Here is a 57,671-nt window from a genome sequence, read left to right as displayed (position 1 = left end):
TGTCGGATCTGTCCCACTGGCACTTCGTGGGCCTGGCGAACTACATCGGCCCGGACGGCGTCATGCGCGATCCCGACTGGTGGCATGCCTGTGCGAACACGGTCATGTTCGCGCTCGTTTCGGTTGCGCTGGAGACGATGGCCGGCCTTGTCGTCGCGCTGCTGCTCGATACGCCGTCGCGCCTGCGGACGCTGCTGCGCGCCGCCGTGCTCGTGCCCTGGGCGATCCCCACGGTCGTCTCGGCGAAGATCTGGAGCTGGATGCTCAACGACCAGTTCGGCATCGTCAACGCGATGCTGCAAGCGCTCGGCATCATTCACTCGCCGCTTGCTTTTACCGCGGATGCGCGGCTGGTCTTTCCGACGATCGTGCTCGTCGACGTCTGGAAGACGACCCCGTTCATGGCGCTCCTGATGCTGGCCGCGCTGCAAACGGTGCCCCGCGATTGCTACGAAGCCGCCCGCGTCGACGGTGTGCCGCGCATCCGGGTATTCGCTCGCGTCACGCTGCCGCTCATCTGGCCGGGCGTACTCGTCGCGATGATCTTTCGCACGCTCGACGCGTTGCGCGTGTTCGATCTCATCTACGTGATGACCTCGAACAGCCGCGCGACGAAGAGCATGTCGGTCTACGTGCGCGAGCAACTCATCGATTTTCAGCAAGTCGGCTTCGGCTCCGCGGCTGCCGTGCTGCTGTTCTTGTCGATCGTGCTGTTCACCGTCGCCTACATGGCCTTCAACCGCAACCGTATGCAAGGACGCTGAGATGAAAAAGCATCCGCTCGAGCGCGCTTCATACGCGGTGTTGTCGGCGATCGTACTCGTCGTCGCATTGTTTCCGTTCGTGTACATGATCAGCACGTCGCTTAAGCAAGGCGACGCGCTTTACGACACGTCGCTGATCGTCCTGCATCCGTCGCTCGATAACTACCGGCAACTGTTTCACGATCAGCCGTTCGGCGCGTATCTGCTGAACTCGACCTTCGTTGCAGGCGCGACCGTCGCGCTCTCGCTCGTCGTGTCGCTGCCGGCCGCGTATGCGCTCGGGCGCGTTTCGTTCAAAGGGCGGGGCGTGTTGCTGATGTGCATTCTCGGCGTGTCGATGTTTCCGCAAGTGGCGATCTTGTCGGGGCTGTTCGAACTCGTTCGGGCGATGGGGCTGTACGACCACCTCGCCGCGCTCGCGATGTCCGACCTCGTTTTCACGTTGCCGTTCACGATCTGGGTGCTTGTGACGTTCATGCGCGAGCTGCCGCGCGAGCTCGAGGAAGCGGCGCTTGTCGACGGCGTCGGCGTCATGACGATGATCTTCCGCGTGTTCATGCCGTTGTTGCGTCCGGCCCTGGCCGCCACCTCGCTGCTCGCGTTCGTCGCGGCATGGAACGAGTTCCTGTTCGCGCTCACGTTCACGATTTCGTCGAGCGAGCGCACGGTGCCCGTGGCGATCACGATGGTCAGCGGCGCCAGCAGCTTCGAATTGCCTTGGGGCGCCATCATGGCCGCCTCGGTCATCGTGACCGTGCCGCTCGTCGCGCTCGTGCTCGTTTTTCAACGGCACATCGTTTCGGGCCTGACCGCCGGCGCGATCAAGGGATGAGCATGCACGCATCGACAAAAGAACCGATTGCAGGAGAAAGGAAATGAGTCGTATCGAACTGACGGGGTTGCGCAAGCACTTCGGCGCTACACCGGTGTTGGCCGACGTCGACCTCGACATCGCGCCGGGCGAATTTTGCGTGTTCATCGGGCCGTCCGGCTGCGGAAAGTCGACATTGCTGCGCATCGTCGCCGGGCTCGAGGAGCCGAGCGGCGGCGACATCCTCATCGAGGGCAAGCGGGTCAACGACTTGGCGCCCGCGCAGCGCGACATCGCGATGGTGTTCCAGAGCTACGCGCTCTACCCGCATATGACCGTCTACGAAAACATGGCCTTCGGCCTGCGTCATCTGCGGCTGCCCAAAGGCGAATTGGATCGTCGCGTGCAGGTTGCGTCCGCGTCGTTGCGTTTAACCGAACTGCTCGAACGCAAGCCGGCGGCGTTGTCGGGCGGACAGCGGCAACGCGTGGCGATCGGCCGCGCGATCGTGCGCAAGCCGAAGGTGTTCCTCTTCGACGAGCCGCTCTCCAACCTCGATGCCTCGTTGCGCGTAAAGACGCGTGTCGAAATCGCGCGCCTTCATCGCGAGCTCGGTCAGGTCAGCATGATCTACGTGACGCACGACCAAGTCGAAGCGATGACGCTGGCCGACAAGATCGTGCTGCTGCGGCCGCTCGAAGGCCGGGCTGGGGTGGCCAGCATCGCCCAGGTCGGCTCGCCGCTCGAGCTTTATCACCGGCCGGCCAATTTGTTCGTCGCGGGCTTCATCGGCTCGCCCTCGATGAACTTCATCAACGCGGCAGTGGCCCTGACCGCGCCCGGCGAAGTCAGGGCGACAGCCGGCGAAACGTTGCTGCGCGTGGCCGTATCGAGCGAGGGCTTGGCCGTCGGTATGCCCGTGACGCTGGGTATTCGGCCCGAGCACGTGCACGTCGGGACCGGCCCGACGTCGGGGCAGGTCACGCACGTCGAGCGGATGGGCGAACACACCTATGTTTATCTCGACACCCCGCTCAGCGCCCAGCCGATCGTCGCGAAGACCGCGCCGGCCGCCGTTGCGATCGGCGAGCGGCTTCGCTTCGACCTGCTCCCCGAGGCACTGCATCTGTTTCATTCGGACGGACGCGCGGCGCAGCGGCTCGCGCTCGAGCCGGACGAACGCTGGCTGGCGACGGCCTAGGCGGCACTCGTGGCACCAGCGGTAGGCAAGATTTAACGCGGCCTCGGGCGCATGGCCGCAAACGTATCGAGCGCCTCAATTCTCCAAGAAAGGTTAGGAATGCTAAATAAGAAACTATCGGTGATCGTCTGGAACGAGTTCGAGCACGAACGCGAGAATCCGGGCGTACAAGCGATCTACCCGCACGGACTGCATGCGGTGATCGCGAGCGCATTGGCCGAAACACCGGCTTTGACGGCGGGCGCGCTGCCGCTCGAGATCGGCACCGCCACACTCGATCAGCCCGAGCACGGATTGACCGAGGAGCGTCTGGCCGCTTGCGACGTGCTGATCTGGTGGGGCCACAAGGCGCATAAGAAGGTGTCGGACGAGATCGTCGAGCGCGTGCAGCGGCGCGTGCTCGAAGGCATGGGCCTGATCGTCCTGCACTCGGGCCACTTTTCGAAGATCTTCCGGCGCTTGCTGGGGACGAACTGCTCGCTCAAGTGGCGCGAAGCCGCTGAGAAGGAGCGCCTGTGGGTGGTCGAGCCGTCGCATCCGATCGCGGCGGGACTTGGCGAGTACTTCGAATTGCAGCACGAAGAGATGTACGGCGAGCGCTTCGACATTCCGCAGCCCGATTCGACTGTGTTCATCTCCTGGTTCGAGGGCGGCGAGGTGTTCCGCTCGGGGTGCTGCTGGGAACGCGGGCATGGCCGCATCTTCTACTTCCGCCCCGGACACGAGGCGTATCCGACCTATCACGACCGCAACGTCCAACGCGTGATCGCGAACGCCGTGCAATGGGCTGCGCCGCGCGTGAACATCGCCGACAACTGCCCGAATTCGCCGCCGCTGGAGAAGCTGAGCGAGCGCAGCACGAACTTCGCGAGCGTCGGCGTCGTGCAGCACAACGGAGAAAACGTATGAACGACGACTACAAGGTCGAGCTCCCGCAGCTCGACGCCGTGTTGCGGGGCCGCCGGCTGCGCGTTGGGGTGATGGGTCTCGGGATCGGACGCAAGCACATCGAAGGCTGGCGCGAGCACCCGGACGTCGATGTCGTGGCGATTGCCGATCCCGATACGAAGCGGCTCGCCGAGCGCGGCGACGCTTTCGGTATCGAAGCGCGATACACGAGCGCGGAGGCGATGCTGGCCGCCGAGAAGCTCGATGTCGTCAGCGTCTGCACCCCGAACAAGTTTCACCGCGATTTGACCGTCGCAGCGTTCGAAGCCGGCTGCCATGTCCTGTGCGAAAAGCCGATGGCGATGAACGCCGAGGAAGGACGCGAGATGCTGCGCGCGGCCGACCGCGCGGGCAAGCGCTTGATGATCAACTTCTCGTATCGGTTCAGCGCGCAGTCGCGCGCACTCAAGGCGCAGGTCGATGCGGGGCTCTTCGGCGATTTCTATTTCGGCCGCACCGTTTGGCATCGCCGACGCGGCCTGCCGGGCTTCGGCGGATGGTTCGGCACGAAGGCGCTGGCGGGCGGCGGGCCGCTCATCGACCTCGGCGTGCACCGCCTCGATCTGGCGCTGTGGCTGATGGGCTATCCGAAGCCGGTGTGGGTACTGGGCAGTACTTACGATCCGATCGGGCGAGAGCTGGCGGCGCGTACCGGCAAGATCTTCGACGTCGAGGATTTGGCTGCCACGCTGATTCGCTTCGACAACGGCGCGACGCTCGTGCTCGAGGCTTCGTGGGCGACGAACATCCAGGAGGCTGAACTCATGGAGACGCGCTTGCTCGGCACGCGCGCGGGCCTGCTGCAGAAGAACCTGAACGAAGGCTACACGTTCGACGCGCAGGTGTTCATGGAGCAGAACGGCGCGCAGTTCGACATGCGCGTCAGCCCGGCTTCGACGGCGCATTCGGCGATGTACGACTACGCCGAAGCGATCCTGACCGAGCGTCCGCATCCGGCGACGGGGGAGGAGGGGCTGATCGTGATGGAGATTCTTGACGCGATCTACGCGAGCGCGGCGGCCGGAGAGCCGATCCGGCTCGATGGGCACAAGAAGACGGCGGCCCCCGTGGCCGACCTCGACATGGCGAGCTGAGCGCAGCGCCGTTAGGGCCGGGGCGCCATGCGCCGGCCCTCGATGCAGCCGAAACGGCTCGACACAAAAAACGCGCTGCGCGGGCACGCAGCGCAATAACGATCTTGGAGACACTTGATGACCGAACAGACGGGCGGGGGCGCGCGTGCGCGCCATGTTGCTGCGTTCCGATTGACTCGCTTGGCGCTTGCGTTGACGTGCGCGACTTCGTCGGCGGCGCTCTATGCGGCGACCGATGCCGCGGCGGCACCGGCGAGCGCGGACAATACCGTGCAGCTAGCACAAGCGACGACGACACTCGCGACCGATGCCGCGGCTGCACCAGCGAGCACGAACGATACGGTTCAGCTCGCACAAACGACGACGACCCTCGCGGCAGACGGAACGGCGCTGGCGGCCGCGGGTAGCGCACCTGCGGGAATCAGCAAGGCGACCGGCGTGGTACCGGCCGATACGACACCGACGAATACAGCGCCGGCCACCCCGTCGCCCGCTTGGAATCAATTGACGCCGTGGACGCAGTTTCACGGGTACTTGCGCGCGGGGGAGGGCACGAGCGAGGGGCACGACCAAGCCTGCTTCCAGTTGCCGGGAGCACAGAGCAAGTATCGGCTCGGCAACGAATGCCAGATCTATAGTGAACTCGAGATAGACCAGAAGCTGTATCAATTCTCGAACGGGATGCAGCTCTCGGCCGTGGGTATGGCGAGCCTCGTGAACGATCTGGGCTACTCGCCGACGTTCCACGGCGACCACGGGGCGATCCGCCTGCCGCAATCGTACGTGCAACTCACGAACCTGCCCGGCCTTGACGATATGCGTGTGTGGATCGGCCGCATCTACTACCGCCGCAACGACGTCCATATCAACGACTTCTTTTACTGGAATCCGACCGGTCTCGGCGCGGGTGTCGAGAACATTCCGATCGGCCATGGTTTGAAGCTGAGCTACGCGATGTTCCGAGAGGACTACATCGACCAGCCGAACTACGCGACGCGGCACGATTTGCAGCTGTCGGGCGTGCATCCGAATCCGGGCGGCGAGCTGCAGTTCGGGCTCTCGTACATTCCGGCGCGCGGCTCGATCACCGGCAGCGACGGCTTGGGTGCCGATACGCATAGCGGTTGGTCGTTCACGGTGCAGCATATTCAGAAGAACTTGCTCGGCGGCAAGAACAAGCTTGCGTTCCAATATGGTCAAGGTCCGGGCACGGGCCTCAGCTATACGGGAACGCTAACCGACAACAACCAATACAAGAGCTTGCGCTTCCTCGATGCGTTCGATTGGCAGGCGACCCGGGATTTCAGCGGGCAGTTGCTGGGTCTTTACGAGCGGGACATCGCGCCGTCGGGCGGCTCGCTGACATGGGTGTCGATGGGGATTCGGCCGGTCTATGCGATTACGCATCACATCAAGATCCAAGGCGATATCGGCAACGATCGTGTGACGCCGGACAACGGGCCGACTCGGACGCTGCTCAAGGCTAGCGTGGCGCTGACGTTGGCGATGGATCGGTCGTTCTGGTCGCGGCCGGAGCTGCGGTTGTTCTATACGTATGCGCACTGGAACCAGGCGGCGCAAGCTGCTGCGGCGCCGGGCGATCCGCTGTCGACGACGGGGATCTTCGGTTCCTCGCGGACAGGGTCGACTGTGGGCGCGCAGGTCGAGTGGTGGTGGTGAGGTGAAGTGACCTGAGAGTGGCGGGGCCCGGACTAGGTGCGTCGGGCTCCGCCGATACTCGGCATCGTTGCCGATGCGGTTTAGCCTCTCGCCAATTTTTGCTTCGAGCTTTCGAAATACTGGAAGCACAAAATGCTGGCGGCCAGGATAACGAGACCGAGTGTGCCTACGAACGAAAAGGCCGATTTGAACAACAGCCGGTCGCCCGCGAAGCTGATCGCAACGGAGAGCAGCAGGAACATCGATACGAGCGACACCGAGACTTCCTTCAGCGAAGTGACGAGTCCGACTTGATAGAGCAGGCCGCAGATGCCGATTAGCGTCAGCATTCCCCAGGGGACGGTGTTCATCGTCTGCACGGCAACTTTGTCGAAGAACAGGATATAGAGTGTCAAGCCGATCGTTGAAATCGTGAAGTACATGATGAGCACCGCATCGGAATCCTCGGATCTTGCGACGCGTTTGATTTCGTATAGCGCGATCGCGCCGAACAACGCAGAGGCGAGGGCGAATGCGATTCCCATGACATCGGCGTGGGCACTCGGGTTGGTCATGCAGACGACCCCGGCCAGTGCACCGATGACGAACAACCCTCTTGCGTCGAAGCGGTCTTTCCCCGATAGCAAGGAGATCGCGTACGCAAAAAACGGCAGCGTATAAGACAGACATAGCGCCGTTGAAAGAGGGATTCGCTCGATCGCAGCGAACAAGCAAGAGACGGACGAGAACCCGAGTGCCGCGCGCAGTAGGTGTTTGTGTGGGCGAATGCTTCTGAACGGATACCGTTTCGCCGCGAGTAGACCCCAATAGATCAAAGCGGGTACGCCGAAGCGGGCGAGTAGCAACGCCGATTCGGGTACGCCGCTGGCCGCTTTGATGAACATCCCCATGCCCGCGAGACTGATCGGGCAGAGGAGGATGGAGGCGACGATTTCAGGTTTAACGGAACGTGATGTTGTGCTCATTGGCCCAAACCTCGAAGATCAGCCAAGCCCAAATCGAATTTCCGAGCGCCGAGGTGGGGCGGTTCATGTTTTCCTCGATACATTTAAGCAGCACCTCCCTTTTTACGAAGCCGAGTGTTCGACACGACGAATGCAGCGTATCCATCAGATAGTCGAATACGGCGTAGCCCGGGCGCAGCATTCCGGCGATGGGCAGCAGAAATGGCTGCTTTTGTCGCGTCAGAATTGCCTCCGGCAAGATACCTTTCGCACAGTCGTAGATAGGCCGCTTGCGCGAGTGCCGATCGACCAGTTGCTCATCTTCGCAAATCGACGCGTGCCGATAGACCGAAGGTAGGCAAAACGGAACGCGCGCTTCGACGGAGTGCGCCATGCTCAACGCGTCCACTCGATGGAGAATGTAATACGGCAACCGATGCTTTGCTTCGAAGTGAAGCACTTTGCGAAACCAGGTGTTCCCCGGCAGGCTGCGTATGAAGTCTTTTAATCGCATGGCGTACTGCATGTCGACCGCCTCGGGCTCGATCAGGCGTGTGCGCAGGCTGCTCGGTATGGCCGCCAAATCGGTGATGTAAGCGAATAGAGCCTCTTCCTGCGCGGAGGCCGTTGCGACCTGAACCATTCGATCGTAGCCGCCGAAAAAGTCATCGGCGCCTTCGCCTACGAGCGCAACCCGAAATCGAGACGCGGAGATCGCTTCATAGAGTCTGAAGGTGCTGAGACAGTGTGCTGCTGCGTTGGGTTGACTCAACGCCCTGCACATTCGCTGGATGAGATCGGGAAAGCCCACGTTCTCGACGGTCACCTGGTGGTATTCGATGCCGGCTTGCGCAGCGACCATCTTTGCGTACGCGGTTTCGTCTTCTTGCCAATCGCCTTCATACCAGACATTGAATGCGTGAGACATCGCAGGGTCTCGACTCGAGAGCGCCGCTACGAGGCTTGAATCGATGCCGCCGGACAACGTGGAGCAAACGGGAACATCGGCGTCCGTCATCCAACCGGCGGCGCGCCGGAGGTCACCGGAAAAGCCTGCTGCATCGTAGGCACCGGGCAACGATTGTTCGGACGATGGAACATAGCGTTCGATCGACGCGCGCTCGCCGTCGAATGTCAAATAGGTGGTGGGTTCGAGCACCTTGATGTTGGAGAAGATCGTTTGCGCGCCGAGAAAGGATCGGAATGCACCGTAGGTGTCGAAGCTTGACGCTCGTACTGTTCTGTCTGAATCGTCTAGATCGGGAAGCGCCTCGATCTCCGATGCAAAGCTCAGGGAACCGGTGGAATGTTTGTAATAGACTGGCTTGACGGCAACGCTGTCCGTATAAAGGTAGAGCTTGTCGTTTTGTCGTGTGTCGACTATCGCGATCGCGAACATTCCATCGAGTTGCTCGACGAAACGCGGTCCGAGGCGATCGAACAACGGCAAGATAACGCAGCCGTCGGAGTCGCCTTCGTATCGTCTGATGCCGTAGGTCGCTGAGAGAGCCCTGTGGTTGTAGATTTCGCCGACGAAGATGCAGTGTCGGCCGTCCAGAGCGTAGGGCTGGCTACCGTTCAACGGGCCGTTGATGGACAGTCGCGTATGTCCGAGCAAGCCGCTGCGCAAGAATCGCACGTTCTGCTCGTCGGGGCCGCCGGGCTTCAGATATTCGATGCACTCGATGGCTTTGTCGCGTTTGTTGCGGCCGAACAGTCCAAACATTCTGCACATTTGGCGTTTCTCGACAGGGATGCAGCGGCGTTTGTTTCGCAGTGAGACGTTTTACCGATTCATTGCGGGCGGGGGCGGACTATCGCATGGCGTTTCCAGTTGATGAACTACCAGATCTGAGAGGTTGCAAGGGCGCGCTGAATGCGAGCGCCGCTATTACGAGCGGGCGGTTCTGGAGCGAACGGAAGGAGATTGGCTGCTCGTAGGCGACGAAATGAGCGATGAGGCCCACGAGACCGGATGCTGATTGCTCGGAGATTGGCGCTTGGATTTACCCTCTGTCTTGCTGACCACACGCAGGATTGAACACGCGCTTGGTCGAGGGCGGGTTGTCCGCCAACTTGATGGCCGGGCGGCGCGGCCGAGCTACGAGTTCGCCGCCGCAATTCGGGCACTTTCCGCTCAGCACGTTGGTCGCGCAGTCGATGCAAAACGTGCATTCGAACGAGCAGATCAGCGCTTCGTCGGATTCCGGTGATAGGTCCTTGTCGCAGCACTCGCATCCAGGTCTAAGTTCGAGCATCGAGTTCTCGTTTTCGTTAAGCGTGCTGAAAAGCGACGAAATGCTTCTCTCGGTTGCGCAGGAGCATTCGATGCTGAAAGTCTACCTAGATCGTGCCCACTACTGGCTTATATAGCCCATCACTTACTGACAAAAGGCGGACTTTGGTTCATCGGCACGAGTTGCGTGACTTGATTCCGACGACGTAAGCCTAGCGGCGGCTGATTCATGCAGCCCGAGTTGTGGCCGAGCGAGCAGTACCGTTAGGCTTTCGAGAGCGCAGTCCTCCGGACGACCCATCGGATGGAGAGTGCTATCAGCGCGAGAGACAGCCATATCTCCCACCAGAGCTCATAGCCGGCGGCGTCGTGCGCATATTCGCCATCGAGGCCGAAGAGCGGTGCGATCACATCGAGGATCATCCTGTCGAGTAGCGCGCCTGGGAGCAGCCTAAACGCGATCGGCGTTAGGACATTGAGTACCGCGCCCATTGTGAGAAGGCCTAGTAGGGCTCTTTGGTTCAGTGGGGCGAACTTGAGATACAGCCTGGCACTGCAACTGGCGACAATGAAAATCACGACGAGCGCGATGAGTGCCGAGCGATCCGTTGGGGGAACTGGCAGGAGAAAGAGAAATGGTGCAACGATGAATGCAGTAAGCAAGGCGGCCAACAGGGCTTGCACCGGCTTCGGAATCAAATTCATGAACATGCCTTCGGAGCAGTTGTTTTGTGATTCGGTCACGGTCACGAGGCTCTACCGGACCGTTACTGTGCCGTAATAGTCGATCGCCAACTATGCCAGCCCCCTGCCTTCCCAGCGGCATGTGTCGTTGGTGAATCAGTCCTATTTGGCGGACTGTCGCTGCGATTCGGGAGCTTATGTGCGAGCCTTCGATGATCGAGTAAGCGCCGGATGGCTTCGCCGCCGGAGCGTGGCTAGCATGTCGCAACGCTTCAAGGATTTGGAGCGCATGCTTGACCCGGATTGCTCGAGTAGGGGTCTATTAAAGAACGGTCGAGGCCCTAAAGGAAGGGGGCGGAACGATGAGTAGCGTAGAACTTTTGAATCGTCTGCTGAATCTGCTTGGGTGGGTAGTTGCAGTGGCCCTGGTGTACTGGCCGATGCAGCAATTTACTGTCGATGCTGTCCGCCAGCGGTTGCGGGAGGTCCGAGACGGGGTCTTCGACGCTGCTGCGAGGGGGGAAATCTCATTTTCGGATATGCACTACCAAGCTTTCCGCGAGAAGGCAAACGTGTTTCTGCACAATGCGGACAAGTTGTCGGTCTGGCGGTTTTTGTTGTTGTCGGTCGCTGGTTCACGCTTGTCCGATGCGTCTGTGCGAGAGGAAGTGGTTTCGCTGAAGGAAGGGCCACCGCTGATTCAAAATGCTTACAAGCAAGTATTGCTCTGGGTTGGCTTGCTGATTTGGTTGCGGTCGCCGGTTTTTATCGTCTTGTCTGCGTTGTTCATGCTTGTCGCGCCCCTTTTCGTCATCGTGGGGGCGATCAGTGCGTCGCTGCGCGAGTCGGGGAAGCAACTGCTTAGAAATGCTAAGACGGCTCTGTATGAGGATGCGGCATTGGAAGTGATTTTGTCTCGCGACGGAAAACGGATCTGCTAAGCGAGTGATAGGGCGGTCGACCAGGTCGCGTGACGGTCGCCGCAGCCGAGGGCGAAAGATAGGACCAATGGCAGCCGAAGCGACGCTTTTGGGTGGCTTGGAATCGCCGCTAGCTGGCGATTGTCGCCTCTCGGGAAGCGGGGGAGATTCGGTGGGGGCCGAACGATGACGCCGGGAAAGGCAAGCTTTTACACCCGCCCTACAGACGAAAAAAAAGCACTGCGATCGCTCGCAAGTGCTTGATTTCCTACAGCAGAATTCTTTGGTGGGGCGTGAGTGACTCGAACACTCGACCTACGGATTAAGAGTCCGAGAGACTCTGCATTCCTTGATGTGGATTGATATTCATGCTGAGGCTGAGCTGCCCGTAAAATAAGGCGTTGCGCCGTCCTCTTCGGATTTTTTCGTTGACCTGAGTGGATCCATTCTCCTAGGATTTGCCTACATGGTGCCTACACGGAGAAGCGATGTCCAAGCAGAACCTCACGGCGGCTCGTGTCGAGAGCCTTCAGTGCGAGCCGGGAAAACAGCAGACAATTTATTGGGACGCGAAGGCGCCTGGCTTCGGGTTGCGAGTGACGATCGCTGGCGCGCGAGCCTATGTTTTCGAATCCCGGCTGTTCGGCAAAACAATCCGATTGACGATCGGGGACGCTCGAGCTTGGGACTTGGGGCGAGCCCGCACTGAGGCGGCGCGGCTCAAAACCCTGATCGACGACGGCAAAGACCCGCGTGAGGCGCGAGCACAGCAACAAGCGGCCCACGAAGCTCGGCAGGCGGAAGCGCGGCGGCGCGACGTTACATTTGGTGAAGCCTGGGATGAGTACGTTGAGAGCCGCAAGCCGTTCTGGAGCGAAAGGCACTACAACGATCATCTTCAGCATGCTCATGAAGGCGGCAAGCCAAAGAAGCGGGGCAAGGGGCTCACGCAGGCGGGCCCGCTGGCCCAACTGCGCCCCTTGAAGCTTTCGGAGCTGACCAGCGAGCGGATCGCTGAATGGATGGTGTTGCAGTCGCAGGACCGTCCTACGATGTCGGCGCTCTCATTCCGGCTACTGCGAGGGTTTATCCGTTGGACACACGATTCACCGAGCTATAAAGAAATCGTGCCCACCGACGCCTACAAAGCTCGCGATGTGCGTGACGTCGTTCCGCGCGTGAAGGCCAAGGACGGCGATTCGTTGCAGCGGGAGCAGTTAGGAGTGTGGTTCCAAGAGGTCCGCAAGATCGCGAATCCGGTCCAAAGCGCGTATCTGCAGGGGCTCCTGCTTACCGGTGCGCGTCGTGAGGAGTGGGCGGGACTGCGGTGGGAGGATATTGATTTCCGCTGGCGAAGCGTCGTGCTCGATGACAAGGTCGAGGGGACTGGTGGCCGGACAATTCCTCTTACTCCATATCTCGCGACGCTGCTCATGAACTTGAAGCGCCTGAACGAGACGCCGCCGGACCGGCGGCAACTCGCGCGCCTCGTCGAGCGCGGAGAGAGCTGGGTGCCATCCGAATGGGTGTTCGCGAGCAAGACCTCGGAAGACGGGAAAATCGCTGAACCCCGGATTGCGCACAACAAGGTCCTCGCGGCGGCCGAACTCCCGCATGTCACATTGCATGGTCTTCGTCGCTCTTTCGGCACGCTGTCGGAATGGGTTGAAGTGCCCGTGGGCGTGGTCGCGCAAATTCAGGGGCACAAGCCGTCGGCGATCGCCGAGAAACACTATCGGCGTCGTCCCCTTGATCTGCTACGAATGTGGCACGACAAAATCGAGTCTTGGATGTTGGAGCAAGCGGGAGTCCAGTTTGAGGGTGGCGTAGCTTGAGATGCGGGGCGGCGGCCCATTAGCCGCCACTCTGCCTATCGTTTCTGGTTCGCCGCACGCTAGAATCTTGAGCCCATGGAGATAAGTAATCGCCCAGATTGTTAAGACGCAGCGACGGGGCCAGGACCGACGATTCAATGCCTTAGGAAAAGGTGGCTGCCGCAAGGCAGCTTTATGCCGTATTGAAGGAATACCCGGACCGGCCGGCATGAGAGCCCGTCGAAGGGTGCGCAAGACAGGTAACGAGCGGCGGAATTGAATTTCAACAAGGTATAGATTCCCGAACATCCATGACCGTGCAAGCCCAGAAGGTCCGGCGTCTCGCTGAACCGTTGTATGAGGACAACCTGCCCGACAAGCCGTGTATCACGCTCGACGAGGTGATCGCTTTGATCGCCGAGCATGGCGTTGAAATCCCGGAGGAGGAGGCCCTGCAGATCGAACACTTCGTCGAGAAACTACCGGGTAATGCGGTCGAGCCCGTGGCGCAGGGCCCATTCCAGCCCGCGATGGTGATGGCGCGCATCTACCGTCGTTGGCTTGCTGCGAGTCGGTTGCACTGGGAGCTGACTGAGCATGCTGAACACAGCCCGGCATGGCGAAACTGGAGCGTGACGGGCCAGCCAGTTCGCCTCGATGCCGAAGGCAGAAAGCGGGCCATGGCCATGCTGGAACGCATGACCTCCCGCAACAGGGATCAGTTCAACGATTTCCTGTCTGGGCGAGAGCAATTGACCCCGTTGTCCCTCGCAGCTGACTCAGTGCTTTTCGGCGTAGACGATCGTGTTTGGCTGAGTGGTCTTGGCTTCGAGACGGAAGCGGTGCTTGAGTTTCTGCGAGCGAAGGCTCCTACCGCTGACAAAGTTCCAGAGACTGGCCTACCCGAGGCCACCACAGAAGATGAGCCCGTAAAGGAACTGGAGGATGAGCCCGCGTGGGTGCTGACGCGCGATCTCGTGACGCGGCTCGAAGTGGCCCAGAAGAATGAGATCGCAAGAAAGAAGATGCAGCGTTCGTTCAAGAATCCGTCGCAGGGGCTGAAATCAGCCAAGGACGGGGTAGGAAGAGGACGGCTGGCGCGCTGGGATCCTGTGCAGGCGGCTCTGTGGTTGATCCGTACAAGCCCGCGCGATTGGACTTTCAGGATATTTGATGACCTATTCGAACGCTTTTTCCCCGAGTGGCGGTCTCGATGGGAGAAAGAATCCGCGGGTCCAAAAAGGCGGGCGGGCCTCTAACCGATTTATGCTTAGCGGGCTCAGTGTGCCGGTATATTGACCAGCGAGACAATACGGGCTTCCCGTTCGGTTCCCGTTCACTTCCCGTCAAGAAATTGGTAACTAGCTGAAATCAAAAGGATTCGTTGACACGCAGGATCCCGCCTTGCGACGGGAAGTTTCGATTGCCACCAGTATTCGCTCCGCGTTGGTTACGGAGCGAGTACCGGCCGGTACGGGGAAATCTCGGCTCCATACCACGCGATTACCAATCGCTTATGGAGAATTGAATGATGAATCCTACCCACGACACCGGGCGGGCCGCTTCCCAGAGTGGCATCGTTGCCCATGCGTTCACGCCTGCATCTGAGCGTGAATATCTCACCACCGAAGAGGCAGCCGATCTTCTCGGTCTTCGCCCCCAGACGTTGCGCAAGGCCTACTCCAGCGATGGCGCTTACTTTTCTGTTGTTCCGAAGAAGGCAGCCAACCGGCGCTTGTACTGGAAGGCCGACCAAGTCCGAGCCTTGATCGGGGGAGAGTGATATGTACCCTCGATACAACCGCGGCTTCCATCTTCCAATCGATCCTGCGCGCTTTCCGACGGAGGCCCTCGGACCGAAAACCCGCAGCCTATACGATCCTCTTGTCGACGCGACCGGCATTCCGTCGGTGGTCGTTGGGCCATTGGTGGTTCACGGCGCTATCGCTTACGCCAATCCGGTCGCGAACATGTTGTCGCCGCACGGTCGCACAGGACCTTACGGCATCTATACGGAGGTCAGCGCGGTGTCAGGCTGCGGTAAAACCGAGGCGAAGAAGGCGGTATTTGCCGAGATGGACGCCTTTCAGCGCGAACAACTCACAAACGTGGTCGATGGAGAAGACCCTATCGAGACACACATTACCTACAACGCTTCAATGCCGGCGTTGATGAAGGGGCTTGCGAAGTATCCAGTCGCCAACGAAAACGACGACGAGTTCACATCGTCGCAGACCGGCTCGATGGCCCGCTACGCGAACGTTCGCAACCAGTTGTTCGATGGGCAGACCTTCTCGGTTGACCGTGCGACGTCTGGCCGCTACATCCTTCGCGATCCGCGGTTCACGAGCCTCGTGCTCACTCAACCACATGTCCGCATCGCTTTCGACGAAAGGCATGGAAAGCGTCTGCGTGCGCAAGGACTGGCGACGCGCACGCAGTTCGCGGAATACGCCGGTGAACCCGTCGCACTGAATTTTGTTCCGATCGATTCTCGTCTCTGGGACGAAACTGCACGCCATTTTCTCCATCTCTGGCTGGACATCATGCGCGGACGTGCAACACGAGGGCTTGTCAAACTTCGACCTGAGGCTGTGCGGCTCCAGAAGGGCATTGCAGACGGTTACCGGACTCGTGGACTGCGCGGCGGCGATCTTGAGCAATTCGAAGAACATGCCGCCAGGCAGCCCGAGAGCATCGTGCGCATTGCGGCTGGATTGCACGTATTCGAGGGTGTCCCGGGCGACGTATCGGGAGAAGAACTGGAGCGGGCCGAGGCCATAGGTTCGTGGTTCACGGAGCACTACAAGCTGCGCTTCATGCCGCAACCGACGGTGCCACGAGAATACGAAGAAGCCGACCGCCTTGAAGAATGGCTGCATGGGTTCGTATATCGAACAGCGGCACTGTCTCTCAGACGTAGCGATCTGCGCGCACACGCACCGGAGATGGGCTTGAGTAAGGCAGCAGTAGAACGAGCGCTGACGGTACTGTGTTCCTCGAACTACGCCCGAATTTCACTCGGCAAGTCAGCGTGGATTGAACTCAATCCGGCTTACTTTCGCCCGCAGTACCACCGTTGGCCGTTGCACTCGCAGTTCTGATCGAGCCTGGGCGCGGCGGCGCCATTTATGCCGTGCTTGTGCTGCTTCACCAATCGGAATTTGGCGGTAGCAATCGAAGCAATGTCCGGTGAGCAATTCGAGATATATTTAGGAATGCTAATCAATTGTCGATCGTCAAGAAGGATTTGTCGGTGTAAGAAAATAGTCGCACAGCAGTGAACGGCTGTGCGGATCAACGTTGATTGCGTCGGTTGCCACAGGGTGGCAGCTGACGCGAAAAGGAAATTGACATGGCAGCAAAACGAGAATGGTTCGAGATGGAGCAGGATGGTGATCCGGTGCTTGATGCTCGCGGCCTCGACATGACGCACAACAGCGTGCGGTTTAAAGATGGAACTAGGTTATCAATTGGCCGAGATTCGCGTTCTCTGCCCAATCTGGTGCGGTTCATGCACCGCACGATCAGAACCGGAGACCCAGCGTTCAAGATCATCGTGGCGAACGGCCGGAAAAAAGTCATTGCTGCGTCGTCGCTAGCGGGGTACTTCGGCACGTTGCATGCGATGGCAGCGCTGTATTCGCGCGCTGTCCACTATTCGCCGCTCCTGCGTCTGTTCTTTGAGTGCTTTGCTAGGCATGAGATTCGCCATTGCATACTGAATGGACCGACCCTCCAATTTGATGGTGATCGGATCGAGGCGGAAGTGTTCGGCGACTTCCTTGTGTTTTTGCGAGAGCAGGGCGAGAGCCAAGACACCGTAGCGCAGACGAACAACTGGGAAAGCATCAGCGACGGGAACGAGAAGCGTCTTCAGCGCTACATCGAGAGCCAGTTCGAACACCATGACGTTCTTATTCCCGTTGACATGGAACTCTTCTACGCGAAGTCGTGCGTTGACGAATCGCGTTTGAGCGAGATCGAGACGGCGCTGGCGCAAGAAGCGGTGGACGATATGGATGCTCTGTATGGTCGTGAGATTGGGGGGGGAGAGCACGAATTTCCGACGGATTTTGACGCATCCCAACTGGTTAAGGATCGTGACCGACTCCTCGACAACATGCGAAAGAAGCCGTCAATTTTCGGGGATATGGTCGGTTGCGTCTGGAGAATCGAATGGTCACGCATAGGGGGCTATTACCTGCGTGTTGTGTTCCTGTTTGCTGGCTCGAGGAACGCGGTGAGTCCGTGGTTGGCGGGCTCGGTTGGAGAATACTGGGTGAATACCATCACGAAAGGGCAGGGGCAATTCCGTTACCTGAACCATTCGATTCGCGAATCCGAAGATGGGCCATGGCGAACCTGGAGTGTTACTTGCCGCGACGAGGCGAAGATCGAGGCAATGATGCGCTTCTTTCGCAGCATGGCCCGACGTGAGCGATATGTGTCAGCGAAGCCTATCAAAAAATGCAAGCGGTTCGGCATGGGACGCGTGCTGAAGGCAATGCGAAGTCCTCCAAATACCGGTTGGGGGTGGGGGACGGGCCAATGAGGCATATCCAAGTTACCCATTTGCCTTGTGTGACAAGGCTCTCGGGCGCGTCCGGCGGCAACCGCTTGTTCCTGCTTCTTGTACCACACGCGGTGGCGCTGGCTCCCGGATGCTGGGTGTCGGCGAGCCGGTAACGAGTCGCAGTGTTCGCGCTGCATGCCGTAGCACGATTGGTTCACGGTGGCTGGAACGTCAATAGGACGTATCTGCGAGTTCAACGAATGGTGGACACCTTGGGTGCCGCCTATCAAACGATAGCGGTGCCCGAGAAATTTCTAGAGGGCGAACATGAACATGAACGGAAATGCGGGGCATGCCCCGATGGGTGAAACGATGTCGAGCGCGCGAGGCGACAGCTCGAAGCGTGCGGTCGGCGAAGTCGACATCAACGCGCTTCGGTCTGGCTTACAGGCTTTCAGGCCCCCAAAGAGGTACACGGTGATTGAAGTCGTGCGCGAGCTGTTTCCCGTGCTCGAAGCGAAGCGAAACGAAGGGGCATCGTTTGAGCAGCTTGTCGAGCTGCTGAACAAAAATCGTCTGGAGATCGCTGCGCAAACGCTCAAGACGCAGATGTCAATTGTGCGGAGGGAATTGAAGGTCGCATTCGTAGAATGCCCAAGCTGTGGAACAAGGGTTAAGGAGTTAGCAACCAGTGGCAACAGTGACAGCGGAGGAGTGAAGGGATAGCGGCGGCATCGGCGGTGGGCGTGGCGGTGCTGCGTAGCGCCGCACGCTGCCGGGGTGCATGACATAGATGAGGCACCGTTACTAACTCTGATCTGGCAGGCGCTGCGTATCGTGAACGGGAGAGAGTCGCAAGTAGGCAAGCGACACCGCGTCGACGCGATGATGTGAAGAACCCGAAAACACTAAGTCGACCACTTCACCATGTATGTGATTACCCGGCATCAACGAAGAGATCACAGAACGGAATCCCGCCGATGACGAAGCGGGGATGTTGAAGTAATTCCGGTTCTTTTCCTATCCCCCATTAGGGAACAGTTCTTCTCTCTACGTTCCGTCACCAGAGTGACGGTGACATTGGCTTCGAGGTAGTGCCGACGACTGACACGTGAGCGTGAAGCGCTCGCACCGGAATGTCATGGCATCTGCCTCTTCGGGCTTGAGAGAGATCAAGAAACAGACGAGCTAAGCCAAATGAAGACGGTCGTAGAGAGACGAAGCAATACGGAGATTGCGAAACTGTTGCTCGACAAAGCAATCTACTCGGCGAAGGATCGTTTCGAGGAAGATCATGTGGGTGCAGTAGGAACAGTTTCGCGCGACGTGTCGCGTATCGCTGCATGCACGAAGGACATAATCGAATCGCAACGATCACTGTTCTCGGTCAAGCTCGCTGAGAACACGTTGCCGTGTCTGCCTAGGCGAGTAAAGCTGGTGCCGAAGTCTGTTGGCGACGACTTCCTTGCATGTTTGAAGATCGATTTGAAATACATCGTGCATGAGTATCCTATCGTTCGACTGAATCCTTTCGTCGATCTGTTTTATCGAATCGTATACCATGACGAAGACGGCGATGAAGCGGCTGGGTTGTTGTCAGCGTTCGAGATGCGCCGGCAGGCAAGCATGCGGCACGTTCTGACCGACGACGAGTTGAAGGCCTTGGCGGTGAGACTAGATGAAGCGGTGAAGACCATCCGGGATGAGGGGCGTGGCGATGCGTTTCGGAAGCTGCTCGGACGTTACTTGCGACCTGCTGTTGCGAACTACCGATCTTTGATCCGCCTCGTCCGCGCTTTACAAGCTAAGTATCACCACCTGTTGGTGATTCGGGTGGATCTGAGCTATCTGAAGGCGTGTAGCGCGTCGATTAGCTACGAGGATGTGCGTAGCCATCGGATTGCGTTTCGACGCTACATCAAGCGCTGCAAGCGGCTCGAAGGAGCGTACCTGGGCTGCGTACTGAAGCTCGAGTTCGGCGTCGAGAAGGGACTGCATTACCACGCGCTGGTGTTCGTGAACGGGGACGTGTTGCACGGTGACGTTGACATCGCGAGAGAACTTGGCGAGCACTGGAAAACGGAAATCACGAAATGCAAGGGTATCTACTTCAACTGCAATGCTCAGCGATACGACCAGCGTGGAATTGGTTCGGTGAGGTACCACGATGACAAGACGCGTCATAACCTCGAAACGAGGGTGGCGGCGTACATCGCAAAACCGGATTTCTACATTCATTCCGTGAAGCGCGACGAGGACCGTACGATCTGGCCAAGTCTTCGACCGAAGGATGAATCGGTAAGGCGGGGGCGGAAGCGTGGCAAGATTGACGCGACCGCGATATTGGCGAGCAAACCGCTGCCGTCAAAACAGAGGCGCCGACCGCGGTCAAGGGCAGCACGACGAGACGTTACGCTGCGCGCATGGAGCAATGCCATGGTGACGTATTAGCCATGGTCTCGCTCGTTGAATGGAGGAAGGAGTTGCACAGACGGCGCGGTGAGCCAAACAGCGCTCCTGCCCTCGACCGATCGCCTTGATTGGCGAGGTGGGTGTCAAGGCGTCAAATGGCCGGCCCGAACTGTGAAGCCAGCATGAAGCAAATCGAAATCGACTTCTAACCGGTACGCGTCCTTCTTCGCGGCCAACTCGGGTATCACGCCATGCCAGAAGAGTGTCGCCGGCCGATCGACAACTTCAGTGAGCCAGCAGGGCGCCTCGTCTTGCTTCACCGCCAGACGCAGAGGCACCATTGCCTCTCCAGCCGAGAACTTCTTTCTGCTCTTCACTAGGATCCACTGCTTCCATCTCTCTACAGTCGCGGCACCGAAAATGATCCGTCGGTCGGGAGCCAGCGAGTCCACGTCATCAGAAGCCCCACCTAAGAATCTGAAAGCACTTTTGTAGGTCAGCTCCTGATTGCCAATTGTCAGTGCTCGGTGGTCTCGTTCCTCCGGCGCAATCCGGATCCAGGCGTCAACGACTTCTTCCAGCGTGCCGGGGTGTAGCGCTGGAATATATCGCACTGCTCGGGATAGCTGCAGCAGTTCTTCTTTTGTAGGCGCGTGGGACTTTTGCTTTAACGCAGGCTGTGGCCCCAGCAGGTTGGGTATTGGCTTCTCCCTGACTTGCACAGGTTTGCGCTTCGGTGCACCGGGAATCGCGGAGGGCTCTGATGAAGGCGCCTCATCCGGACATCCGCTGACGTGTCTCGGGCGAGCCGCGAAATATGTATTCTTCTGCGTTCGAGTATGCACGTTCGTTAGGCAGATCTCATGCGGGCAATAGAAGACCCAGTCCGCGGTAGCCTTTACTTCACGTGCGTACTCCGCCGTGATCATCTTTTCAAGTTCCCAACACAACGCTTCGGTCATCAACTCGTCACGCATACTTTCCCCGTGTATCCCACGAAAACGTTCGTCGCCTCGCTGCAACTCGATTGTTAACGATAAACGGACTGATGTCGAACGACTGAAAGCGGCCGACTGCCGATTTATGCAGTCCGCATCGACGTCGTTCGTTGGCGGCACTCGGCGCCATCGCGTCGCGCTCTCTATGCGGCATCAATGTGCGCGGGGAAACCTTGTAAAATTTCCCGCTGCACGCTCTTTCGTGCAAGCGAATTGGCGCTGGCCTTGTGCTCGAAATCTATTCGTACGCGCGAGCAACCGTTATGCGACCGGTCACAGCTCCGAGTCCCTGTGCATGTGAAGCATGAACCACCGCTCCGGATACATGAAACATACAGAATTTTCTACCCTGTCCTCCCTGCTTGAGAGAAAAGTACAGCCGGATCCGGAAGCGGGTCCGGAGAGCGCTGCCGACGCATGCCTAGTCTCTGCCCAATATAGCGAAGCGCTTTCCGGATACTGCCAGCTTGACCTCACGAATGCGCGTGTCGCAACGAAGATGGCCTACTGCGAGTGGCTGACGGGGAACTACGACGAGGCGCGAACCCGGCTCTTTGAACTCGGAGACGATCTCGAGGAAGACGGTCTCGGCCTGTTATCTAATCTAATTGTCGTCGATTCCGACTATAAGCGGCGGCGCGCTGACATGGAGGCGATCTGGCCGCGGTTGCAGGCGGTGATCGCTGCCGACTCGGTACCGCTGATTGCCGCAGTCGCCCGGAGCCAAGGATTCTGGCCCACCGATTCTGAGAACAGGGAGCAACGCCGATGTGACGTTGAGCGCCTCCTCGAGCTTCACCCAGCCAATCAGTTTATCCGCCTCGCAGTCCTGCTTGAGAGGCAGATTGACGACGTCGACGCGGCCGAGCAATACGCATTGCTCAAAGCAATGCCGAACCGGTCACCGGCGCCTCGTTACATCTGGGAGGCTGCGAAGGTCGCGGCGAATGCAGGGCAACCGGCCGAGGCGCTCGAGTACCTGAACCAGCTTGAGGTACGCGAGCGCAGCAGTTTTGACCCATCGAGCAACCTTCTCTTTCACATCGAACTCGCGCGGTGCATTGTCGCGATCGAACAGAATGGGTCCGACGCGATGTCGGGATTCGATCGTCTGCTTGGTGACGCATCGTTGGACAGAGAGAATCGCGTGATCGCATGCCTGGCCGCGCTTGAGGCCGCCTGCCGAGTTGCCCCGGAGCGTGTGAGTGAACTTGGTGACCGCTATCTTGATGCGCGGTGGGCGCAAGGCTATGGGCCCGGCTTCGAGGCGTACGATCTCTCAAACGACACGGCGCCAATCGAGGGAGCCGGGTGGGATACCTGGGCACATGCTTGGTCATGCGGCGACGTACGGCCGCTTCTCACGAGGCTCGGTACCGCATCGCATGGGTGCGCCAGTCTTTTTTTTCGGGCCTGCCATGCAAACTTGAAAATAGACGAGCAGACCGATGCGGGCGTCGAGGTCGCAGATCTACCGACTTCGTTCTGGGATGGTCTCGCCGAAGTTCTCGGCGACATCGCGGGTTACGAAGCGGAGTTCAGCGGACGATTACTCTCCCTGCACACCGCCATTCGCGCTCATCGCGCGGATCCGGACTGGGCTACGATCGGGCGGCAATGGATCGCCTCGGAGTGGGCCAGCAATCAAGACAAGTACGCAGTGACTCACGGGGAACTGACAGTCGATCTGGCTTGCCGCGAAACCGAATCGATCCGGCGCTTCGCGGCTGGCGTCATAGACTGGCTCAAAGATACCCCGGTGCCCGCGCCAAGCGGCTACGACATAGTTGAAAGAGTCCTCGACGAACTGCGTTCGAGAGAGGTACGCAACGAGTTCTATCAGTTGATCGATATTGTCTCGCAGAGCGACAATCGGCCCGACGTCCAGTTCGATCTCGGACTAGGCGCCCAGTGGATGAAAAAAGATGCGACAGCTCGAGCCGCCTATCAGCGAACCCTAGCCAATCAGCCCGAAAACGGCTCCGCGATCTTCAACTCGCTTCTGCTCTGCAAAACGTCCGCCGACGCGCAATTTTTGGAGGAGATCGCCGGTTTTGTTTTGCAATTTCCGGCAAGCGCGTCGGAGCGCAAGGCACAGCTCGAAAGCGCGCTTGAAAGCGCTCGAAAACGGTGCGAAGACGTGGATGCGGCTAAACGGCGGATGATTCGCGAAGAACTGTCGCGCTACCCTGCGCTTGTGGAGGGTAGCATTGAACCAGCCGACATCTCGTTGCGTTCGGCGGTGGCGTTGCTTGCGCTCTTGAGATGTGCGAATGCCGAACCAGGCGACGACGATCTGCCGCCGTTCAAAGCGAGCGCGATCCCGTTCGCCCCGGTCGTAAGTTGTCGGCGCATCCTGTTTGATCTTCTGAAAACAGGGCTTGTCACCGTCCATCCGAAAACGAGCATTGACGCATTCGCCTTCAAGGACGGTGAGCTTACGGGATGGCGTTTCGACAGCATCAGGTGGCGCCTCTCGCCGTCGTGCGAGTTCCTAGTCGAACGTCTGCGCGCCCTGAACGGCACGATACCGAAGGCGTGGCGCGAGGAGGTTCAACCGCTCACGCTTGAAATCGCCCGCGGCGAGGTCGTCGAGTACCTCAATTTTCTCGCAGAGGAGCGCGGCTGGCCCGAGCCACGGGATACCGAAGAGGTGGCTGATCTGACCCGTGCGCTGGTCAATGAGCTGCCCGTTGCCCAAGCCTTCCATATGGCCTATCTCGGTGCGATGTCGGCCAGCGACTACAAGCAGAAGTATCCGGTCAGTGGTCAACAGGCGGCCGACATGCTCGTCAAGCGAACCGGGCAGCGCTTGGAATCTGTACGGGCCGGCCGGTTTCCAGCCAGAGAATTTGAAAGGCCGTGGAAAGTGGCTCGCTCGGCCATCAGTTTCGCGCTGTGGGGGACGATCCTGGACATGGGCGATGATGGGTTCACGCGACTCTTAGGAGACGTGGCTGGCAAGCTTTGACGCGGCCACTGCGGCTGGACCTGCGCGCCAGTGTACGCGGCTGGTGACGGGCAGATTGCCACAAAAGGGCGCCCGGCGTTCGCGCTATTCCCTTTTGCAGGCCGTTGCGACGCCTGCCCCGGGACCGGCCCGGTGGCGACGCGAAGGGCACAGCGTTGAACGATTCACTATGCTGAAAAAATGGCGAATTCGGCCGGGGGTGCGGTGGCGATCTTGTTGGTGCTGCTGTCCACCCCATCAGGGACGGGCATAGGGGAAACCACGATGCTTTACTGTACGTTCGATTGGTGCGGGACAGCCGCCTGGTGGTGCGCGGTCGGCGGGTTGCTGGTTGGCCTGGCCGCGGCCGGCGCCTGGGTCTGGTCGACCCGCGCGCCTTGGGACCCGCTCGGCGGGGATCCCCACGCCATCCTGTCACCGGACCCTGACCTGCAGCAAGGACAACTGAATATGGCCGACTGGAATCAGGCCGCTGAGGCAGGCCGCCGTAACCGGATCGCCGCCGCGTTGACCGCTGGCGCCGTGGTGCTCAGCTCGGCCGCGTCGCTGTTGAGCCTCACGCCGCACTAACTTTTCGATCAAACATGAATCGCCGGTCGCCGGCGCCCAACACCAATGGACAATCCGATCAGCGCCTTGATGGCGCAGCGCCAGCGGCTCGAGCAGAAAGAGGCAGCGCTCCTGGCTCGCGTGGAGGTACTGACCGCCGATTTGACAGCCGCCGTTGGCGAACAACCGATCAGCGCGGTGAGCGACATCACGAACCTCGATCAATGGGGCGAGGACGACTTTGTCTACGGCAAACTTCACTTTGGCGGCGGCCGCCTGAGCGTTCTGTACCGCCATAGTGGGGACGACCAGGCAGACGCCTACCAAGGAGTCGCGCAGGAGGATCGATCGTGGCAGAGCGTCTCCCTCACTAAATGCGACGCGGTGTGGCGTGAAAAGGTGATGACCGACACCGTGCTGGCATCACTGTTTAAGTGTATCGGGGAGCGGTTGGGCGAACGGGAGGTGCGGATCGACGGTTCTCTGACCGCAGTGCAGATGGTCCTCGAAGCCGAGTCGGCCTCGATCGACGCGGAGATGACCGGGAGCCTAGCCGGTTTCGGAGGCGAGGCGATGGAACGGAAGTGGGCCGATCTGCTCAAGGCGATGCTGCTCGATCCGGCCGACGGCCTCACGCGCAGTTACGCTTTCCTCGAGGAGCTTTGCGCGCTGATCCTGCACGAGCGCGGAATCAAAGTCGGGAGTGAGAAAACCCTCACGACGCGCCTGAGGGCATGCGTCGATGCGCTGGGCCGCGATGAAACCGCCGAGGCCAAGGAAGCGGTGATGCAAGTCATGCACGGTATCCGAACAATCGGCAACGGTGTTGGCCAACTTCGCAACCGCTTCAGCACTGCGCATGCGGCGACGCCCGGCTCGGCAGCACCCGATGCCGCATATGCTGTGCTCATGAAGAACGCGACCGCAGCGGCGGCGATTTTCCTGCTGAATCGCCACCGGGCGCGCCCGCCGACGCCTCGCGAGGCGGACGCGGCGCCAGTGACGGACGATCAAAGTCCGGTGCCAGCGTCCTGAGCAGCGACGTCGGTGAGCGCAACGCTTCCGGGCGAGGCGAGCCGCGGGCGGCACACTGTTGTTCGGCGCTTCAATCCATCCATCACCGGAGCCGTCTATGAGCGTCACCGTCGAAAAACGCGCCATGAGCGCTTCTGGGTTCGTCGGGCCAATTGTCGGCGGTATGGCCAATTCAGCTAAATCGGATTAGGGCGTTCCAGCGTGGTCTAGTGGGCTCTGCCGGTTCCGTGGACAGCCAGTTAAGTTTTTCGAGCTTGTTCAAACTCATAGGGGGTGACATATTCCAGCGTCGACTGCTAGCGAGCGAACCGGTGCGGGTGCGACGGACACTCCGGCAGAAGTGGCGAGACTCGTGTTAGCCACCGATCAACCCCTTGACCGCGCCCTCCACAAGCGACTTCGCGACCGACACGAGAAGATCGACCGTAAAGCCGCCCGCGGCCGACGCCACTTGCTTGGTCCTGTCCCAGACATCGGGGTCGCGTACCGATTCGAGAAAGTCGTGTCCCGCCCAGGTCAAGCTCTGAAAGCCAATGCCGGGCCCGAATCGCATGCCGAAGTTTTCTAGCCCGCCACCGTGAATGAAGCCGGCCTGTTCCAGCAGCAACAGGTGATAGTCGATCTGCTCTACGGTGTAGCCGTCGACTTGCACCGCAGGCTCGTGACCATCGATCGGTTTGATCTCGGTCAATGGAACAGACAGCGCCTCGAGCTTCAGCATCAGCTCGCGGATCAGGTCCATGTCACGCTTCATTCTGTAACCCCTATGGCAGTCATCCTTGAAACTTCTCGCCTCGGTAACCTGTATGCCCGTGGTCGCTTCTCGCGCCTCAGCGAGTCATCAGCATCACTTGCGTTGGCCAACGGTGGCCTGGCTGTGGTGTCACCGACAACAACTGACGGAAGTCCTCCAGGAACGCGACAGCGGTCCGCACGCTCCATTCGGCCACGGTGTGCCCAATGACGCCATCAGGGATATAGGAATTGTCCGAGCTGGACATCGGGTCGTGGTCAGGGAGAACCGCCCGCAACCGCTGCTCAAGGTCAGTCCGCGCCCGTTGCTCACCTTGCCCATCCACCGTGCGGATCGCCAACTTGTAGTGTGCGAGCACGTTACGCAGCATGATCAGCGTCTGCATCGCCTTGACCGACTCCGTCTTGAAGTCGAGTCGGGGCAGGCAAAGCTCGCGCAGGACCCGGGCGTACTTGCTGAGGGACGGCTGCAATTGGAAATCGTCCGTCTGCTTTCGGCGGCGCCGCCCGTGCTCGCGCTTAGGCGGGCGCTGGCGCCATACTCGCGCCAACTTTTCGGCGCGCGATGAGCTCAAACCAAACAGGTTGCGTCCACCGGCGGCCTCGCAATCCGCAAACAGCTCGTTCACGAAGGCTTCCACGCCCAGCGCACTCATAATGATCGCTGCGCTCGCGCAGGCGTGGTGTTCGTCTCGCTCCACCACGCCAAACCCGCGTTCCCGAACCGCCGGATCGATTTCGATCTCATATGCCTTCTTCGCCAGCAGCGCGGCGCTGGTCAGATAGGACGTCGAGAGGTAGGTCCGCAAGAGAAGGGGCCAGTCGCCGTCCGGGTCGCCCGGCGATTCCTGAAAGGTCATCACGGTGTTCAAGCATTACTCCTAGAGAGGGGGGAAGGAACAGCGACAGGCTCCGATGTCGAGCGTGAGGCGCCGGCGGGTGGCCCGACACACATGTATCAACGGCCTCGGCGGTGAATTATTGAGGGCCTGAGGCGGTCGCCTAGCTCCAACATACCAAACCGTACACCTGATAAAAGAAAACAGGCGAAAGCCGTCGTGCGGGCCTTCGCCTGTTCGTGTTGGGGGGGCGCGACACTGAAATATCAGGGGAGAATCAGGAGGTGCGGGTCGATTGGGTTGTCCGGTTCGTCGTGCTCATTGACAAAGGCGACGATTTTGTCTTCGACTACTGAAAGACATTGCACAGGCCGGTAGAACCCAGGCATGGTTTGGGTCGTGCGCTTGAACAAGCCGGTTTCGACAAGAGCGTCGACAACGGCCGTTGTCGCCTGCATCGTATCTCGATAGGGCGACCCCTCCGGAAGGCAGCAACGCCGCAACATCGCGTCAAGGCCGTTTATGGGGCCGACGGTTTTGTCCTCATCGTCGCGCTTGGCCTCGAAGTCGGCCAGTTTTTGCGTTTTTTTGGCGATCGGCACGACCGGCACGACCGGGAGTACCGTATCCTTTGTGCCGCGACGGCACAACGCGTAAGCGAACGCGTGAACGTCGATCTTCGCGTCCGGACCGCCATGCGGCAGCTTAATGAACAGCTTGTCCGCACTCAGCAGCGACTCGGGTACAGGATCGGACACGGGCACCGCGTTAGTCGTGCCGACGCGCACGTAGTCGCGCTCGAATTCGTCGACTGGAATTATGACGTGTGTGCGGGTACCATCGCTCGCGTTGGCATATTGAATCGGGGGCATCATTGCTCCGTTTCGGGTTGCGTTACCCTGAAAAATACCCTAAAACTACCCCGAAATGCAAATGCAATGGGATTATCGGTGTCGCCAACCCGATAGCTAATGCCCTGGTCGCAGCACGATCGGCAAAAAAAGCCTCCAAGCGGCGGTACAAACTTCGCGCGGGTGCGCGATGACGAGGCATCAGTATGTCCGCGCCCTGGTGGGCGAGCACGTCAAGCGCGGCGCTCAATGTCGACGAGATCGTATCGGATTCGATGAACAAGATGCCATCGCTGCGAACACAAACGCACGACGACATCGTGATCGAGAAGGAAGCACCGGCGACCAGCCGCGATGCGCAAGTCGCTCTTTGGGATCCCGTAGATTCGGCAATGGTTAGGAGAAATCGGTTCGGGGTGAACTATCTGGCCCTATTGCATGCCCATGGCGTGGATGGTAGTCTGTGTCCACTAGGAATTCATGGCTTGTTTTGTGCAAGCCCATTTAATGCCCGCCACGCGGGCGCGGTGGCTTCACTCGCCACTGTTTGAAACTAAAGTCGGGCCCAAAGCCCAAGTTGCGCCTTGAATTTTTGAGGGCGTGGAACGCTCTGCGTCTAAGTAGAGCTGTCGTCGCCGTGTTCTACGGCTGACGCAAATTCTGAATTGTGACGAGTTGCGTCTAGGCAATCCCAGTTCTTGTGCGTGCTGTTTTTGCACTGCGGGTAGCCCAGCGGGACGCATCTCTTTGAAACGCTGGAGCAAATGCTTCAGCCCTTTCATACCGTTTTAGTCATGAAAGCGATGGGAAACACAGCTCCTGCCTCCGGCTGGGCGAGCTGCCTGCCGCTTTTCCCTCCCACAGTACTTGAGGATCTCAGCCATGAGCAGGCTTCTGTGCCTCGGCGCGCTGGCCTTGCTGCTGATCTTGTTCAGTCAGCCGGCGTTGTAAATGTAATGAGCGGTGCGTACTCCTTCAAAGAAAAGGAGGCGCACCGCCAAGCTCATGGTGAGCCCGGAGAAAGGACTTTGTCAGATCTCGGTTGTAAGCCAGCTCGCTCACCGATTCATTGTTCCAAAAAAGAATTTCAGTATCGGAAGTGGGATGCGCCGGAAGGCGCATCCCACTATGCTGCTTCAGATTCGACGCGTTAGTTCGGCTCTTTGCCTACCTTGCACCATGATTTCCATTCACCGAGTTGGTCGGTCGTGACGACTGCGTCATCTCCGTTTTCGTGCCGGTACGCTGCGGTCCACGCTTTGACGCAACCATCAGATGTGGGCTTCTCGATGGAAACTGCCGGGCTAGGCATCTCGGCGTCTGGCGCTGAGGGATGCTTGCCTGCTCGACATGACGCTTCCCACTTCTGCGTCAATTCTGGCGCGGGAAACGCTGGATGGCTCGGTACAGCCCGATAGGCATCCTCCCATTCGTTCACGCATGAACCGACATCCGAACCGTCTGCTCCGACTTCCACGCCATTCGAATACGTTTTGTCCGCGATAAGCGGTCCGCTCGGATCCCATTCCTTGTAAGGCCCGTTGAGCTTGCCGTTCACATAGGTCGCCCTGAGGGTGACCTGCTTGCCATCCGGGGCATAGTGGACGACTTCCCCCTCATATTTCCCATCGACGAACGTTGCCCGCTTGACCAGTGCACCTGTGTTGGCGTCGAACGCTTCTTCGGTACCCGCCGCGACACCCTTGCTCCAGGGGAATGTGTGGATGAGTTTGTGATCGGTCCAGCTGTACACCTTTTCCGTACCGTCGGGCTGGCCGTTGCTGAATGTCGCCTCTAACAGCGGACCATCGCTTTGACCGCCGGAGAGCTTGAGCGAACCGTCGAGCGCGCCATGCTTAAACGATGTTGCGATCCGGACAACGTCCGACTGCGGTGCTTTGCAGACTGCCGGACCGTTAGGGAGGCCGCCTTCGATCTGCACGTCACACAATGCACCGGAGAGCAGCGTTTCGGCGCCGGCCCTGCCAAGGAACGACTGCACGTTGCGTTCGGTAGCAGGCACACCGTCAGCGAGGGCAATGCTCGCGAGTTTACCGACCATCTGAAACCCGGCTTGCTGAATCAGCAGCGAGCGATCGGGGACGTTCGTTAGCTTCCCGGAAAACGGCTCGTTGGCGCTCCCGTCGTAGACTTTGCCGTTCACCATCTGAGCGTTTCGATAGTCGAGCACTTCGCCTTTGCATCCGGCGAGAACTACAGCCGCAATCGCGATGGCGGTGAGCGCCGCGCCGCGGCGTTGAGCATGGGTATTTTTCACGAGCTTGGGAGGAAGATCGAATTGATCGAGTAGCAGCAGTGCATGTCGATGCGCGGGAGACGACCGTCAAACGCGGGCGAAAAAGGCCGACCGGCGAACCGATCGGCAAGGATGCTCCGGCTTGATCCGAGGGCTATGCCGGAGCACGAGAGCGATTTCGATTATGTGAACCAGCGTTGCGCCGGCCGTTAAAGCGAAGCGGTTCGGGAAGCCTCATGGAAGCGGGCCGGACCGTTCGAGTTGGAATCGAGCGCGGCGTGCAACAAGCCGATTCGATTAGTTTCCGTACTGCCAAGTGTTGATGTAGAAGTCGCCGTCGACCTGCTCGAGTAAGGCGATCAAGCGACGCGAATCACTGGACAAGGGGTTTTCCGTCAAGAGATTCGTGTTCGTCGCCGAATAGTTCGTGCCGCTTTGACTGATGGTTGGACTACTGTTGAAGTCATAGCCCAACGTCGCAACGGAATTTGGCGCTTGAGTTACCTCGCCCGTCAGGATCGTCGTCGGCGTGATCGGATTGAGTGCCGGTTCCGTCCAGTCGAGCGAGAGGCTCGTCACTCCCGAGCCTGTAGCCGAACCACCTACCGTCAGGAAGTTGCTGACGACGTCGTTGCCCAGCGTTTGCCATGAGGCTTGAGCCCCAGCTTGCGGAGCTTGAATCGCGGCGATGTTGACTACGGTCTGAGGCGTGCCGATCTGTTGTTGACTCGGGTTGTACAGCGTTACTGTGTACGCTCCGAACTGTTGGATGGTGCTTGGATCGCCGGACTGCGATGCATAGTCGGAGGTGCTCGGTACCGTCACACTGCTACCCGAGATCGGTGTCCAGGCCCACTTGTATTCCGAGCTCGTGCCCTCGGACATCGTGCATGTCGTGCTTACCGGGAGGCCGGGGCAATACATCGGAACCGTGCGCGCCGTTGCCGGGAATGTCAGATAGGCATCGTGACCGCTCAGCACCAGCCAAACCCCGTTCGCCGGCAAGCCGGGCCCGGTCACCAGCGCGGAGCCAACGACCGTCGAGCTGCCGTTTACCGTCACGGTAGTCGGGATCAGGAAACGCAGCCCCGATTCGTAGCGGTTATTCGCTGCGTCCGCCTGATCGACATATTGCAAGCGCCCCACGAACGAGGCGATGTAGAGGTCGTATTGCTCCTGGTTGCCAATCAACTGCCACCCATTTGCCGTTTGCTCCACGAAATCCGAAACAAAGCCCGGTTGACCCGATGCGTTCGTGTACAGCATGTAGACGAGCGCGACGGGTCCCGTGGTGTTCGGGATCGTGCCGGCGGGTAGCATCGCCAACGTCTTGATGCCGGTTAGCTTCACTCCCGCAACATACGGTTGGGGGTGACGTGCTTGTGGTGTCGAAAAGCCTTGGTTCAGATAGTTGGCGTCGATCGCGCGCGTACACGCGGCGTCGCTCGTGATGGTCGCTCCACCCTGCACGTCGGTCATGCACTGGCTGATCGAGGCTTGGAAGCTCGCCAGGTAGTTGGCCGGTTGCGAGGGCGCAGATAAGGTAGTCGATACCGACGTCGAGCTATTGAGCTGGATGGCAGTGTTCGGATCGGCGAGGCTCGTGATCTGAAGACCCGTTCCCTTGGTCGAGGCCGTCACCGAAACGGAATCGATAACGGCGTCAAGGCCAGTTTGGTTCGCCGTGAAGGCGGTCGCGATCGGATCGAGGGTACTTGCCACGTTGTTCGCACCGAGGATCGGACCCAATGCTTGGTCGAGCACCTTCTCTGCGTTCGAGACATTGGCGGTCGTGACGGTCGAATGACTCGTCAGCAGATCTGCCGGATCACCTGAGGCGGTCAAGAGTGCCGCGACTGCCGTAGTGAGCGGCGTGACGTTGGCAGTTAGCGACGTGCCGCTCGATGTGAGTGTCGGCACGACCGAATAGAGCAGACTGGACGCCCCTGAGGGATCTTGCGCTTCCAGCACTAGCGGTGCCGTTAGCCCTTGCACCGAAACGGTATAGCTGCCGTCCGTGTTGGACGTGCCGGTGGCCGTCTTGCCATTGGCATCGATGACGGTCACGGTTGCGCCGGCAAGTGCCGTACCGATTGCAACAGTGCCGCCAACGGAGGTCGCCGCTTGCTGCGCGGGTTGTGAAGTCGTGGATGAGGTGCCGCCGCCGCCGCAGGCAGCCAGCGAGAGCGCCAGAGATGCGGCGAGCGCAAGTTTCCTCAATTGTGCATTACGAATCGGTTTCAATTTTCAAGTCCTCTTCTTCAATGATTGCCCCTCGGGGGCGTCTTATGCCTCGCAAGCGTGTTGGGCGCCTAATTCCGCTTGCTCCACTTCATTGCTAACCCTTGCCATGGCATACCGCGGGTGCGCACTGGCTATGGGCTCCGAAAGTTATATCGGCATATCTCTTAAAAAGTTGAATATCAACCCTAAAAGTCCTTCATATCAAAGGGATGGTGCTCAACCATTCCGGTTGACCGGGAGGGACCATGCCGAAATCGGGCACAGAAAATCTCGCCGTGGCGGTGGGGCGAGCCATTGCGAAGCAGCGCACTACGAGTGGATTGACGCAGGAACAAGTGGCGGAACGTCTGGGCATTGGCCTGGAGGCCGTGTCACGGATGGAACGAGGGACCGTTATCCCCACAGTACTGCGCCTCTTCGAGTTGGCGGACATCTTCGCCTGCGATGCGGCAGACCTTCTAACTGAGGCCAGCAGCCGATCGAGCGACCAGGCAAATCACCTAGATCGGTTAATGTCACGGCTTTCTACAGCTGATCGAACGATGTTGCTGGAGGTCTTCGAGCGCCTGTCAACGCGTTTAACCCGCCGCCAAGCGGATACGGTCCGTCGCTAACGGCCGTGTAGTGTGTCGCTCAAGGACCGCTCCAGCTTAGAATCCTCAGCCGGCAATAAAACGACAGTCGCTGACCGCCCACCGGTTGTTTGGATCCAGATTTTTTGCCCGCTTGACAGGACGTAACTCGACAGCAGGTAGTCTCCGGTCACGTTAGCCTTTTCGTTGCGCTGCCAGTCCTCGTCGCTCAGTCTGCCCCAGTCACCGCGCATGTGGCGAATGAGGAAATGGACGAGCGGGACTCGGACGGCGCTCAGTGCATTGAGCACGCCCAAGGAGACAAAGACGCAGCCAGGTTGTACGCGCGTTTGCATGCGGATCTTGGATGGGAGACGGTCGGCCGCCATTTCAATAGTCCCCCGATAACAAGAATGTGGTGGCTGAGCGGTCCGCTTCCGTGACGAGCCATACCGTTTGACGGTTCGCTAGGACGTAGCTCGATACGATGCGCTGTCCGGCAACGATTGCTTGTTCGTTCTGTTGGCGATCGGAATCGGACAGATCACCCCAGTCGCCGCGCAGGTGCTTAATCAGTAGGTCAACGATCGAAACGCGGGCATCGGCGATGACTTCCAGGGCGCCGGGCGTGGCAAGAATGCGGCCGAGCTTGAAGCGCGGACCAGTGTGATGGGTCGAAGGAACATTCAAGATAAATTTCTCCTGGAAACGGTCGAGCACTAGCCTCCGGTCCTGCCGGATGCGTGAGCGTTGAAACCAATCGGGAAAAGGGCGAGACGGGATGGGGTCCGTCTGCGGCGTTTGCCGCGTCAGAAGGCCGCGAGCTACCGAGTTTCCGCGGCGAGTGCGTTCGGGTAGTGCCTCGCGAGAATGAGGTTCATGCGCTCAACCAGATCGGCCCGCGCGAACGTCAGATGCCCGTTGCCGTTCTTGAACCACCGTAAATGAAAGTAGGCGTGTTCAGCTTCGCTGTGCCGTGCTTGTCGCGCGTCCGAGACGAGGGCATAGGTCCCAAGCCGGTGATCCGGCTCGGACTTGCCGTCGAGTATGCAGAACGCGCGCACGAGGTCGTCCAGTTCGTCGGTGACGCGATGATTCGTGCAGCCGTCCGACAGCAGGCGTTTCACGATGATCCGTTTGCCGAACTTGAATGGACGATTGGTCTTGTAATCCCAGGACAAACGCCGGAAACACTGGATCACGCCGCGCTCGAACATATCCACGCGAGCGCCGTACAGTTGTGCGAACGTCGCTTCGATATTGGCTGCCGTCAGTTCGGGCACATCGCCTTCAGAAAGCTGTCGATCCCATTGCTCTCGGGCTTGGGCATCCATGAAGGTGCGCAAACCTGACTCGGAGAGCAGATAGCTCCAGCCGCGTACGTCGATGACGCGGACGATGGCACCCTCAGCCTCGTCGCGTTTTGCATACTCTCCGGTAACGGAGGGCCTGCCGCGACAGGCGTAAGCGTCGTCGAGTACGAGTCGAGGAAAACCGAGGTGAGCCGTCTTTGCGATTCGTTCGGCTTCGGCGAGGAGATCGAGCGCGGCGTGTACGCGCTCGACGACAGCGACGCGCTGGTTGGCGAGATTGACAATGCTGACGCTCTTGACGACGTCGGTCGTTGTATCCATGGCTTTCCGTATGGCAGATGGTTGAAGAAGAAACGCCGGGCGCGAGGCCCAGCGTCTATGCCGCTGAGTGGTCCGCCGCGTGGCGTGCGCCGAGTTGGCGGCGCAGCGCGGTTGCCTTCGCCTGCGAGCAGCCGAGGTGGCGGCGAATGTCGGCGACGGTGGGGCGCACTTGCCCTGCAGTAACGTCTCGCATGAGTCGGGACAGGTCGTCATCGATGAGGCCGATGTCCGGTAACGGCGAAAGCGGATCGTCGCGGGGGGCGCGACTGGGAGTCGTACCGTTGTGACTGAGCAATGCGCTTCCGAGACTCGTGGTCTCGTCGGCGTGACTTTCCGTGCTGACCGTGACTGCCGGTTGAGTCTCGGCGGGTAGGGCAGTCGAGGCAGCGACCGGCGCGACTGCTGTTAGCGTCGGCTCGCTCACGACTGGTACCGGGACTGGTAACGGCGTCTCCCCTAGTGCGAGTACCCACAGTAGGCAAGCCACCCCTTCCAGGACTGCGGCGAACATCAGTCCCGACAGCAGATCGACGCGCGCGGCAGTCGTGCCAAGTAAGGCCGCGAGTCGCGACGTGACCGGATCGGCGAGTAACGCGTCACGTTGGGCTGTGACTCGATCGTCCTGACCCTCACGACGCCGGATATCACCGGCTTCGGCGTTCAGCGCGTCGAGTCGCGCAGCAAGCGACGCGCGACGCGCTTGCAGGCTTGGGCAGTAGCCCACACAACGCCGAACGCCGGAGGAAGCGAGCTGCGTCTCTACTACCGCGCGTTCGGCCATGACGACCGTAAGACTGCGACCGGCTGGCAACGCTGGCTGCGCGACCGACGCGGCGCGCCGCTCCCCAGCGTGCATTTGCGCCAAGAGAAAGAACGTCGCGTGACCAAACACGGTAGCCCCCATGCAGCCTAGCCACAATCCCGTGGCGACGACCCGAAACCGTGGGGCCGCTGCGTGCGCGAGCGCCGGTAACAGATGAGCGGCCACGACGAGTACAACTCCGATCGCGACCCACACAAGCCGCTCCGGCAACGTGCCGCCTCGCTGCCATCCGGACAGGATGGAGAGCGTGACGGCCGTACCCGTGGCCGCAACCGCTAAGGCCAACGCCCAGCGCTGCGTCGTCATGCCGCCGCTCCCCCGAGCAGCACGGCCTGTCGCTCGAGCTTTTCGCGCAGCGTTGGCCGGGCGGGCGATCCGGGCTCGGTGGGCGGAGGTTCGCTGCTCGCTTTCGCCGGTTCCGATGACGGATAGAATTCCTCGGCCACCGCCGCCTGCTCTTCAGCGCTATCCTCGAACGCTCCATTGGCGAACCCAAGACGCGCGGCGGTGTCGAGCGCTGCCTGGTCGAACCCAGCGGACTTACGCCGGGCGTCGAGTTCGCGCGCCTGCGTCAGCGCCTCTTCCAATGTGCTGCCTACGCGCACTGAAAGGTCGACGTAGTAGATCGCCGAGCGGTAGCTCTGCGCCGTCGATTTGCCCCGCAGTTTCAATTCCAGCGGCAGGCAGGCGAGGAGGTTGCCGGACACCGCCGCGAAGTAATGCAAGCGCGCTGCGAGCGTGCGGATGGAATTGAACGAGGTCGTGCGAAAGACGAATGAGCCCATCTCGTCCTCGTCGCCGATGAGCACGTTCAACCGAGCATATGGCTTGCAACCCCCTTGCTGACCAAATGAGCATCCGTCGGGCGACGCGCAGGGCAGGTTTTCGATGCCGTCCCCCGCAACGCGACGGCACGTTTCGCCGTTGCCGACGCACATGGGCCGGCCGGTTTCGCGAGCGAACAGTGAATAGTCGGCCCGCAGGTTCAGATCCGGATCGTTGAAGAGCATTCGGACGGGAATAGCGCGTAGCTTGCCCGATGTGGCTTTGTGAAGCTGTTCGTTGAGTGGATGGAGCAGCCACTCGCCGCGTTGTTGAACTTGGGTCGTGAGGGTGAACTGATCGTCTTTTTCGGGCAGTCGCTTGCCTGCGCGTTCGACAATGCGCCCAATAGAAATCCGCCCGACGACGGGCGGGGTAATTGCTAGCCCCTTGAGCATGGTGGTCCTCAGGAAAGAAGAAGGTAAAAAAGCGGAAATCAGGAGGAAACGAGAAAGCGCCGCGAACCGTGCTTCGAATCGGCGTATTGCTGCTGCAACTCCGGGTGTTCGGCGAGTAACCGTCTCAGGTCGACAGTGGACGAATCGCGGCTGCGCTTGAACGAGACCGCACCGGTCTCGAACACTGCACGTGTTGCCTCGCCCATCGCCTGCTGAATCGTCTGCTTCAACTGGGCTTCGATTGCTTGGTGCGCTTCGATCTGCTCGCGTACAGCAACGAGGTCAGCGAACACCGACGAGAGTTGCCGGTCGTCTGTGAAATCGACCGTGCCCCCGTTGCCCGGATAGAGATGGCGCAGTGCTCGATCCGCAGATTCGGACCCGTCCGCCGGCGGTGGCGTGTCGGACTCAACGAATCGCCAGAAGCGCCTCTCGAGTTCAACGAGCCGGCCAATCAGTGCATCGTCGCGTTCGATCCGATACACCTCGAGCGCCTGCCCGCAGAGCAGTACGGCAACGTGTGCTGCCTGCTTGCCTGTCACGGCGAGCTGATGCTGTACTTGCAGTTCGACGTATTCGGGCACGCCTGCTCGCCACAGGCGCGCGCCGAACTCGCCCGCCGTCTTGCATTCCAGCAGTTGGACATCCCGGCAGCCCACCACTTCACGATCGACATTGGCGAGCATGAAGGGAATTGTCGGGTGACGTAGAACGGCGTTGACACGTCGAACACGATTGCCGGTTTGCTTGGTGTAGGACGCGGCAACGATGGGTTCGAGCAGCGTCCCCCAATAGGTGGGCGAAGTTGTGTCGCTTGGATCGGGGCACGGCATGCCTTCTCCGCGCCCGGTCTTATCGAGCCAAAGCTCCAAAGGGCTTTGATACGGATTGAGCCCCACAGCTGCAGCGGCATCCGATCCGCCAATGCCGGTGCGACGAACGGCCAGCCAGTCGTCGCGGCTCAATTCCTGCGTCTTGACGAGCTTGAGCGCCGGTCGGCGCGTACGTGGCCCGTCGGGTTGGACTGCACTCATAGTGCCTCTCAAAACAAAGCGACCCGGCAGGGAACCTGATCGGACCGAGGATGATGGGAAATGGGAGAAACCTGACTCACACGACGAGCTTGAGCGCTTCATCCCACGCACGCTGCTTGATGGTCGAGCCTTGTCCGAACCACGCAGCATCGCGCCGGTGGTCGTCGCTACGCGCGCGGCGGTGGTGATCCACATATTCGGTGACAGCGTTGAGCAGGCCCCAAGCGGTGCCAGTCGCCGAAGCGAGATCAGCGCCCTTGCCGCGGCCTGCGTACAGTTGGCCCACAGCCTTGATCGCGCGTTCGTTGACGGCGAGCGCATCGCGATCAGCGACGTTGGGTGTTGAATAGGTGAGCACACGTCGTAGGAACGCTTCGGCAGCGGAGTCCGACACCTTGCGTTCCGCGAGTGCCTTGGTTCTAGCCATAAAGGCATCCCACGACGAGATCGCGATGCCGAGCTGACGCTTGACGGCTTGCGCGTCGAACTGCGAGCGGTGCGGGACCTTGACCGCGCTGGCGCTATCTCCGAGCGCAATTTGGAGGGTGTTGTTGCAGACGACGCGGACCGATGTGAACTGGGCCGTGGTGGCGAGCGTGCCATCACAGGCCGTCGCCAACAGCAAATAGCCGTTCACCTCATCCCTGCCCTTGAGGGTTGCGCTCTGGCCGGTGCGCGCGAGCGCCCACAGCTTGCGCCCTTCCTTCAGCACGCCCGCCGTTTCGAGCTGAAAGCCACCCACTTCAGTGAGATCGCGATAGAACTCCAAAATTTCCCGGGGCTGTACGACCTGATAACGAGCGGACACGACGGAGAGCGCAGCCTTGGTGTCCGAGCGGTAGAGAACCTTTTGTTCGGGGAATGCGTGAATCGAGCCGAGGCTCCGATTGCCGGCCGCGACGAAGCGTACTTCGGCTTCTTCGATGCGCCAGTTCATGCCGGCGCGTTCGGCCCACAGTTCTATTGGCTGGTTCGGGGCGAGCTTGTTGCCGAGGCCGTGCCAAGGTTCGGCGTCGACATAGGCCATGGTTTGAACGAGATGCATAAAGCCTCCTGAAAATATACGCGTGCATACAGCCCGGCGCTCGCCGGACAGGTTGGAAATGGAAAGGAGAAGAGAGGGCGCCGCGCTGGCGACAGCGTGGTAGTGAGAGCGGATTCAGACGGCTTGCTTCACGCTGAACGAGTGCGTGCATGCCAGGCATTGATAGTTGTCGAGCACGTTGTCGTCGATCGCCCCGCCGACCGCAGAGCCGGCCGCACAGCCTGCGGCGCTGCCGACGAGGCCGGCGATCACCGCGCCGGCAAGGCCACCGAATACGGTACCGATTGGTCCGGCGATCGAACCCACGACCGCGCCTGTTTCCGCGCCGGCAAGTGCTGCCGCCATACCACCTGTGGCTCCTGCAACACTGCCAATGGTGCTGCCCGCCTTGCGGGCGCGGTTGCGCGTATCGATACGCGAGGACAAGCACCTCGGGCAACGAAGCACCGGCTCGGATGATGATGGGCCTGGCTTGGCGGGTGCTTGGGCCGATGCCGGTTCTAGCTTGGCCGCCGCGCTCATCAGCGGCTCAAGAGCGTCGTGCAGGTCGCGGCGTACGTCGGGTGTGAGGGGCGCAGGGGCGGCTTCGTCGGGGCGTCCGAACGGTAAGTGGATGTTTGGTGGTTCGGCGCTGGCCTCCTGCATGGTACGTAGGACGTGATCGGGGTAGTGTGCGAGCGCTTCCCATTCGTCAAGTTCGCTGATGTCGAATGCCGAGCGCTGGACGGTGGCGCCGCGAACGGGTGGCTGGGCGATAGGCGAATGGGCACCCATCGATCGCCGCTTGGCGGCGAGCCAGTAGAAGCCCAGCGCGAAGATCGCGACGAGCGCGACCATTAGGGCGGCCAGCAAAGCGGTATGAGTAGAAAAATTCACGAAGGCTCCTGAACGAATTGCACCGACGCGGGATTGCATCGGCGGAGCGGCCGTTGCTGGCCGCGTTCAGGAGGGTGATATGTGATCGAAAGATTTTTGAATGCCTGATTGCGCTAATCTTCTGATTTTTGAGATAGTGGATTTCGCGGATACGTAGCGGTTGCCATTGTCGGCCCGCGATACCCATACCGCATGCACAAGGCAAGAGAGACAATGTTCGAAAGCGGCAAAGAGTTGTTTTCGCCTCAGGTTTGGGCGTGTCGGTTAGGTTTGACAGCGCGTTGGATAGCAGAAGTCGACGTGGACGGCGTGCGGATCAGTGCCGCGAACGACGTCAATGCCTCGGTGCTGGACGTATCCCTACACAATCGACGTGGGTTGATTTGGTCGTCAGTACGCATCGAGGGGATGGACGTGCAGCCGTTGCGTGGGCTGTCCCATTCAGAGGCCGCACGGCTTGTCTCCGCAGTTGCTCGCAAGAAGGCTGTGGCACTGCAAAGGCTGGAAACTGATCTCGCGGCAGACCAGGATGTACTTGTTCCCCTGTGGCGAGAGATCGAGCGAGAACAGTCGGCAGACAGGTATCTGACTGCGCGAGAACGAGAGAGCATCCTTGGTCGGGTGGCGGCCTTAAAGGACCGATTAGACGGCGCGTATATGCGCAGTAGAAGCCCGCACGCAAAGCCGCTGTCAGTTACCGATGCGCTTAAGCAGGCGATCTCGTACTTGCGTTGCTTGAGCCAAGATGGGGCGCGAATATTGATGCCTGTCCCATCGAGCCAGAGATCAAGAGCCGCATCAAGGCGCTCCTCGACAACGGCTTAAGCATTGAATCGCGCACATTTCATTCTCTCGGCCGTCAGATCGTCGAACGAGTCGAAGGTCGGCGCCTGCGTGTATCGAAGTCTTCGGAGAATGATAGCCGGCTGCAAAGGGCTATAGAACAGTGCAAGAAGAACCCAGCGTTCGCATCCGACTGGCTGCTTCTGCAAACAGTTGCGCGCTTTCCTAGCCCGGTCGAAGCGCGCTTTCACTCGGAAGAGGAGTACCTGGAATACCTGCGCGGCATGTGGCGCCAACGAAAATTCGGCTACAGAAACAAGGAAGAAGGCCCCGGAATTCTTACGATGGGATGCACGAAGCCTGTCAGATCTTTCGAGGAAGTGGCCATTTCCAACTGGCTGTATCTCAACGGCGTCGATTTCGAGTACGAGGCTGCGTATTTGCAAGGTTCCGAACGGCTTTGTCCCGGAGCGATATGGACGCCGGACTTTACCTATAGTGTTCGCAACGGTGCCGCGAACATGCTTATCGTTCACGAGCACTTCGCGCTCAATGAGAACGGAGAAGCGCCAGCGTTCTTCAAAGATCCTAAGAGATACGTCGAAGAGGCTGAGCGAAAAAAGCGGGTGCTGGCGGAACTCGACGCGCGTCACTTCTGGACAACAAGTGCCGAATTCAGAGATGGAACGCTGTTCAGTAAGCTTGGGGAGCGTCTACGGGCCGCCGGAATCGAACTGAGCCCCCGTTCGTCGCAGGAGGTGCTCGATAAGCTCAAGACCGTTGGCATGACCGAGGACTTCGATCTCGTTGACCGAGCAGTCTCTCAGATTCGGCAGAACGGCTGGGACGAAAAAACGTTAATCGAGCGCATTGGCGAACAGCGTGAGCCAGCTAGGGCACGGCTGTTCTTGCAAGTAGTATGGCCGATAGTTGCCGCGGTGAATGAATTACTCAGAGCGGACAAGTGCCTCGACTTCGACGAGATGATTCGGCGGGCGTTGGGCTATCTACATCAAAATCCAGGGCTACTGCCTTATCGGTTTGTCCTGGTGGATGAATTTCAAGATACAGCTCCGGGACGAGGTGACATGATTCGTAAGATGTTGTCCGCGCGCCCGGACACCCTGTTGTTTGCCGTTGGTGACGACTGGCAAGCGATCAATCGCTTCGCGGGCTCCGACCTGCGGTTTTTTCGCGAATTCGGTGCTGCGTTCAACCGCCGCGCGGGCGCGAGCAAACGATGTGAACTGACGCAGACTTTCCGAAGTAATCAAGGAATAGCGGATGTCGCACGTACCTTTGTTCTACGCAACGCGAGCCAGATGCCGAAGACTGTCGACGCATATGACTGGACGCGCGACAGTGTGATCGACGTGCGGATGTATCAGTCTGATCGGGAACTCGTAGATCTCGTCGACGGGATCCTGGCCAACTGGGTAGCGCGGCATCCCGAGGGGAGCAAGCCCTCAGTGTTCATCTTGGGCCGTTACGGTAAGCGCCATGCCGGGGGACTCACTGCTCAGCAGATTTCCGAGCTAGATCAAAAGTGGGAGGACCGCATCGAGTTTATCAAGACGAACGAGAAGGACCCTCCGAGCCTTTACACAACGATGCATACCTCAAAGGGCTTGCAAGCGGACTACGTGTTGGTTGTCGGCATGTATCGCGCCGAACAGGATTTCTTCTGTTTCCCGAGCGAGCGAGCGAGAAGACGATCCGCTGCTACAACTTGTGCTGCCCCCGAAAGAGGCAATGGCGGATGCCGACGAACGCCGTCTGTTTTATGTTGCAATGACTCGAGCGAAGCATCAGGTGGTGCTGCTTGCCCATCAACGCTTCCCCTCGCCATACGCTCTGGAACTCTTGCATACGCATCGGGACGGAACCGTGCTCTTTGAAGGAACGCGAGAGCTGCCACCGCATTGTCCGAAATGCGACCATGGTCTGGTATTCAAACAATACAACCCCAAAAAGCGACAGTGGTTTCATGCGTGTAGCCACCGTTGGAGCTGCGGGAAGACGTGGACCTCCTGGCCGCCTGTCAAGGCGCTTGCGAGGAGCAGCGGTGTTGCGTGAATTGCGCCCGGGATCGGACGTCGGTATTGGAGGATGCTTCGTCAGCGCATCTCGCATGAGCAACGTTCGTAGACGCCTACCAACTGGCAAACGCCCCGGAGAGACTGAAAGGGAAATCGAGCGGAGGCAAGCCGAATGAGGCACGAAACAATGCAGACAACTTGACCAAGTCTTCTGGCTTGTATCGCAAGTCGTAGGACTGCGGATGCGGCACAATGAGATACAACCCGAGCGCATCAGAACGCCCGCCGACAGGAAGCCAATCTATCCAGCCGTGGGATGCGACGAATCGGCTGTCTTCCGACAGTACCGGCTCGTACGAACGCGTCCTAGAAAGGCCAGCAGCGACCCGCAAGCCGAGAAAAAATGTCACGCGATCGTCAAAGAGGCCGGCATCAGATTCTTGCTGGAGACGGATCGCCGCACCATCCGAATCAAACACAGAAAAACCGTCTCGGCTCCTTCCCAAATGCGTCTCGAACACGTTTCGCATCTCGAAGGAATCTTTCAACATCTTCGTCTCTGTGGCTGCCCCGAAGATGACAGACGCCAAGTTTCGGGTGCTCTTGGCATCGTCGAACCAGGACACCGTCGGGGCCTGCGGCGACGGCGACTCACCCAGTATCAGCGGCCGACGGCCGAAGCGATGAGTGCGCATGTAGACCCAGGGATCCCACGAGGTGATTTGATCGGTCATTGTGACTTCCGTCCGAGGGCGATGCGAGCGCTATCTGTTTGCTGGGAATGTCGCAGTTGAACTACCAGGCTTTTATGTCGGCAGCGCAATGTGTGGGTCTGTCCAATGTAGATTAGCTCTCCTGGGGGCGGGTCTGGTTCGTATTCACCTTTTCTCGATTCATTAAGCCCGCCTGCACCATTGACTCTCTCGCGTGCATAGTTGCAAGTCCCGGCATTAGCCATGCCTTGATCGACTCATTGCTCAAACCGATCTCCTTCAGCAAGGTCATGTGGTAGAAAAATCCCAGCGCGTCCGCCTTCCATGAAAGCTCTTGCAAGAAATTCGCGGACTGCTCGCGCGTGCGCTGCCCACCAAAATGAGCCAAATCGTTACGGATGTCGGCACATACTTTCGCGAATGATTTAAGCCGCTGTTCATCGATGTCGAATGGCAGTGCCTCGAACATCGTACATAGGCGCTGTTCCAACATAGGTTCGGCAGCGTGTTGCAGCCTTCGTGCGAGCCACTTTCGGTCCTTCTCCAAGTTAAGCTCGGCAAGGATACGATCGATTTTCTCCCGTAGCGCGCTACTTGGCTGCTCCGACCCATGTTTCGTTCGGTGAAAGAATTCCATTCCTTGAGCCAGATTCGAGAAGCGATTCTCGACGTAGAGGTTTACATCTCTACGGGTCGACAAATACGAATAGAAGCCTGGGCCGAACACCTCGCGCTTGGTCCTCCATGCTGCGTAGATTTCACCGAACGAATCCTTCAGATCGACGAAATTGGTGCAAAGTTCATGGAGTTCCGGCGGCGATGCAGAGCTTGTAAGACGGCGAAAATAAAAGGTGAATCGCCTATTGCTGCCGGAAACTTGCACGGTAGGCCATGCCAGCGAGAAGTGGGAATTCGTCAACAGGGTCATGAGATCCTGTAGCGCCCCGAACTCCTCTCGCACCTGTTCTGCAGAAAGCGCCGACTTCTTCGTGAATGTGAGCGTCATGTACTCACGGACCTTGGCTTCGAAACGATGCAGGCCATTGGGCTCAATGACATCCGTATGTTTCGCAAACGTGAGCTTTCCGACCCCGGTGTTGTACACGACATCGCGTGCAGCATCACACCGGAGCCTCATAACACGCTTCGTCCGCTTCACGTCGAGCGTCCCCAGTCGGAGCCAGTTCTCAAACCCTGTCAAATCGAGTTCGATTTGCGAGAATCGCGGAACCTTTCCATTCTTTGCGAACCCGTTGTCGCCAACCAAGCACATCGTCGCGAAGTATCTCTCGAACGAAAAGCTATTCGATCTGAAATGACCGTCAGTCGCCACCGCGTCGATCAGCAGTATCTTTTTGCCCGTCCTCTTCGTGATCCCTTGTATTGGTCGCGGTGACCGTCTTGAAGAAACGTTGTCGGCAAATTGTGCGAACGGATGTTGATCGTCTTTCAGCATGCCGTCTAGTTCGAGGCGCAGTTCGCCATCGTCCGCAATCTTCAACCACCCTGTGACATGATGTTCAGGTGCGAACTGAGTATTCGGAAATTTTTCGTCATGCCACCAGAAGTACCCTTGCTCGTCCAGGATGTAATTCTTCTTCATCGCCCCGATCCCTTGATCAAGTGAAACAATGCGGAGCCTGCCCGAGAGTATCGCCGGAACAGTCACCGTCGGGCTCCTCGCTTCTCTGCGCGACTTCGTCGTCGATTCAGGCACACAGCAGCCAACGCATATCTCATCTCACTGTGCCAAGGAAACGGTGTCGTAACTGAAACCAACCCGACCCGGCAGCGACGACCGCCGGTGCTTGGCATCTCGTTTCCAAAGGAGCGCCGTCACGCTCGATAACGACTTTATGGTCTGCCGCTAACAGCTGTTCGGTCACTCGAATCTTTCGTCGCGCGTTCGATCACGATCCGTCTCTGCCTGGCGCTCTCGCGCGACGCGTTGTGCAAGCTGTTCCTTTGTAGCGTCAATCACGGCCCCCAAATCGTCTCGTCCAACAATCCGCAGTTCGTCCAAAAGACGCCCGTTTTCTTCCATCGCCGCCGCACGTGAGCCACTCCAGCTTCGCGGAACAAAGCGCTCGGCGAACCGATTAAGTACAGCCTGCGGGTCGGGGGCGGACGATAACAGCGCTAACGCCTGTGCGCTCCATTGCAGGGGGGCGCCCGATGACGGGCGAACAGCAAACCGGACAAGAGCGGCAGCGAAGGGGTAGCGTCGATCGGGGTCACGATTACACCATTCAATCAGTACCTCACATGAAACGGTATCAGCGGGGCTCGCACGATCGCCGTGGACTTGTCCGAGCGCCGCCACGCTTTCCACGCGCTCTTCCGAGTCACCAGCAAATAAAACGTCCAATACCGCTGCGGGCTGAGCTTTGAGTAGGGCGCCGAGGAGCTGAGTGTTCTCCGTCAAGCTAGTTCGATGCGCTACAACTGCCTCGATCAGACGAGCCACGACAAAGCCTGCAACTGTCGCGCAATCAGCTGCCGTCAAACAGGCTTCGGCCACCAGCGCACGGTGATAGTCTTTCTCGGCATCGTCGTTGCCGAATCGAACCAAGCGCAACAAGTGGATCCCTGCGTCGATTAGCTCTGGCTCGTGCGTCCTCCTGTCCGTACGATCGGCAAACAATCGCATTGCTAGTATCTCAAGCGCGACGTCGACGCCCTCCTCAGCCATCCTGTCCGCGAGCGAGAGTATGAGGCGACCGAAGCGGTCTCCGTCGAGCGAGTCCGTCACCCGACCAAACGTGAGATAGCGGTACTGCCAAAGCGGCGGCACCCCAGACGCAATCGCCTGACCAAGTCGCTCCGCTGCGCGCTCATCAAGAAGCACGGATGCCTGCAATTCTGGGAACTGCGCGGCAAGAATCGGTTCGGCAAGCGCACGGTCGAACAAACGCTGCGCAGTTTCGCGGTCTCGTTCCCACAGCTCTGAGAAAAATCCACGCAAAACCTGGACATTGCGCTGCTGCGGGTCTCGTTGCGCCAGGGCATCCATAAACAGATCGAACACGTCAACTGCATCCCCAGCCCCACTCGCAAGGCCTCGCCCGAAAGCCCAGGCCTTGTTGCCTCCGGCGACAAGCTCGGGCATAAGGCCGGTTAGCACTGCTCGATCTCTCGCGATAGCCTCACCAAGATGAAAAGCCTGAGCCTCCAATCTTTCAAGAGAGCGCGCCACATCTTCATCTACCTCGATTTCCTCTAGGTTCAATCCGTTTGAAGTACTCCCGAGCACCACAGCTCGCACCTGATCCGCGAGATCCACAGGCCTCAAGCTGACTTCAAGCGCCGACAAGCGGGCGACGAGTTCCGGCGGAAGCGCCGCGCTGTCGTAATGAAGCGCCTGCCGGCACGCTACCCATCCGTCCCGCCAAAAGCCGTTCGATGCACGCTCCCGGAATAAGGACTCCAGCCGATCCGGGACGCCGGCCGATCGCCAGAGTCCACGCAGATGCCGCGCAAGGACTGCGAGCAGTTCTGGTCCCAGTACCGTATGCGACGCGGCCACTCGCTCAATCAGCAAAATTACAGTTTCGTACCAGCGCGCGACCTCATCGTGCGACCTTGGCGCGTAGCCATAGCCGCGCGACCGAGCGCCAAACTCGAAGGAATATTGCGAACTGAAGTGATCGGTCTTAAGCGCCTCATTCAGCGCAGCAAGGCCCAAGGCTCGTGTCTTTGGATCGTCACTGATCAGAAGCCTTTCTATCACATCGACCCGTTGATCCACGGTCGCCAGGGTACCCGACAAGCAGACGGTGAATAGAGAAGTGAAGACATTGGCTGCCCCGTCGGCATCCACTTGATGGCGGCTTTGCGTTGCCACTTCCGCCAGCAGGGCTGTGCATCTCGCAAACAGCACCGGTTCATAGGCAAGCGAGCGCAGCAGTCGCACGTGGCCTTGCCAAACGGCGATAGCATTCTCCTGGCCTTGTGTACGGCATCGCTCGAGCGCCGCAAGTGCCGCCTCAGGACACACTGGCGCTACGTTCTCAAACATAGCGAGACGCAAATCGTCGAAAGCAGCCACGTTGCCCAAATAGCCACCGGGCGCGAGCCACCGCTCTACTATCGAGGTAGCCTGCGGCGAGCGATGCAGGTACGACAGACGTCGTGAGAAGGACTTGGCCAAGCGCTCTGCGCCACTCGAAATCAGTTGTTGTTCGATCAACCCAAACGGGATTTCTTCCAGGGCACGCGTCGCAAGCCGATTAGCGACGGCATGAGGGAGGAGTGCCCGCCAAGCGCCGCGACATTGGATTAACCCTCGTCGATGCAGTTCGGCTACGTGCCTTAATATTTCCAACGAGGGCTGTCCCACGAGAGCCGCTAGGCGAGGCAACTCCGCTGCCTCGCCGTCCAACGCTGTACCCTCAAAGGAGTACACGAGCGAGACGGCTTGCGCGCCAAGCACTAAAGCATTGCTGGGATCGTGTCGTTGTCGAAACAAACGCTCAAACAGCTGTTCATCGGAAAGGCCCGAAATTGTCTCCGTACGCTCGACTGTTTGCGCGAGCGCGAGCGCAATGCGTGCGTTGCCGCCAGCTGCCTCAGCAATCAGATGTGCGTCGACGGGAGAGATGTGCTGGTACCTGCGGCGGACGAGTACCTCGAGCAATTCAGGTGACGACACGTCGAGCGTGACGACCTGTGTCATTTCTGGTTGATCGTCGCGCACGTCGTATTCGACCGTGAGCAAGCTCAGGCGGCTCGACTGGTCACTACACACCTCCGCCAATCGACGGTGTAGTTCGGGTGGACAATTATCAACGATCAAGATTGCGCGCGTGCCGCTCGCAATCAAGTTTGACACGAGGCCAACTGGTTGAGGATCCGGATCATCCGACATATCGGTATAGACGGCCAAGGACATTGGCAGGGCCCTGGTTCCAATGCGATCGTCAAAAAGAGCCTGGACTAGGCGAGTCTTACCAACACCTGAAAGACCGACCAAACGTATGATCTTGCCCGGCTGCGCCAGCTCGCTACGAAGCTGTTCCAAGCCGTCCACGATCGATCGGGGAGATTCGTCGGCCCGCCCAACATGAAGCCGAAGACCCTCATCAACAAGGTAGGAGGCATCGACGCCCTCGGCAGCACCGCTCCAGGCCCCATAGGGCCGCCAACCACGCAACGAGCGGCCGATCCGTTGTTTGACCCATGCCACGAGTCCTGGGAAGCAACGGACCCACGTGGCGAGACGCGTACGATCGTAAAAGTCCGTGTGTAACTGATCCGAGTTCAAGGCCCCGTCGAGGCCCTCGCGCATGGCTTCCTGGCGTTCGCGCAAACGTATGTCCGCGACCGTACCCGTCGAGCAGGCTATGATGTACGCGCCGGCATTGCTGGCTAGGTCCTGAATGACCGGTCGAATGGCACCTCGAGGACGCATTTCGTCGATGATAGCTGCCCGAGCCATATCGGGCGTCTTCACTTGAAAGCCTGTTATCCGACGAGGAATAAATCCGTCTATCTCGGCGTTGGCGGGCAGTTCCACTCGTACATCAAGCCCGCCATCGGCTGCCGTCTGACTACCTCCATAGGTAACGGCAGCCGGAGAGAATCCGCGGCGACTCAGTTCGGCTTCACAAAGCCTTCCGACGAGTATCCGCAGATCCACGTCGTTCAGCTCTTTTATGTCGTCAGGGGTTATATCGAACATTGCGAAGCCTCGGAACAGCCTTGGGTTGCCACTCAGTTGGGCGGATACACATGGATAGCAGCGATCCTGCTACTCCGCTTTCGGTCGCCTGCGCTTCTTGGAATCTGCGACATCACGCGGATGGACTAGCCGAAGCGCGTCACGTTTTGCATGTCCCGTCGATTGCCCGCCTTCGCCACCACCCGCCAGCACGTTGAGCATCAAGTTGAACGTCAAGGCGTCGATCTCCTTCGGCGAAATCGCAAGCGTATCGGCAACGTCCGAACGCGATGTCCCCTCGTCACGCAATGTCTTGAAGACCTTTTCCAACACGAGCGACTTCTCATGCGGGGCTGGCTCCGGCTCGCTCGTTCGGTAGCCCGCTTCTGCCAGTTGAATGCACAACGTCCGATATATCCAGTCGGTGGTCATGCCTAGAGCGTGCAGTCGGTAGTTCAGTGCGGCGACCGAGACTTTCCAGTAATGCTTCGCCCGCACGAGCCCTGGCAGGGTCGCCACGCGCGGCGCATAAGCCAGCACGCTCTTGCGAGGCATAAGAAACGCTGAAGCGAATGCATTGGCTTCGCGCTCTAGCTCTGGTCCCTGAGTCTGTCCGTGCCGATGAAGCACTAGGTGGCCCAGCTCGTGTGCCGCATCAAAGCGGCAATGCTCCGCTGATTTGTAGGTATTCAGAAACATGAATGGCGTACCGCCGTGCCACATCGAGAACGCGTCGACTTCTTTCGCGTCGATCGCCAGCGAAAACACACGGACGCCCTTGGACTCGAGTAGCGCAATCACGTTCTTCACGGGCTGTTCGCCAAGCCCCCACTGCGAGCGTAGCGCTTCTGCCGCGGCCTCCGGACCATACGCCGTCTCTGTAGACGGAAATGCAATGTTCTCCTCGAAGTGTTGCAGACGTGCAGGCTCTGTCAATTGACCCGGCTCGCGTCCTAAGTCTGGAAGGTCTGGGGCAGGCAGGTTAAAGTTTTTCTCCAGCCACTCATTGAGCATTAGTCCGATCGCACCGGAACCGAGCGCGCTGTCACGCTGGCGTGCGCTCATCTTCGACATCGACCGGAAGCTCGCGAGGCTACCCGACAGCTCTTTGGGATCGCCGGCAAAAAAGAACGCCTCGGGGAAGCCTAGCGCAGTTGCAATGCGCTGCACGTTTGACGGCTCTGGCTCCTGATCCCCCCGTTCATAGGCAGACACGGATCGCTCGCTGACATCAATGCGTTCAGCGACCTCGCGCTTGGTGAGACCTCGCCGACGTCGTGCTAGCGAGAACCGTTTTGGGTTGAACATCACTTACTCAGGCAGATTTACGGCTGACAACAACATCAATATCGGGCGATTGCGGAATCGGCAGTACGGTCGGCTCGCCGTCGAGATCAATCGGGCCAAGCACAATGCGCTCGGACCACGAAGTCACGAAATGCTGCGTCGAGTCGTAACCGTTCGGACGGGAGAGTTCAAGACGGATCTCGTCACCGTCAAGGTGATGCAGCAGGATCCATGTGTCGAGCACGCGCTCTTCGTCCTGTACCGGCGGCAGTGTCTCGGGAAAGAGATCCGCCGTCCGGTTGTCGTCAACTGCCTTTACGGTACGCGGACCCTTTTCGCTCTTGTTGGACGGCGTGAAGTCCTTAAGGCCGGTCGCATCATCGCCCGAGGCGACGGCAATCGCGACGCCAAGTGCTGGATGGACGACGAGTTCGTAGTTGCCTTCGTCCTGCTTTTCCCAGCCACGTGGGACCAGAAGATCCCGCAGGGCGGCTACTGTCTCGTTGGTCAACACGGAATGCCGATACAGCCTAGGATGATGGGCCGTTAAACGCGCTCGGTACATGAGCGCTTGAAGCACGGCATCGATCAGTACCTGCCGGTCTAGCTCGAGGGAGGCGAGGCGGGTATCGACATCGGCAGGTTCGTAGAAAACGATGGTTGCGTGCATTGGGCACACCCCAGAAGTTGGCTTCCGGTTACTCTACCACAAATGTGGTGTAAAAACCGGAAGTCGCCATGGGGTGAGGGCGGCGACGCCGGAGCCCCGGCTATGGGTTCCGTTGGACCGTAAACTGATATGACTTCAAGCGAAGACGTGGCAGATGCGACTTTTACGTCGCGCTCGAGCTGCGCTCAAATGCTCTAGCACATTGGACCGGTGTTTGGCACGGTCGCCGCCATGTTCCAAGCGGCCTCAAATACGTTGTTGTGCGAGAATTCGAAGGGGCCGCCGGCGAACGACTGATTGTACGGCGTGCTCATACGAGGATTGCCAGTCACAGCACCGCTGCAAGGGCCGAGGCGGGAGCCGACCTGACCTGTTGGTGTTCAGGTGGCAGGCTCGGAGCGGTCAACGCGCACATGACAACGGGGCCTCGCGGCCCCGTTTCTGTGTTGCACCAAACGTTGGTTAGCCCGGCGAGCCACCGTCGTATCCGAACTTGTTCGATGGAACGGGCTCGGGCAGTCCCATGGCCTTCCGAAACCGCGAGAGATTGGCCGCGACCGCGGCTTTGCTGCTATTGACAGTAGGCGTTTTATGCAACTCGCGCCATTGTTCAGTCACCTGGTCCGGCGGCAGAGCGAAGCGCTTCAACCAAGCTTCCGTGGCGATGGTCGTGTTGAGCAGCGGTGCGGTGCTGTCGAGCGTACCGCTCTGCAAGATGTCCATCTTCTCGGCGATGAGGGGACGTAGCGCCGCGTCGAGCAGCACGTACGCCGGCGGGGGCAGCGGAGGTTTCCCCGGCCCGGCGGACACACTGGCTTGCGGTGCAACGCCCGCTTGGACGACCAAGCCACCGTCGCCCAACGGCTGGCGCACGTACCAGTCCGGCGGCAGTGTGAGCGAGTCGGCTCCCCCGGCGGCGCGCACGAGGTCCGCGTTCAGCGCGACGATCCAGTCCACCGTTTTGATCGCCCCTTCCAGCATCACGGTGCTGTAACCCATGGGGTCGCCGACGTCGATGCCCGGCCCGTAGCGACGGGCGTAAAAGTATTCGCTCGCCTCGTTCGCGTTAAGCTCCATTGGCGGAAGATTCACGCCGTAGCCGGCGTGCCCATGAACGATGGGCAGTGCTTCGCAAATCGCTGTGAACAATGCCTGAAACTTGCCCGGCCGCTGTTCCAGGAACGCTCGAGGAACGGTGAAAACGAGGGTATCGAGCCCGCGGTTATGCGTCGCTTTCCATTCGCCTAGCGCAAACACGGAAAACTCGTAGAACCCGGTTGCAAGTTTGTGGTCGGCGCTGGTCATCGTCGCGACAAGCGATGTATCCCCTGGCGTTGATGTCGCTAGACGCTCGAACGCCGGGGCCTTCTCGTATGCCATCGGCTGCTTGCCCTCCGTGTAAAACCATCGGAGGGGACCTTCTTTCGAGGGCTTATGACCGGCCGCGACTTCAAGGGCATGGTGATACTCGTCCACCATCGCGGCGTACTGCTCAAAGCATTGCACCAACGCTTTCCGGACCGTCGGTGTGTACCCGTTCCGGAAATACAGGACCCCGCGCACGACGAGCGCAGCGCCTGCGATGCCCTTTCTGTACGCGGGCTCAAACAGCCCGAAAGGGAGTGTGTCCGCGCGGCGAGGATCTTTCGCCCATGCTGCGATTTCTTCATCCGTCATGACAACGTGCTCACGGGAAAACGGGAAGGGGAGGCATCGGCGGAAGGGGCGGCGATCCGCCGCCCATCGACGGACTGCTGCCACCGCCAAAGAGATCTTCAAGATCGGATTGTTTGGAGGCTTTCGACTGCGTGGACTTCGAGGTCTCAGTGTCCTCCTTTTCCTCGCCGCACTTGCATTCCGCCGGACCAATCCGCTCGAACTTGTTCGGCCCGCCTGCAATCCGAATGTAGTCCGTCCGCTGCTCACGACTAAAGTCGTCGGGCGGAAACTTCATTTCCACGCACATTTTGATGTTCGACTGCACGGGTGGCTGATCGGGGTCGTTGACTACGATAACGTCTGGCCGACGAATCAAGCCTTGCCCCGCCAACTTCTTGTACTCGGCGTAGCCGCCGGGCCAATACTTGTTCAGCCAGTTTGGAAGGAACGGATGCGGCTGGAGCGGGTCTTGAGAACTCATGATCGGCGTTGGCACGTCGGGGCGCATGTCGTAGGCGACTTCTGGACGGTATACCGTTCGCTGGCCGGTGGTGAGCTGCGAAACCATGTCTTGGTAGTTCAGCCGTTGCATGACGCATCGTTGACGCTGGATCTTGCCATCGACCGAGGCCACGCCGATCCTTTTGCAGTTGCAAACGGTATCGCACAAGACGGCTCGGTCTTTGGGCGACAACCCGCTCTGCAGACCGACCTGCGTGGTCCGACCGTCACCGGAGGCGGTGCCGCCCGTCGAGTAGCCGGAGCCGTAACCGCTCATTCTGCGCTCTCGCTTCCCGGGTGGCTGAACATCAGCGACGAACCCTCGTCCCCCTCGAGCCATTCGGTGAACCCGTTAGCGTCGGTCTTCCCCTGCACGGTCTGTCCGTCCGACGATTTGATGGTGTAGGGATGACCGGCGACCGGGCGGCGGGTGACGTCGTCGAGCACCTGGAATCTGCCTCGATGGGGCGTTTGCGCGTTGGTATCAGACACAACGCTCTTTCCCCCGCCGACAGCACCACCGGGGCCGGACGTCGGCTCGGCGGTCGTGTTGTTCTGCGACGCGATAAGCGTTGCGCCACATGCGGTCGTGTCGCCTTCGGAGGCTACGGGGCGACCGTCGAACGTCACGCCGAGATTCTTGACCCCGATGATCGGATAGATCCCACCACACTTGGGACACGACACCTTGTCACCCAAGAGTGCGAGGGCGACGCCGTCTGACTTGTTCTCCGGCGAACAGGCAAGCACGCGCCCGCCGTGCGAGGTCGTGTCGCCCTCGCGGATAAATGCAAAACCCATAATGCATGCCCTCTCTTTTTTAGTCGGAGGAATGTAGCACAGCGGGTTTTCCCGGGGCCATCCTGTTAACGATGCCAGTTTTCAGGTGCCACTTTCTCGGCGCGGTACTGTCGGCGATAGGTCGAAGTCGCAAGCGAGCGGCAGTTCGCCCGATGAAGACGGACCCATTGGAGCTCCATATCGAAATGCCTTTGCTGAATTCGATATTTCGACTATTATGAAAATATGGAAACGAATCACACCATTGCCGCGCTTGCGGCACTCGCACACGAGTCTCGGCTCGCCGTCTTCCGCGCCCTGGTTCAGGCGGGACCCAAAGGTTTGCCGGCAGGCCAAATCGCCACGTTGCTCGACGTGCCTCCGTCATCGCTTTCCTTTCACTTGAAGGAGTTGGCTCATGCGCAACTCGTCACCAGCCGCCAGGAAGGCCGCTTCGTTTTCTATTGCGCGAACTTCGCAACAATGAACGGCCTGCTGGCTTATCTCACGGAGAACTGCTGCGGCGGCAATCCCTGCTCGCCAGCGGCCGCATGTTCGACGTCCAAGGAGCATCAATCATGAAACGCTTTCACGTCCATGTCAGCGTAGCCAATCTCGCCGACAGCATTCGCTTCTATTCGGCGTTGTTCGCGGTAGAGCCGACTGTCGTCAAGGATGATTACGCCAAGTGGATGCTCGAGGACCCGAGGGTCAATTTCGCGATCTCGCAGCGCGGCGCGGCGCCCGGGCTCGACCATCTTGGTGTGCAGGTCGAGAACGAGGCCGAACTCGCAGAAATGCATACGCGCCTTAGCGGCGCTGCGCTGCCCCTTGACGAGCAAATCGGAGCGGCGTGCTGCTATGCGCGCTCCGACAAATACTGGACGGTCGATCCGCAAGGCCTCGCATGGGAGACCTATCAAACCCTCGGCGACGTTCCGACCTTCGGTGAATCCCGCACGGCGCTGGCGGCTGAGAATGTCGACGCTTCCGCCTGCTGTTCCCCCACGCGCGGCAAGCCGGTCGGCGTGCCGGTGAAATCTTCCTGTTGCTGAGATAAAACCGGGCCTTCGCACATGACCACGAACGTACTGATTCTCTGCACCCATAACTCGGCGCGCAGCGTGCTGGCGGAAGGGGTGCTCAACCATTGGGCTGCGAAGCTCGGCAAAGACGTGCACGCTTATAGCACCGGCAGTGCGCCGAGCGGCCGGCTCAATCCTTTCGCGCTGGATGCGCTGATGACCGCTGGTGTCGACGTCAGCAATTACCGCAGCAAGAGTTGGGACGAATTCGTCGGCGACGGCGCGCCCGAAATGCGCATCGTCATCACGGTATGCGACGGTGCGGCGTCGGAGACATGCCCGTACTGGCCCGGCAGCCCGGTCAAAGTGCATTGGGGCTACGCCGATCCATCCAACGCCCTGGGCGGCGATGACGGCAAGCGGCTCGCCTTCGAACTCACGCGCCAGGCGATCAGCTATCGCATGCTGCAGTTGCTGGCGCTGCCGCTTGACCGCATGAGCAATCCCGAACTCCAGACGGCGTTGACCGAGATTTCTCAAAACTAATTGTTCGCACCGCGGCCTGCCGAATTCCGGCGGCGCCAGCGTCTTCGAGACTAATGCCAGCCCGCCGAGCAGTCCAATGAACACGTCCAACGTCGCCCCGCCGAGAAAAGCGATCGCAAAGCCCGCCATCAACTTCTTCGAACGCTATCTGACCGTCTGGGTCGCATTGTGCATCGTCGCAGGCATCGCGCTCGGCCAAGAACTGCCCGGCCTGTTTCAGCAGATCGGGCGAATGGAATACGCGCAGGTCAATCTACCGGTCGGATTGCTGATCTGGGTGATGATCATCCCGATGCTCGTCAAGGTTGACTTCGGTTCGCTGCATGAAGTCCGTCAGCACGTCAAAGGCATTGGTGTTACGCTCGTCGTGAACTGGCTCGTCAAGCCGTTCTCGATGGCGTTTCTCGGCTGGCTGTTCATCAAGCACCTGCTCGCGCCGATGCTGCCCGCTGGGCAGCTTGACAGCTATATCGCTGGCCTGATCCTGCTGGCCGCCGCGCCCTGCACGGCAATGGTGTTCGTCTGGAGCCGGCTGACGGGCGGTGATCCGCTGTTCACGCTCTCGCAGGTCGCGTTGAACGACAGCATCATGGTGGTCGCGTTCGCGCCGCTGGTCGGCCTGCTGCTGGGCATTTCCGCGATTACGGTGCCGTGGGCGACGCTGCTCACCTCGGTGGTGCTCTACATCGTCATCCCGGTGATCCTCGCGCAGATCTGGCGCAAGCTGCTGCTGTCGAAAGGACAGGCGGCATTCGATGCTGCGATGGCGAAGATCGGCCCCTGGTCCATCGCCGCCCTGCTGGCAACACTCGTGCTGCTGTTCGCCTTCCAAGGTGAGGCGATCCTCAAGCAACCGCTGGTGATCGCGCTCCTCGCGGTGCCGATCCTGATCCAAGTGTTCTTCAACTCAGCGCTCGCGTACTGGCTCAACCGCGCGGTCGGAGAAAAGCACAACGTCGCGTGCCCGTCGGCACTCATTGGCGCGTCTAACTTCTTCGAGCTGGCGGTCGCGGCAGCAATCAGTTTGTTCGGCTTCAATTCCGGTGCAGCGCTGGCAACGGTCGTCGGCGTCCTGATCGAAGTACCGGTCATGCTGCTGGTGGTGCGCATCGTCAATCAGTCCAAAGGCTGGTACGAGCGGCATTGAGCTTGAGTGACACCCGGGACATCGCCCGTACTGGACTTGAAGACTTCGCGTTTCTGCGCGGCCCCCCAACCAGCAGAAGCCGTTGCCACTTGAGGATCGACACAATGCAGCTTCGTCCGGCATACGCATCCGACCTTGCCTCCATAGAGGCACTCCTTGAAGTTAGTGGCTTGCCAACGGCTGGTGTTGCGGAGCACTGGGCCAGCTTCGTCGTAGCGGTTGACAACTCCAGTGTCGTGGCATGTGGCGGTGTCGAGTACCACGGCGACTTTGCGCTCATCCGCTCGATCGCAGTCAGTGGGCACGTGCGCGGCTTAGGTCTGGGTAAGGCCATCCTTTCGCGTCTTCTGTCAGACTGCCGGAGTCACGCGGTTCCGTCTGTCGTCCTGCTGACCACCACGGCCGAAGGCTACTTTGCTGACAATGGTTTCGTGCGGATTTCGCGTGGCGAGGTACCGCTTCCGCTGCTGGCGTCCGGCCAATTCCAGGGCGTGTGCCCGGCGTCGGCCACCGCAATGCTCATGGTGCTCTAAGTAGACGAGAGAAGCCTTGGGGCTTGCGACCAAGGTCTCCACCCGATTTGACATAGATTGGCGTTGATTGATGCGGACCTAAAATGCCTACACCGTGCCTACACGAAATCCAGAAAGCAAAAAGCCCAGCCATGTAGGCTGGGCTAAGTGCTTGATATCTTTGGTGGGGCGTGAGTGGCTCGAACACTCGACCTACGGATTAAGAGGCACTTGTAAACCCGTTTACATTCATGGGTCTACATCCCGCTCGCTTCTACAAACACCTGCGTTTGTATCGCCCTGGAAACCGCTTGTATCAAAGGGCCGGTCGATGATTGTAGATGGCCCGAAGATCAGCGCTTGAATGGTTTCCGCAAGCCTTGCTGCTCGATGCTGCACGAGCGGCGCTGGCCGACAGTCGTGGTGCGCGATGCGGCGTGCGCCGCGCCGGGCGCCTGCCGGGGCGCGCGATGCTGCGCGAGCGGCGCTGGCCGTCCGCTGGGTGCTCGATGCGGCGTGCGCTGCGCCGGGCGCCTGCCCCGCCGCGCAATGCTGCGCGAGCGGAGCCGGCCGTCCACCGGGTGCGCGATGTCGCGTGCGCCGCGCCGGGCGCCTGCCGGGGCGC

The 57,671-nt window shown here is 59.7% G+C and carries 51 protein-coding genes, 1 tRNA gene and 1 pseudogene (1 of these 53 running past the window's edge); 27 read left to right on the top strand and 26 right to left on the bottom strand.

Annotated elements, in window-relative coordinates:
* The 6 genes from DWV00_RS31325 to DWV00_RS31300 form a co-directional block, all read left to right on the top strand.
* A protein-coding gene (locus DWV00_RS31325) for a carbohydrate ABC transporter permease (RefSeq protein WP_115537503.1) crosses the window boundary here: on the top strand, nt 1-764 show its 3' portion. The gene continues 154 nt to the left of window position 1, outside the view; only the last 764 of its 918 coding nucleotides appear in the window; its start codon lies off the left edge, out of view; its stop codon occupies nt 762-764.
* Nucleotide 765: 1 nt separating this feature from the next.
* A complete protein-coding gene (locus DWV00_RS31320) occupies nt 766-1,596 on the top strand; it encodes a carbohydrate ABC transporter permease (protein ID WP_115537502.1) in 831 nt (276 codons plus the stop codon).
* Nucleotides 1,597-1,639: 43 nt separating this feature from the next.
* On the top strand, nt 1,640-2,776 hold the full coding sequence (locus DWV00_RS31315) for an ABC transporter ATP-binding protein (protein WP_115537501.1): 1,137 nt from the start codon (nt 1,640-1,642) through the stop codon (nt 2,774-2,776).
* Between the two features lie 99 nt (nt 2,777-2,875).
* A complete protein-coding gene (locus tag DWV00_RS31310; protein ID WP_115537500.1) occupies nt 2,876-3,685 on the top strand; it encodes a ThuA domain-containing protein in 810 nt (269 codons plus the stop codon).
* Entirely contained in the window at nt 3,682-4,818 is a 1,137-nt protein-coding gene (locus DWV00_RS31305; protein ID WP_115537499.1) for a Gfo/Idh/MocA family protein, read from the top strand. Before DWV00_RS31310 ends, DWV00_RS31305 begins: the two co-directional genes overlap by 4 nt.
* Before the next feature lie 117 nt (nt 4,819-4,935).
* Complete coding sequence (locus DWV00_RS31300) at nt 4,936-6,498, top strand: maltoporin (RefSeq protein ID WP_245965113.1); 1,563 nt, start codon at nt 4,936-4,938, stop codon at nt 6,496-6,498.
* Between the two features lie 80 nt (nt 6,499-6,578).
* Here the strand turns inward: DWV00_RS31300 and DWV00_RS31295 are convergent, their stop codons facing one another.
* The 4 genes from DWV00_RS31295 to DWV00_RS31280 all read right to left on the bottom strand — a co-directional run bounded on the left by DWV00_RS31295 (nt 6,579) and on the right by DWV00_RS31280 (nt 10,428).
* Nucleotides 6,579-7,463: a DMT family transporter gene (locus tag DWV00_RS31295; RefSeq protein WP_115537498.1), complete on the bottom strand. Its 885-nt coding sequence runs from the start codon at nt 7,461-7,463 to the stop codon at nt 6,579-6,581.
* Nucleotides 7,438-9,177, bottom strand: a complete 1,740-nt coding sequence (gene asnB / locus DWV00_RS31290; protein WP_115537497.1) for an asparagine synthase (glutamine-hydrolyzing) — start codon at nt 9,175-9,177, stop codon at nt 7,438-7,440. Before asnB ends, DWV00_RS31295 begins: the two co-directional genes overlap by 26 nt.
* 271 nt (nt 9,178-9,448) lie before the next feature.
* Nucleotides 9,449-9,700 carry a DUF1272 domain-containing protein gene (locus DWV00_RS31285; RefSeq protein WP_115537496.1) on the bottom strand — a complete coding sequence of 84 codons (252 nt, stop codon included), beginning with the start codon at nt 9,698-9,700 and terminating at the stop codon, nt 9,449-9,451.
* A gap of 242 nt (nt 9,701-9,942) precedes the next feature.
* Complete coding sequence (locus tag DWV00_RS31280; protein ID WP_147298021.1) at nt 9,943-10,428, bottom strand: hypothetical protein; 486 nt, start codon at nt 10,426-10,428, stop codon at nt 9,943-9,945.
* Nucleotides 10,429-10,724: 296 nt separating this feature from the next.
* Here DWV00_RS31280 and DWV00_RS31275 point away from each other — a divergent pair, with 296 nt between their 5' ends.
* Nucleotides 10,725-11,303, top strand: a complete 579-nt coding sequence (locus tag DWV00_RS31275) for a hypothetical protein (protein ID WP_115537494.1) — start codon at nt 10,725-10,727, stop codon at nt 11,301-11,303.
* A 263-nt stretch (nt 11,304-11,566) separates the two neighbouring features.
* Here DWV00_RS31275 and DWV00_RS34255 read toward each other — a convergent pair.
* Nucleotides 11,567-11,670, bottom strand: a tRNA-Lys gene (locus DWV00_RS34255).
* A 100-nt stretch (nt 11,671-11,770) separates the two neighbouring features.
* Here DWV00_RS34255 and DWV00_RS31270 point away from each other — a divergent pair.
* The 7 genes from DWV00_RS31270 to DWV00_RS31240 all read left to right on the top strand — a co-directional run bounded on the left by DWV00_RS31270 (nt 11,771) and on the right by DWV00_RS31240 (nt 20,063).
* A complete protein-coding gene (locus tag DWV00_RS31270) occupies nt 11,771-13,117 on the top strand; it encodes a tyrosine-type recombinase/integrase (RefSeq protein ID WP_115537493.1) in 1,347 nt (448 codons plus the stop codon).
* A 290-nt stretch (nt 13,118-13,407) separates the two neighbouring features.
* Nucleotides 13,408-14,355, top strand: a complete 948-nt coding sequence (locus tag DWV00_RS31265; RefSeq protein WP_115537492.1) for a hypothetical protein — start codon at nt 13,408-13,410, stop codon at nt 14,353-14,355.
* Nucleotides 14,356-14,624: 269 nt separating this feature from the next.
* Nucleotides 14,625-14,879, top strand: coding sequence for a helix-turn-helix domain-containing protein (locus tag DWV00_RS31260; protein WP_245965112.1), 255 nt, complete (start codon nt 14,625-14,627; stop codon nt 14,877-14,879).
* 1 nt (nt 14,880) lies between these two features.
* Entirely contained in the window at nt 14,881-16,200 is a 1,320-nt protein-coding gene (locus DWV00_RS31255) for a DUF3987 domain-containing protein (protein WP_115537491.1), read from the top strand.
* A 251-nt stretch (nt 16,201-16,451) separates the two neighbouring features.
* Entirely contained in the window at nt 16,452-17,651 is a 1,200-nt protein-coding gene (locus tag DWV00_RS31250; RefSeq protein ID WP_147298020.1) for a DUF3296 domain-containing protein, read from the top strand.
* 288 nt (nt 17,652-17,939) lie between these two features.
* Complete coding sequence (locus tag DWV00_RS31245) at nt 17,940-18,338, top strand: hypothetical protein (protein ID WP_115537489.1); 399 nt, start codon at nt 17,940-17,942, stop codon at nt 18,336-18,338.
* A 471-nt stretch (nt 18,339-18,809) separates the two neighbouring features.
* Nucleotides 18,810-20,063: a YagK/YfjJ domain-containing protein gene (locus DWV00_RS31240; protein WP_115537488.1), complete on the top strand. Its 1,254-nt coding sequence runs from the start codon at nt 18,810-18,812 to the stop codon at nt 20,061-20,063.
* 104 nt (nt 20,064-20,167) lie between these two features.
* On the opposite strand, the gene DWV00_RS31235 is transcribed toward DWV00_RS31240, so the two are convergent.
* Complete coding sequence (locus DWV00_RS31235; protein WP_147298019.1) at nt 20,168-21,001, bottom strand: hypothetical protein; 834 nt, start codon at nt 20,999-21,001, stop codon at nt 20,168-20,170.
* A 346-nt stretch (nt 21,002-21,347) separates the two neighbouring features.
* Between DWV00_RS31235 and DWV00_RS31230 the strand changes: the two genes are divergently transcribed.
* The 3 genes from DWV00_RS31230 to DWV00_RS31220 all read left to right on the top strand — a co-directional run bounded on the left by DWV00_RS31230 (nt 21,348) and on the right by DWV00_RS31220 (nt 25,577).
* Nucleotides 21,348-23,993: a hypothetical protein gene (locus tag DWV00_RS31230; protein WP_147298018.1), complete on the top strand. Its 2,646-nt coding sequence runs from the start codon at nt 21,348-21,350 to the stop codon at nt 23,991-23,993.
* Between the two features lie 180 nt (nt 23,994-24,173).
* A complete protein-coding gene (locus DWV00_RS31225) occupies nt 24,174-24,563 on the top strand; it encodes a hypothetical protein (RefSeq protein ID WP_245965111.1) in 390 nt (129 codons plus the stop codon).
* A gap of 45 nt (nt 24,564-24,608) precedes the next feature.
* Complete coding sequence (locus tag DWV00_RS31220; RefSeq protein WP_115537485.1) at nt 24,609-25,577, top strand: abortive infection family protein; 969 nt, start codon at nt 24,609-24,611, stop codon at nt 25,575-25,577.
* 355 nt (nt 25,578-25,932) lie between these two features.
* Here the strand turns inward: DWV00_RS31220 and DWV00_RS31215 are convergent, their stop codons facing one another.
* The 3 genes from DWV00_RS31215 to DWV00_RS31205 all read right to left on the bottom strand — a co-directional run bounded on the left by DWV00_RS31215 (nt 25,933) and on the right by DWV00_RS31205 (nt 28,044).
* Entirely contained in the window at nt 25,933-26,331 is a 399-nt protein-coding gene (locus tag DWV00_RS31215) for a DUF2513 domain-containing protein (RefSeq protein ID WP_115537484.1), read from the bottom strand.
* 76 nt (nt 26,332-26,407) lie between these two features.
* A complete protein-coding gene (locus DWV00_RS31210) occupies nt 26,408-27,202 on the bottom strand; it encodes a hypothetical protein (RefSeq protein WP_147298017.1) in 795 nt (264 codons plus the stop codon).
* A gap of 233 nt (nt 27,203-27,435) precedes the next feature.
* Nucleotides 27,436-28,044 (bottom strand): hypothetical protein, encoded by a 609-nt coding sequence (locus tag DWV00_RS31205; RefSeq protein WP_115537482.1) that lies wholly within the window; start codon nt 28,042-28,044, stop codon nt 27,436-27,438.
* A 182-nt stretch (nt 28,045-28,226) separates the two neighbouring features.
* Here DWV00_RS31205 and DWV00_RS33825 point away from each other — a divergent pair, with 182 nt between their 5' ends.
* The gene (locus DWV00_RS33825) at nt 28,227-28,571 is read left to right on the top strand and encodes a hypothetical protein (RefSeq protein ID WP_147298016.1); all 345 of its coding nucleotides are present in this window, start codon (nt 28,227-28,229) and stop codon (nt 28,569-28,571) included.
* 599 nt (nt 28,572-29,170) lie between these two features.
* Here DWV00_RS33825 and DWV00_RS31200 read toward each other — a convergent pair.
* Together DWV00_RS31200 and DWV00_RS31195 are read right to left on the bottom strand one after the other, a co-directional pair.
* Nucleotides 29,171-30,298 carry a toxin-antitoxin system YwqK family antitoxin gene (locus DWV00_RS31200; RefSeq protein WP_115537481.1) on the bottom strand — a complete coding sequence of 376 codons (1,128 nt, stop codon included), beginning with the start codon at nt 30,296-30,298 and terminating at the stop codon, nt 29,171-29,173.
* A 276-nt stretch (nt 30,299-30,574) separates the two neighbouring features.
* Nucleotides 30,575-32,521 (bottom strand): cell surface protein, encoded by a 1,947-nt coding sequence (locus DWV00_RS31195; RefSeq protein ID WP_115537480.1) that lies wholly within the window; start codon nt 32,519-32,521, stop codon nt 30,575-30,577.
* Between the two features lie 245 nt (nt 32,522-32,766).
* Between DWV00_RS31195 and DWV00_RS31190 the strand changes: the two genes are divergently transcribed.
* Nucleotides 32,767-33,135 carry a helix-turn-helix domain-containing protein gene (locus DWV00_RS31190; RefSeq protein WP_115537479.1) on the top strand — a complete coding sequence of 123 codons (369 nt, stop codon included), beginning with the start codon at nt 32,767-32,769 and terminating at the stop codon, nt 33,133-33,135.
* 348 nt (nt 33,136-33,483) lie between these two features.
* Here the strand turns inward: DWV00_RS31190 and DWV00_RS31180 are convergent, their stop codons facing one another.
* The 7 genes from DWV00_RS31180 to DWV00_RS34790 form a co-directional block, all read right to left on the bottom strand.
* Nucleotides 33,484-33,783, bottom strand: coding sequence for a hypothetical protein (locus tag DWV00_RS31180; RefSeq protein ID WP_115537519.1), 300 nt, complete (start codon nt 33,781-33,783; stop codon nt 33,484-33,486).
* Nucleotides 33,784-33,917: 134 nt separating this feature from the next.
* A complete protein-coding gene (locus tag DWV00_RS31175; RefSeq protein WP_115537478.1) occupies nt 33,918-34,727 on the bottom strand; it encodes a DUF4942 domain-containing protein in 810 nt (269 codons plus the stop codon).
* A 55-nt stretch (nt 34,728-34,782) separates the two neighbouring features.
* Nucleotides 34,783-35,856 (bottom strand): hypothetical protein, encoded by a 1,074-nt coding sequence (locus tag DWV00_RS31170; protein ID WP_115537477.1) that lies wholly within the window; start codon nt 35,854-35,856, stop codon nt 34,783-34,785.
* On the bottom strand, nt 35,853-36,770 hold the full coding sequence (locus tag DWV00_RS31165; RefSeq protein WP_115537476.1) for a recombination directionality factor: 918 nt from the start codon (nt 36,768-36,770) through the stop codon (nt 35,853-35,855). Before DWV00_RS31165 ends, DWV00_RS31170 begins: the two co-directional genes overlap by 4 nt.
* 38 nt (nt 36,771-36,808) lie before the next feature.
* A complete protein-coding gene (locus tag DWV00_RS31160; RefSeq protein ID WP_115537475.1) occupies nt 36,809-37,804 on the bottom strand; it encodes a YqaJ viral recombinase family nuclease in 996 nt (331 codons plus the stop codon).
* 76 nt (nt 37,805-37,880) lie between these two features.
* Complete coding sequence (locus DWV00_RS31155; RefSeq protein WP_115537474.1) at nt 37,881-38,849, bottom strand: DUF932 domain-containing protein; 969 nt, start codon at nt 38,847-38,849, stop codon at nt 37,881-37,883.
* 114 nt (nt 38,850-38,963) lie between these two features.
* Nucleotides 38,964-39,764: a hypothetical protein gene (locus DWV00_RS34790; RefSeq protein WP_245965110.1), complete on the bottom strand. Its 801-nt coding sequence runs from the start codon at nt 39,762-39,764 to the stop codon at nt 38,964-38,966.
* A gap of 1,028 nt (nt 39,765-40,792) precedes the next feature.
* Here DWV00_RS34790 and DWV00_RS35165 point away from each other — a divergent pair.
* Together DWV00_RS35165 and DWV00_RS35160 are read left to right on the top strand one after the other, a co-directional pair.
* Nucleotides 40,793-41,659: pseudogene (locus DWV00_RS35165) on the top strand (UvrD-helicase domain-containing protein); the annotation flags it as partial.
* 601 nt (nt 41,660-42,260) lie between these two features.
* Entirely contained in the window at nt 42,261-42,584 is a 324-nt protein-coding gene (locus DWV00_RS35160) for an ATP-binding domain-containing protein (RefSeq protein WP_245965109.1), read from the top strand.
* A gap of 76 nt (nt 42,585-42,660) precedes the next feature.
* Here DWV00_RS35160 and DWV00_RS31140 read toward each other — a convergent pair whose 3' ends face one another.
* The 8 genes from DWV00_RS31140 to DWV00_RS31105 form a co-directional block, all read right to left on the bottom strand.
* Nucleotides 42,661-43,281, bottom strand: a complete 621-nt coding sequence (locus DWV00_RS31140; protein ID WP_115537473.1) for an RNA-binding protein — start codon at nt 43,279-43,281, stop codon at nt 42,661-42,663.
* A 112-nt stretch (nt 43,282-43,393) separates the two neighbouring features.
* Nucleotides 43,394-44,929: an ApeA N-terminal domain 1-containing protein gene (locus DWV00_RS31135; protein ID WP_115537472.1), complete on the bottom strand. Its 1,536-nt coding sequence runs from the start codon at nt 44,927-44,929 to the stop codon at nt 43,394-43,396.
* 213 nt (nt 44,930-45,142) lie between these two features.
* Nucleotides 45,143-48,940 carry a hypothetical protein gene (locus DWV00_RS31130; protein WP_115537471.1) on the bottom strand — a complete coding sequence of 1,266 codons (3,798 nt, stop codon included), beginning with the start codon at nt 48,938-48,940 and terminating at the stop codon, nt 45,143-45,145.
* Between the two features lie 69 nt (nt 48,941-49,009).
* Nucleotides 49,010-50,227: a helix-turn-helix domain-containing protein gene (locus DWV00_RS31125; protein WP_115537470.1), complete on the bottom strand. Its 1,218-nt coding sequence runs from the start codon at nt 50,225-50,227 to the stop codon at nt 49,010-49,012.
* 7 nt (nt 50,228-50,234) lie between these two features.
* On the bottom strand, nt 50,235-50,876 hold the full coding sequence (locus DWV00_RS31120) for a hypothetical protein (RefSeq protein ID WP_115537469.1): 642 nt from the start codon (nt 50,874-50,876) through the stop codon (nt 50,235-50,237).
* 462 nt (nt 50,877-51,338) lie between these two features.
* Nucleotides 51,339-52,553 (bottom strand): DUF3396 domain-containing protein, encoded by a 1,215-nt coding sequence (locus DWV00_RS31115; protein ID WP_115537468.1) that lies wholly within the window; start codon nt 52,551-52,553, stop codon nt 51,339-51,341.
* A 10-nt stretch (nt 52,554-52,563) separates the two neighbouring features.
* Nucleotides 52,564-53,313: a VRR-NUC domain-containing protein gene (locus tag DWV00_RS31110; protein ID WP_115537467.1), complete on the bottom strand. Its 750-nt coding sequence runs from the start codon at nt 53,311-53,313 to the stop codon at nt 52,564-52,566.
* Nucleotides 53,310-53,837 (bottom strand): PAAR domain-containing protein, encoded by a 528-nt coding sequence (locus DWV00_RS31105; protein WP_115537466.1) that lies wholly within the window; start codon nt 53,835-53,837, stop codon nt 53,310-53,312. The genes DWV00_RS31110 and DWV00_RS31105 overlap by 4 nt, the downstream gene beginning before the upstream one ends.
* A gap of 225 nt (nt 53,838-54,062) precedes the next feature.
* Here DWV00_RS31105 and DWV00_RS31100 point away from each other — a divergent pair, with 225 nt between their 5' ends.
* From DWV00_RS31100 to DWV00_RS34415, 6 genes are all read left to right on the top strand, one after another.
* Complete coding sequence (locus tag DWV00_RS31100) at nt 54,063-54,398, top strand: ArsR/SmtB family transcription factor (protein ID WP_115537465.1); 336 nt, start codon at nt 54,063-54,065, stop codon at nt 54,396-54,398.
* A complete protein-coding gene (locus DWV00_RS31095; RefSeq protein ID WP_115537464.1) occupies nt 54,395-54,871 on the top strand; it encodes an ArsI/CadI family heavy metal resistance metalloenzyme in 477 nt (158 codons plus the stop codon). Before DWV00_RS31100 ends, DWV00_RS31095 begins: the two co-directional genes overlap by 4 nt.
* Before the next feature lie 21 nt (nt 54,872-54,892).
* Nucleotides 54,893-55,387: an arsenate reductase ArsC gene (locus DWV00_RS31090; protein WP_115537463.1), complete on the top strand. Its 495-nt coding sequence runs from the start codon at nt 54,893-54,895 to the stop codon at nt 55,385-55,387.
* 76 nt (nt 55,388-55,463) lie between these two features.
* A complete protein-coding gene (arsB, locus tag DWV00_RS31085; protein WP_115537462.1) occupies nt 55,464-56,534 on the top strand; it encodes an ACR3 family arsenite efflux transporter in 1,071 nt (356 codons plus the stop codon).
* A 104-nt stretch (nt 56,535-56,638) separates the two neighbouring features.
* Nucleotides 56,639-57,067, top strand: a complete 429-nt coding sequence (gene arsN2 / locus DWV00_RS31080; protein ID WP_115537518.1) for an arsenic resistance N-acetyltransferase ArsN2 — start codon at nt 56,639-56,641, stop codon at nt 57,065-57,067.
* Nucleotides 57,068-57,387: 320 nt separating this feature from the next.
* On the top strand, nt 57,388-57,671 hold a 284-nt coding region (locus DWV00_RS34415; protein ID WP_220274753.1), incomplete at its 3' end, for a hypothetical protein.

The organism is Trinickia dinghuensis (assembly GCF_003367175.1).
GTDB classification, from domain to species: domain Bacteria; phylum Pseudomonadota; class Gammaproteobacteria; order Burkholderiales; family Burkholderiaceae; genus Trinickia; species Trinickia dinghuensis.
The sequence above is the reverse complement of the archived record's forward strand: the minus strand, read 5'-3'. Positions and strand labels throughout refer to the sequence as shown.

Bases quoted from the DNA above. Each gene is read 5' to 3' on its own strand.
- DWV00_RS31100 (WP_115537465.1), top strand. From the start codon at position 54,063: ATGGAAACGAATCACACCATTGCCGCGCTTGCGGCACTCGCACACGAG.
- DWV00_RS31230 (WP_147298018.1), top strand. From the start codon at position 21,348: ATGAAACATACAGAATTTTCTACCCTGTCCTCCCTGCTTGAGAGAAAA.
- DWV00_RS31170 (WP_115537477.1), bottom strand. From the start codon at position 35,856: ATGACGACGCAGCGCTGGGCGTTGGCCTTAGCGGTTGCGGCCACGGGT.
- DWV00_RS31225 (WP_245965111.1), top strand. From the start codon at position 24,174: ATGGCGAATTCGGCCGGGGGTGCGGTGGCGATCTTGTTGGTGCTGCTG.
- DWV00_RS35160 (WP_245965109.1), top strand. From the start codon at position 42,261: ATGGCGGATGCCGACGAACGCCGTCTGTTTTATGTTGCAATGACTCGA.
- DWV00_RS31285 (WP_115537496.1), bottom strand. From the start codon at position 9,700: ATGCTCGAACTTAGACCTGGATGCGAGTGCTGCGACAAGGACCTATCA.
- DWV00_RS31255 (WP_115537491.1), top strand. From the start codon at position 14,881: ATGTACCCTCGATACAACCGCGGCTTCCATCTTCCAATCGATCCTGCG.
- DWV00_RS31310 (WP_115537500.1), top strand. From the start codon at position 2,876: ATGCTAAATAAGAAACTATCGGTGATCGTCTGGAACGAGTTCGAGCAC.
- DWV00_RS31320 (WP_115537502.1), top strand. From the start codon at position 766: ATGAAAAAGCATCCGCTCGAGCGCGCTTCATACGCGGTGTTGTCGGCG.
- DWV00_RS31295 (WP_115537498.1), bottom strand. From the start codon at position 7,463: ATGAGCACAACATCACGTTCCGTTAAACCTGAAATCGTCGCCTCCATC.
- DWV00_RS31315 (WP_115537501.1), top strand. From the start codon at position 1,640: ATGAGTCGTATCGAACTGACGGGGTTGCGCAAGCACTTCGGCGCTACA.
- DWV00_RS34790 (WP_245965110.1), bottom strand. From the start codon at position 39,764: ATGCAATCCCGCGTCGGTGCAATTCGTTCAGGAGCCTTCGTGAATTTT.
- DWV00_RS31140 (WP_115537473.1), bottom strand. From the start codon at position 43,281: ATGACCGATCAAATCACCTCGTGGGATCCCTGGGTCTACATGCGCACT.
- DWV00_RS31265 (WP_115537492.1), top strand. From the start codon at position 13,408: ATGACCGTGCAAGCCCAGAAGGTCCGGCGTCTCGCTGAACCGTTGTAT.
- DWV00_RS31220 (WP_115537485.1), top strand. From the start codon at position 24,609: ATGGACAATCCGATCAGCGCCTTGATGGCGCAGCGCCAGCGGCTCGAG.
- DWV00_RS31090 (WP_115537463.1), top strand. From the start codon at position 54,893: ATGACCACGAACGTACTGATTCTCTGCACCCATAACTCGGCGCGCAGC.
- DWV00_RS31165 (WP_115537476.1), bottom strand. From the start codon at position 36,770: ATGCTCAAGGGGCTAGCAATTACCCCGCCCGTCGTCGGGCGGATTTCT.
- DWV00_RS31300 (WP_245965113.1), top strand. From the start codon at position 4,936: ATGACCGAACAGACGGGCGGGGGCGCGCGTGCGCGCCATGTTGCTGCG.
- DWV00_RS31305 (WP_115537499.1), top strand. From the start codon at position 3,682: ATGAACGACGACTACAAGGTCGAGCTCCCGCAGCTCGACGCCGTGTTG.
- DWV00_RS31130 (WP_115537471.1), bottom strand. From the start codon at position 48,940: ATGTTCGATATAACCCCTGACGACATAAAAGAGCTGAACGACGTGGAT.
- DWV00_RS33825 (WP_147298016.1), top strand. From the start codon at position 28,227: ATGTCCGCGCCCTGGTGGGCGAGCACGTCAAGCGCGGCGCTCAATGTC.
- DWV00_RS31190 (WP_115537479.1), top strand. From the start codon at position 32,767: ATGCCGAAATCGGGCACAGAAAATCTCGCCGTGGCGGTGGGGCGAGCC.
- DWV00_RS31105 (WP_115537466.1), bottom strand. From the start codon at position 53,837: ATGGGTTTTGCATTTATCCGCGAGGGCGACACGACCTCGCACGGCGGG.
- DWV00_RS31215 (WP_115537484.1), bottom strand. From the start codon at position 26,331: ATGAAGCGTGACATGGACCTGATCCGCGAGCTGATGCTGAAGCTCGAG.
- DWV00_RS31250 (WP_147298020.1), top strand. From the start codon at position 16,452: ATGGCAGCAAAACGAGAATGGTTCGAGATGGAGCAGGATGGTGATCCG.
- DWV00_RS31155 (WP_115537474.1), bottom strand. From the start codon at position 38,849: ATGCATCTCGTTCAAACCATGGCCTATGTCGACGCCGAACCTTGGCAC.
- DWV00_RS31125 (WP_115537470.1), bottom strand. From the start codon at position 50,227: ATGTTCAACCCAAAACGGTTCTCGCTAGCACGACGTCGGCGAGGTCTC.
- DWV00_RS31260 (WP_245965112.1), top strand. From the start codon at position 14,625: ATGATGAATCCTACCCACGACACCGGGCGGGCCGCTTCCCAGAGTGGC.
- DWV00_RS31175 (WP_115537478.1), bottom strand. From the start codon at position 34,727: ATGGATACAACGACCGACGTCGTCAAGAGCGTCAGCATTGTCAATCTC.
- DWV00_RS31275 (WP_115537494.1), top strand. From the start codon at position 10,725: ATGAGTAGCGTAGAACTTTTGAATCGTCTGCTGAATCTGCTTGGGTGG.
- DWV00_RS31115 (WP_115537468.1), bottom strand. From the start codon at position 52,553: ATGACGGATGAAGAAATCGCAGCATGGGCGAAAGATCCTCGCCGCGCG.
- DWV00_RS31270 (WP_115537493.1), top strand. From the start codon at position 11,771: ATGTCCAAGCAGAACCTCACGGCGGCTCGTGTCGAGAGCCTTCAGTGC.
- DWV00_RS31245 (WP_115537489.1), top strand. From the start codon at position 17,940: ATGAACATGAACGGAAATGCGGGGCATGCCCCGATGGGTGAAACGATG.
- DWV00_RS31240 (WP_115537488.1), top strand. From the start codon at position 18,810: ATGAAGACGGTCGTAGAGAGACGAAGCAATACGGAGATTGCGAAACTG.
- DWV00_RS31095 (WP_115537464.1), top strand. From the start codon at position 54,395: ATGAAACGCTTTCACGTCCATGTCAGCGTAGCCAATCTCGCCGACAGC.
- arsB (WP_115537462.1), top strand. From the start codon at position 55,464: ATGAACACGTCCAACGTCGCCCCGCCGAGAAAAGCGATCGCAAAGCCC.
- asnB (WP_115537497.1), bottom strand. From the start codon at position 9,177: ATGTGCAGAATGTTTGGACTGTTCGGCCGCAACAAACGCGACAAAGCC.
- DWV00_RS31235 (WP_147298019.1), bottom strand. From the start codon at position 21,001: ATGCGTGACGAGTTGATGACCGAAGCGTTGTGTTGGGAACTTGAAAAG.
- DWV00_RS31160 (WP_115537475.1), bottom strand. From the start codon at position 37,804: ATGAGTGCAGTCCAACCCGACGGGCCACGTACGCGCCGACCGGCGCTC.
- arsN2 (WP_115537518.1), top strand. From the start codon at position 56,639: ATGCAGCTTCGTCCGGCATACGCATCCGACCTTGCCTCCATAGAGGCA.
- DWV00_RS31205 (WP_115537482.1), bottom strand. From the start codon at position 28,044: ATGATGCCCCCGATTCAATATGCCAACGCGAGCGATGGTACCCGCACA.
- DWV00_RS31110 (WP_115537467.1), bottom strand. From the start codon at position 53,313: ATGAGCGGTTACGGCTCCGGCTACTCGACGGGCGGCACCGCCTCCGGT.
- DWV00_RS31120 (WP_115537469.1), bottom strand. From the start codon at position 50,876: ATGCACGCAACCATCGTTTTCTACGAACCTGCCGATGTCGATACCCGC.